This window comes from Burkholderia sp. WSM2232 (genome assembly GCF_000472545.1).
In the GTDB taxonomy this organism is placed as follows: Bacteria; Pseudomonadota; Gammaproteobacteria; order Burkholderiales; family Burkholderiaceae; genus Paraburkholderia.
Window position 1 is genome coordinate 1 of sequence record NZ_AWZV01000015.1, and the last position, 56,994, is coordinate 56,994.

The 56,994-nt window shown below is 62.3% G+C and carries 53 protein-coding genes and 1 pseudogene (1 of these 54 only partly in view); 43 read left to right on the forward strand and 11 right to left on the reverse strand.

The genetic code is table 11. The features are described from left to right. Window positions 1-289 precede the first annotated feature (289 nt). Window positions 290-1,126 (reverse strand): IclR family transcriptional regulator, encoded by an 837-nt coding sequence (locus tag F757_RS0115245; RefSeq protein WP_027212149.1) that lies wholly within the window; start codon window positions 1,124-1,126, stop codon window positions 290-292. 812 nt (window positions 1,127-1,938) lie between these two features. Between F757_RS0115245 and F757_RS0115250 the strand changes: the two genes are divergently transcribed. Next, the gene (locus F757_RS0115250) at window positions 1,939-2,169 is read left to right on the forward strand and encodes a hypothetical protein (RefSeq protein WP_027212150.1); all 231 of its coding nucleotides are present in this window, start codon (window positions 1,939-1,941) and stop codon (window positions 2,167-2,169) included. A 177-nt stretch (window positions 2,170-2,346) separates the two neighbouring features. Here F757_RS0115250 and F757_RS0115255 read toward each other — a convergent pair whose 3' ends face one another. Next, on the reverse strand, window positions 2,347-3,312 hold the full coding sequence (locus tag F757_RS0115255) for a LysR family transcriptional regulator (RefSeq protein ID WP_027212151.1): 966 nt from the start codon (window positions 3,310-3,312) through the stop codon (window positions 2,347-2,349). A 146-nt stretch (window positions 3,313-3,458) separates the two neighbouring features. Here F757_RS0115255 and F757_RS0115260 point away from each other — a divergent pair, with 146 nt between their 5' ends. From F757_RS0115260 to F757_RS0115325, 14 genes are all read left to right on the forward strand, one after another. Then, window positions 3,459-4,823, forward strand: coding sequence for an MFS transporter (locus tag F757_RS0115260; RefSeq protein WP_027212152.1), 1,365 nt, complete (start codon window positions 3,459-3,461; stop codon window positions 4,821-4,823). Further along, window positions 4,820-5,314 carry a GAF domain-containing protein gene (locus tag F757_RS0115265; RefSeq protein WP_027212153.1) on the forward strand — a complete coding sequence of 165 codons (495 nt, stop codon included), beginning with the start codon at window positions 4,820-4,822 and terminating at the stop codon, window positions 5,312-5,314. Before F757_RS0115260 ends, F757_RS0115265 begins: the two co-directional genes overlap by 4 nt. Window positions 5,315-5,398: 84 nt before the next feature. Beyond that, complete coding sequence (locus F757_RS0115270; protein WP_027212154.1) at window positions 5,399-6,640, forward strand: metal-dependent hydrolase family protein; 1,242 nt, start codon at window positions 5,399-5,401, stop codon at window positions 6,638-6,640. Window positions 6,641-7,001: 361 nt separating this feature from the next. Then, the gene (locus F757_RS0115275) at window positions 7,002-8,024 is read left to right on the forward strand and encodes a methyl-accepting chemotaxis protein (protein WP_027212155.1); all 1,023 of its coding nucleotides are present in this window, start codon (window positions 7,002-7,004) and stop codon (window positions 8,022-8,024) included. Window positions 8,025-8,574: 550 nt separating this feature from the next. After that, window positions 8,575-10,575, forward strand: a complete 2,001-nt coding sequence (locus F757_RS0115280; RefSeq protein ID WP_027212156.1) for a sigma-54-dependent Fis family transcriptional regulator — start codon at window positions 8,575-8,577, stop codon at window positions 10,573-10,575. A 210-nt stretch (window positions 10,576-10,785) separates the two neighbouring features. Further along, entirely contained in the window at window positions 10,786-11,880 is a 1,095-nt protein-coding gene (locus F757_RS0115285) for an ATP-NAD kinase family protein (protein WP_027212157.1), read from the forward strand. A 20-nt stretch (window positions 11,881-11,900) separates the two neighbouring features. Beyond that, window positions 11,901-12,902 carry a thiamine pyrophosphate-dependent dehydrogenase E1 component subunit alpha gene (locus F757_RS0115290; protein ID WP_027212158.1) on the forward strand — a complete coding sequence of 334 codons (1,002 nt, stop codon included), beginning with the start codon at window positions 11,901-11,903 and terminating at the stop codon, window positions 12,900-12,902. 51 nt (window positions 12,903-12,953) lie between these two features. Beyond that, complete coding sequence (locus F757_RS0115295; protein WP_027212159.1) at window positions 12,954-13,970, forward strand: alpha-ketoacid dehydrogenase subunit beta; 1,017 nt, start codon at window positions 12,954-12,956, stop codon at window positions 13,968-13,970. After that, a complete protein-coding gene (locus tag F757_RS0115300; RefSeq protein ID WP_027212160.1) occupies window positions 13,970-15,079 on the forward strand; it encodes an acetoin dehydrogenase dihydrolipoyllysine-residue acetyltransferase subunit in 1,110 nt (369 codons plus the stop codon). Before F757_RS0115295 ends, F757_RS0115300 begins: the two co-directional genes overlap by 1 nt. A 133-nt stretch (window positions 15,080-15,212) precedes the next feature. Further along, the gene (locus tag F757_RS0115305) at window positions 15,213-16,280 is read left to right on the forward strand and encodes a 2,3-butanediol dehydrogenase (protein ID WP_027212161.1); all 1,068 of its coding nucleotides are present in this window, start codon (window positions 15,213-15,215) and stop codon (window positions 16,278-16,280) included. A 114-nt stretch (window positions 16,281-16,394) separates the two neighbouring features. After that, complete coding sequence (locus F757_RS0115310) at window positions 16,395-17,180, forward strand: SDR family NAD(P)-dependent oxidoreductase (RefSeq protein ID WP_027212162.1); 786 nt, start codon at window positions 16,395-16,397, stop codon at window positions 17,178-17,180. 49 nt (window positions 17,181-17,229) lie between these two features. Next, window positions 17,230-17,988 (forward strand): lipoyl protein ligase domain-containing protein, encoded by a 759-nt coding sequence (locus F757_RS0115315; RefSeq protein WP_027212163.1) that lies wholly within the window; start codon window positions 17,230-17,232, stop codon window positions 17,986-17,988. Between the two features lie 186 nt (window positions 17,989-18,174). Next, complete coding sequence (locus F757_RS0115320) at window positions 18,175-18,852, forward strand: heavy metal response regulator transcription factor (RefSeq protein ID WP_027212164.1); 678 nt, start codon at window positions 18,175-18,177, stop codon at window positions 18,850-18,852. Beyond that, on the forward strand, window positions 18,852-20,276 hold the full coding sequence (locus F757_RS0115325) for a heavy metal sensor histidine kinase (RefSeq protein ID WP_027212165.1): 1,425 nt from the start codon (window positions 18,852-18,854) through the stop codon (window positions 20,274-20,276). The genes F757_RS0115320 and F757_RS0115325 overlap by 1 nt, the downstream gene beginning before the upstream one ends. A 13-nt stretch (window positions 20,277-20,289) precedes the next feature. Here the strand turns inward: F757_RS0115325 and F757_RS0115330 are convergent, their stop codons facing one another. The 3 genes from F757_RS0115330 to F757_RS0115340 are packed head-to-tail and all read right to left on the reverse strand — an operon-like array spanning window position 20,290 to window position 26,228. Further along, the gene (locus F757_RS0115330; RefSeq protein ID WP_027212166.1) at window positions 20,290-21,759 is read right to left on the reverse strand and encodes an efflux transporter outer membrane subunit; all 1,470 of its coding nucleotides are present in this window, start codon (window positions 21,757-21,759) and stop codon (window positions 20,290-20,292) included. Between the two features lie 19 nt (window positions 21,760-21,778). Beyond that, window positions 21,779-23,020 carry an efflux RND transporter periplasmic adaptor subunit gene (locus F757_RS0115335; protein ID WP_027212167.1) on the reverse strand — a complete coding sequence of 414 codons (1,242 nt, stop codon included), beginning with the start codon at window positions 23,018-23,020 and terminating at the stop codon, window positions 21,779-21,781. 10 nt (window positions 23,021-23,030) lie between these two features. Beyond that, the gene (locus F757_RS0115340; RefSeq protein WP_027212168.1) at window positions 23,031-26,228 is read right to left on the reverse strand and encodes an efflux RND transporter permease subunit; all 3,198 of its coding nucleotides are present in this window, start codon (window positions 26,226-26,228) and stop codon (window positions 23,031-23,033) included. 303 nt (window positions 26,229-26,531) lie between these two features. Between F757_RS0115340 and F757_RS0115345 the strand changes: the two genes are divergently transcribed. Next, window positions 26,532-29,231, forward strand: coding sequence for an excinuclease ABC subunit UvrA (locus F757_RS0115345; protein WP_027212169.1), 2,700 nt, complete (start codon window positions 26,532-26,534; stop codon window positions 29,229-29,231). 121 nt (window positions 29,232-29,352) lie between these two features. Here the strand turns inward: F757_RS0115345 and F757_RS35195 are convergent, their stop codons facing one another. Next, window positions 29,353-29,664 (reverse strand): DMT family transporter, encoded by a 312-nt coding sequence (locus F757_RS35195; RefSeq protein ID WP_232221411.1) that lies wholly within the window; start codon window positions 29,662-29,664, stop codon window positions 29,353-29,355. Window positions 29,665-30,256: 592 nt separating this feature from the next. Here F757_RS35195 and F757_RS0115355 point away from each other — a divergent pair. The 3 genes and pseudogenes from F757_RS0115355 (at window position 30,257) to F757_RS0115360 (ending at window position 32,372) form a co-directional block, all read left to right on the forward strand. Then, window positions 30,257-30,616, forward strand: coding sequence for an MliC family protein (locus tag F757_RS0115355; RefSeq protein ID WP_027212170.1), 360 nt, complete (start codon window positions 30,257-30,259; stop codon window positions 30,614-30,616). A 32-nt stretch (window positions 30,617-30,648) separates the two neighbouring features. Continuing rightward, window positions 30,649-30,829, forward strand: a pseudogene (locus tag F757_RS36580) (MgtC/SapB family protein); the annotation flags it as partial. 661 nt (window positions 30,830-31,490) lie between these two features. Continuing rightward, window positions 31,491-32,372 carry an alpha/beta hydrolase gene (locus F757_RS0115360; RefSeq protein ID WP_027212171.1) on the forward strand — a complete coding sequence of 294 codons (882 nt, stop codon included), beginning with the start codon at window positions 31,491-31,493 and terminating at the stop codon, window positions 32,370-32,372. A 117-nt stretch (window positions 32,373-32,489) separates the two neighbouring features. On the opposite strand, the gene F757_RS0115365 is transcribed toward F757_RS0115360, so the two are convergent. The 3 genes from F757_RS0115365 to F757_RS36585 form a co-directional block, all read right to left on the reverse strand. Continuing rightward, window positions 32,490-34,091, reverse strand: coding sequence for a hypothetical protein (locus F757_RS0115365; RefSeq protein WP_156923620.1), 1,602 nt, complete (start codon window positions 34,089-34,091; stop codon window positions 32,490-32,492). Window positions 34,092-34,173: 82 nt separating this feature from the next. After that, complete coding sequence (locus F757_RS34665; RefSeq protein WP_051376775.1) at window positions 34,174-34,971, reverse strand: pentapeptide repeat-containing protein; 798 nt, start codon at window positions 34,969-34,971, stop codon at window positions 34,174-34,176. Between the two features lie 355 nt (window positions 34,972-35,326). Next, on the reverse strand, window positions 35,327-35,485 hold the full coding sequence (locus tag F757_RS36585) for a hypothetical protein (protein ID WP_232221412.1): 159 nt from the start codon (window positions 35,483-35,485) through the stop codon (window positions 35,327-35,329). On the opposite strand from F757_RS36585, the gene F757_RS0115375 reads away from it, so the two are divergent. After that, window positions 35,484-36,101, forward strand: coding sequence for a response regulator (locus F757_RS0115375; RefSeq protein WP_051376791.1), 618 nt, complete (start codon window positions 35,484-35,486; stop codon window positions 36,099-36,101). The two genes, F757_RS36585 and F757_RS0115375, sit on opposite strands and share 2 nt — an antisense overlap. A gap of 33 nt (window positions 36,102-36,134) precedes the next feature. On the opposite strand, the gene F757_RS0115380 is transcribed toward F757_RS0115375, so the two are convergent. Both F757_RS0115380 and F757_RS0115385 read right to left on the reverse strand, forming a co-directional pair. Beyond that, window positions 36,135-37,085, reverse strand: coding sequence for a hypothetical protein (locus F757_RS0115380; RefSeq protein WP_027212174.1), 951 nt, complete (start codon window positions 37,083-37,085; stop codon window positions 36,135-36,137). Window positions 37,086-37,243: 158 nt separating this feature from the next. Then, the gene (locus F757_RS0115385) at window positions 37,244-38,584 is read right to left on the reverse strand and encodes a hypothetical protein (protein WP_156923622.1); all 1,341 of its coding nucleotides are present in this window, start codon (window positions 38,582-38,584) and stop codon (window positions 37,244-37,246) included. 499 nt (window positions 38,585-39,083) lie between these two features. Between F757_RS0115385 and F757_RS0115390 the strand changes: the two genes are divergently transcribed. The 23 genes from F757_RS0115390 to F757_RS0115500 form a co-directional block, all read left to right on the forward strand. Beyond that, the gene (locus tag F757_RS0115390; RefSeq protein ID WP_027212176.1) at window positions 39,084-40,682 is read left to right on the forward strand and encodes an ankyrin repeat domain-containing protein; all 1,599 of its coding nucleotides are present in this window, start codon (window positions 39,084-39,086) and stop codon (window positions 40,680-40,682) included. A gap of 214 nt (window positions 40,683-40,896) precedes the next feature. Continuing rightward, window positions 40,897-42,042, forward strand: coding sequence for a porin (locus F757_RS0115395; RefSeq protein WP_027212177.1), 1,146 nt, complete (start codon window positions 40,897-40,899; stop codon window positions 42,040-42,042). A 337-nt stretch (window positions 42,043-42,379) separates the two neighbouring features. Next, window positions 42,380-43,255 (forward strand): lytic transglycosylase domain-containing protein, encoded by an 876-nt coding sequence (locus F757_RS36590; protein WP_051376776.1) that lies wholly within the window; start codon window positions 42,380-42,382, stop codon window positions 43,253-43,255. Between the two features lie 4 nt (window positions 43,256-43,259). Next, window positions 43,260-43,772: a hypothetical protein gene (locus tag F757_RS0115405; RefSeq protein ID WP_156923624.1), complete on the forward strand. Its 513-nt coding sequence runs from the start codon at window positions 43,260-43,262 to the stop codon at window positions 43,770-43,772. Further along, entirely contained in the window at window positions 43,769-45,280 is a 1,512-nt protein-coding gene (locus tag F757_RS0115410) for an EscC/YscC/HrcC family type III secretion system outer membrane ring protein (RefSeq protein ID WP_084530876.1), read from the forward strand. The genes F757_RS0115405 and F757_RS0115410 overlap by 4 nt, the downstream gene beginning before the upstream one ends. A 3-nt stretch (window positions 45,281-45,283) precedes the next feature. Continuing rightward, window positions 45,284-46,510, forward strand: coding sequence for a type III secretion system inner membrane ring subunit SctD (gene sctD, locus F757_RS33590; RefSeq protein WP_035466885.1), 1,227 nt, complete (start codon window positions 45,284-45,286; stop codon window positions 46,508-46,510). A gap of 10 nt (window positions 46,511-46,520) precedes the next feature. Next, entirely contained in the window at window positions 46,521-46,754 is a 234-nt protein-coding gene (locus F757_RS36215; RefSeq protein ID WP_027212180.1) for an EscE/YscE/SsaE family type III secretion system needle protein co-chaperone, read from the forward strand. Between the two features lie 73 nt (window positions 46,755-46,827). Continuing rightward, window positions 46,828-47,193, forward strand: coding sequence for a hypothetical protein (locus F757_RS0115425; protein ID WP_027212181.1), 366 nt, complete (start codon window positions 46,828-46,830; stop codon window positions 47,191-47,193). 30 nt (window positions 47,194-47,223) lie between these two features. Next, a complete protein-coding gene (locus F757_RS33595; protein ID WP_051376777.1) occupies window positions 47,224-47,778 on the forward strand; it encodes a hypothetical protein in 555 nt (184 codons plus the stop codon). Then, complete coding sequence (locus F757_RS0115435; protein WP_051376778.1) at window positions 47,778-48,251, forward strand: SycD/LcrH family type III secretion system chaperone; 474 nt, start codon at window positions 47,778-47,780, stop codon at window positions 48,249-48,251. Before F757_RS33595 ends, F757_RS0115435 begins: the two co-directional genes overlap by 1 nt. A gap of 24 nt (window positions 48,252-48,275) precedes the next feature. Continuing rightward, entirely contained in the window at window positions 48,276-49,355 is a 1,080-nt protein-coding gene (gene sctE, locus F757_RS0115440; RefSeq protein ID WP_027212183.1) for a type III secretion system translocon subunit SctE, read from the forward strand. Window positions 49,356-49,369: 14 nt separating this feature from the next. Further along, window positions 49,370-50,047: a hypothetical protein gene (locus tag F757_RS0115445; protein WP_156923626.1), complete on the forward strand. Its 678-nt coding sequence runs from the start codon at window positions 49,370-49,372 to the stop codon at window positions 50,045-50,047. Window positions 50,048-50,071: 24 nt separating this feature from the next. After that, on the forward strand, window positions 50,072-50,491 hold the full coding sequence (locus F757_RS0115450; RefSeq protein WP_156923628.1) for a hypothetical protein: 420 nt from the start codon (window positions 50,072-50,074) through the stop codon (window positions 50,489-50,491). 72 nt (window positions 50,492-50,563) lie between these two features. Further along, the gene (locus tag F757_RS0115455; RefSeq protein WP_035466890.1) at window positions 50,564-51,070 is read left to right on the forward strand and encodes a type III secretion system chaperone; all 507 of its coding nucleotides are present in this window, start codon (window positions 50,564-50,566) and stop codon (window positions 51,068-51,070) included. Window positions 51,071-51,558: 488 nt separating this feature from the next. Continuing rightward, window positions 51,559-52,284: a helix-turn-helix transcriptional regulator gene (locus tag F757_RS0115460; RefSeq protein ID WP_027212187.1), complete on the forward strand. Its 726-nt coding sequence runs from the start codon at window positions 51,559-51,561 to the stop codon at window positions 52,282-52,284. Continuing rightward, entirely contained in the window at window positions 52,281-52,511 is a 231-nt protein-coding gene (locus tag F757_RS33600) for an EscF/YscF/HrpA family type III secretion system needle major subunit (protein ID WP_035466893.1), read from the forward strand. The genes F757_RS0115460 and F757_RS33600 overlap by 4 nt, the downstream gene beginning before the upstream one ends. Then, window positions 52,508-52,846: an EscG/YscG/SsaH family type III secretion system needle protein co-chaperone gene (locus F757_RS33605; protein ID WP_051376779.1), complete on the forward strand. Its 339-nt coding sequence runs from the start codon at window positions 52,508-52,510 to the stop codon at window positions 52,844-52,846. Before F757_RS33600 ends, F757_RS33605 begins: the two co-directional genes overlap by 4 nt. 33 nt (window positions 52,847-52,879) lie before the next feature. Continuing rightward, window positions 52,880-53,218: a type III secretion system inner rod subunit SctI gene (gene sctI, locus F757_RS33610; RefSeq protein WP_035466896.1), complete on the forward strand. Its 339-nt coding sequence runs from the start codon at window positions 52,880-52,882 to the stop codon at window positions 53,216-53,218. Then, the gene (gene sctJ / locus F757_RS0115480; RefSeq protein ID WP_027212188.1) at window positions 53,215-53,994 is read left to right on the forward strand and encodes a type III secretion system inner membrane ring lipoprotein SctJ; all 780 of its coding nucleotides are present in this window, start codon (window positions 53,215-53,217) and stop codon (window positions 53,992-53,994) included. Before sctI ends, sctJ begins: the two co-directional genes overlap by 4 nt. Before the next feature lie 77 nt (window positions 53,995-54,071). After that, window positions 54,072-54,680 carry a type III secretion system domain-containing protein gene (locus F757_RS34675; protein WP_198021402.1) on the forward strand — a complete coding sequence of 203 codons (609 nt, stop codon included), beginning with the start codon at window positions 54,072-54,074 and terminating at the stop codon, window positions 54,678-54,680. Further along, a complete protein-coding gene (locus tag F757_RS0115490; protein ID WP_027212189.1) occupies window positions 54,677-55,390 on the forward strand; it encodes a hypothetical protein in 714 nt (237 codons plus the stop codon). Before F757_RS34675 ends, F757_RS0115490 begins: the two co-directional genes overlap by 4 nt. Then, the gene (locus F757_RS0115495; RefSeq protein ID WP_027212190.1) at window positions 55,374-56,429 is read left to right on the forward strand and encodes a TyeA family type III secretion system gatekeeper subunit; all 1,056 of its coding nucleotides are present in this window, start codon (window positions 55,374-55,376) and stop codon (window positions 56,427-56,429) included. Before F757_RS0115490 ends, F757_RS0115495 begins: the two co-directional genes overlap by 17 nt. Window positions 56,430-56,652: 223 nt before the next feature. Continuing rightward, window positions 56,653-56,994 carry the 5' portion of a hypothetical protein gene (locus F757_RS0115500; RefSeq protein ID WP_156923630.1) on the forward strand. The gene runs 63 nt beyond the window's last position, so the window shows 342 of its 405 coding nt (coding positions 1-342); its start codon is at window positions 56,653-56,655; its stop codon lies beyond the right edge, outside the window.

Genomic DNA, 56,994 nt, shown 5'->3' on the forward strand with positions numbered 1-56,994 from the left:
AGGCACAGAGGCACAGAGGCACAGAGGCACAGAGGCACAGAGGCACAGAGGCACAGAGGCACAGAGGCACAGAGGCACAGAGGCACAGAGGCACAACGGCACAACGGCACAGAGGCACAACGGCACAGAGGCACAACGGCACAACGGCACAACGGCACAACGGCACAACGGCACAACGGCACAACGGCACAACGGCACAACGGCACAGCGGCACAGCGGCACAGCCGATCAGCCGATCAGCGGCGCGCGGCGGCGCATGAGCAACCCCAGCGAGCTGGCCGCGGCGCCCTCAGTTATCGAGGCGGCGTGCCGGTGTGCCGCCTATCTCCAGCACGATGCGCGCAACGCAATCGAGTAGAGCGGGCCCGGCGCGGCTGATCAGCCAGTCGCGCGGGCACTGATCGGCCGAGCCGCCGCAGTTGACTGCGTAGCGCTCGCCGGAGGGGCCGGTGAAGCCGAGCGCGATCGCGTTCAGGCCGTCGTACCACTCGCCGGTGGCGACCGCGAAACCGCGTTCGATGGTTTCCTCCAGTGCCGTTTCGAGCCGCCCGCCGACGTGGCCCCAGTCGTCGCCCTCGGCGGCCTGCAGGCCGGTCAGCAATTTCGCGCGATCGGCTTCGTCGAGGGCGGCCAGATAGGCGCGGCCGATGGCGGTACGGCTCAGGCTCATCCGCGCGCCGACTTCGAGACGCGACACGAGCACGGCCGAGCGTGGCCGGATCACGTCGATCACAACCATGTCGAGCCGGTCGCGCACGGCGAGATGGACGGAAAGCCGCGTACGTTCGGCGAGTTCGATCAGGAACGGCCGGGCACGCGCGCGAATGTCGAAGTTGCGCAAAAAGCCGTTGCTCAGTTCCAGCACCGACGACGTCAGCACGAAACGTTCGCTGTCGGGCAGCCGGAACAGAAAGCCGGTGCCGACGAGCGTCGCCGTGATGCGCGACACCGTGGGTTTAGGAATGCCGGTGATTTCGGTCAGTTCACGGTTGCTGAGCGGCGCGTCCGCCGCGGCTACGGAGCGGAGCACGGTCAGGCCACGTGCCAGCGCGGTGACCTCGTCGCCGGAGCCGTCTTTTTCTTTGACGGGGTCGGCGGCACTGCGGATTCGCGTTCGTGGGTTCATGTGATTTTGGAACAATATTTCAGATTACCTTCATCCGGAGCGCCGGGCGGCACATCGCGCGGTGTTCCAGGCGGCACGGCATGCGAAGCGGGTAGACCCGGAATTCTTCCTATTATTCATTGTATCGGAATAATTTTCCGCGCCTCGCCAAGGCTGTTTAGATTTTGCTTGACTTAGTCAGGATAACCATAAAAAATGGAACCTTATTTCGAAACAAGGTATCAGGCTTGGCGTCTTTTTGCCGTGAGCCCGGCATCTCGTCGTGGGAAAGTGCCCGACTGTAGTCCACTTTTCCGCAGCAGTCGGTGTCTCTCACCGCATAGCTCGTGCGGTTGCCGGAGTGTTTCGAAATACCGTCTCTCAGGTTCTAGCACGGCCCTCGGAATGGCTAGAACTTTTCAAGGCGTCACGGAAACGTGACGCCTTTTTTTTGTTCGTATGCGTGCACAACAACGTCTGCCGCAACGTAAGGTTCATCGCTTCCGCCAGCAGGCGGCGAAAGATTGTGTTTCTGAACCCGCGCCTTTGGGAGCTGGGGACGATCTGTGTTGATGCACGTGCCACTCATCATCACTGTGGCTAAGCTTGACAAAGCCAGTCGACGCGGTGGAGATATCGGCTGGCGCGATATAGCGCTTGATGTTCAGAGTGCGATCCAGGAACGCCGTTGCCACGCCGACCAGTGCGATCAGATACCTGGACCGTTGGAACAACCGATTCAACGCCGTGCTCGAGCGTGACCGCGACGAGCGGCGGTCGCGCGAGCGCGGTCGTCACAGAGCACGGGGCGATTCGCTGCAATAGGACTGCATATGAACAAAGTGGCGACGGTGTCGGGCGCGAGCCGCGGCATTGGACGTGAGATTGCGGTGGAACTTGCGCGGCGCGGTCTTTCGCTCGGCCTGCGTGATACGCGGGCCTACGATGGTGTGCCGGATGCGTTACTGCACCCCTACGAGGCGCGCGATCCCGAAGCTGCCCGCGCCTCGGTGAATACGACGCTCGCGCGGCTCGGCCGCAAGATCTGGCGCATCTGGTGGTGAATACGATCCGGTTGCCGAATACGACGAGCGCGGCGGAGTTGCTCGCGGAGTTGCTGGTTAACTGCCACCATGAGGAGACGCTTTGGCGGCGCTTGCGCTGTCTCGAGTCAAGGCAAGGTCGGTCGCCGGGCGGCGAAGCCGGCATCGCCTGCCTCTCGACACGGCTCGCGCTGACAGTTACGAATCCCGCCGCCCGCCGCTGGCCGCGATCTTTTCCCGCTTATCGAGCCCCGGCGTGGCGAACATATCGACCAGCTGAGCGCGCAGCCAACGGTGCGCCGGCGCCGTCTCATTGCGTTGATGCCATAACAGACTGACGACGCGATCCGGCGCCTCCAGCGGCGCACGCAGGCTAACCAGCGCGCCATTTTTGCCGCCGCGCGCGCATAGATCACGTGGCAGCACGGCGATCAGGTCGCTCGCACAGAGAATCTCGCACGCCACCGTGTAGTGATTGACCGTGGTGACCAGATTGCGCTTCAGTCCGCGTGACGCGAGAAAGCTGTCGAACGACGGCTGCGTCTGTCCTGCGAGACTGATGTCCACGTGACTTGCGTTGAGAAAGCGCTTCGTGGTCAGCCGGCCGGGCGCCGCGAGCGGATGGCCGCGCCGCATCAGACACGCGTAGTCGACGGTCCACAGCGAGCGCGAGCGAATATGCGCGGGCGGCAACGTCTCATTCACGTACACACCGATCACGCAGTCCACACGGTTGCCTTCGAGCAGCGCGGGCGCATCGAGCAAGGTGTTGGGCACCGCATGCCACTGCAGGCGCGGCGCGCCTTTGCTGAACCGCCCGATCAGACGCGGCATGACGAGCCCCGCCACATAATCGGACATCGACAGACTGAAGCTGGCCTCGGCGCGTTCGGGCGCGAACGTTTCTTCGTCGAGCGCGGCGCGAATGCGGCTCAGCGAATCGCCGACCGGGCCCCATAGCGCCATGGCGCGCTGAGTCGGCGCGACACCCGCGCCATTGCGCACGAAGAGGGGGTCGTCGAATGCCTCGCGCAGACGGCTCAGCGCATTACTGACCGCGGGCTGCGTGAGCGACAGCTTGGTCGCGGCGCGCGTGACGGCGCCTTCTGTCATCAACGCTTCGAACACCTTCAGCAGGTTGAGATCGAGCGACCGGAAGCTCATGTCGGCTATTCACACTATCAATGTACCGGATCAAGGATATAAATATTTATGACGTTCGACAAGCCATAGAATCGGCCTGGACCACGCGAGAGAGGCGCATCGCCCCACTCACGGGCGCAACGGCCTGATCATCACAGGAGCACACCGTGTCAAAAGTTTCTGCACGCATCGAGCGCCTTCCGTTTGGCCGGTTCCACGGTCACCTGCTGCTGATGGGCGGTCTCGGCTACGCGTTCGACGCCATGGACGCCGCCGCCGTCGCCTTTGTGCTGCCCGTCCTGCTCCACGACTGGAGTCTGTCCAGTGTGCAGACGGGCGTGCTCGGCAGCGGCAACTTTATCGGCTTCTTTTTCGGCGCGCTTCTCGCGGGCACGCTCGGCGATCTGCGCGGGCGGCGCAAGGTCATGATGTCGGCGCTGCTGATCTACTGCGTAGCGTCCGTCGTCAGCGCAATGACCGATTCGTGGCCTACCTTCCTCGCCGCCCGCATTGTCGCGGGCATGGGCACAGGCGCGGAAAGTGCGATCATCGCGCCATATCTCGCGGAATTCGTCGCCAAGCGTTATCGCGGCATTTTCACGGGCGCGCTGGCCGGCTTCTTTTCGTTTGGCTTCGTCGCGGCCGCGCTACTTGGTTATTTCATCGTGCCGGCATTCGACGCCGGATGGCGCGTCGTGCTGCTGATTACCGCCGTACCGATCCTGATGCTGCTCTGGTGGCGCCGTTCGCTGCCCGAGTCGCCGCGGTGGCTGGAAAGCCGTGGCCGAACGGATGAAGCGACGCGCGTGCTCGACGTCATCGAAGCGAGTTTCACGGCGCGGGGCATCGCGTTGCCTGCGCCCGAGCCGGTCGAGGCACGCGCCGCGCCGGCGCTCGAAGCGGGCACCCTGATCTCCAATCTTCGCGCGTTGTGGACGGGCCGTCAGGCGCGCATCACGACGATGACCTGGCTCATGTGGCTGTCCATCACCTTCAGCTATTACGCCTTCTTCACATGGATCCCGGGACTGCTGGTGCAGCATGGCATGAGCATCACGCGCAGCTTCGGCTACTCGGTCGCGATGTACGCAGCGCAGGTACCCGGTTACTTCAGCGCGTCGTGGTTCAACGAACGGATCGGGCGGCAGGCGACCATCGCCACCTACATGCTGCTCGGTTGCGCTTGCGCCCTTGGCATGGCTTTCGCGCACACCAACGGCGAGATCATGGCGGCGGGCATCGGCCTGTCGTTCTTCATGAATGGCACGTATGCCGGCGTCTATGCCTACACCGCCGAAGTATTCCCGACGGCCGTGCGAACGACGGGCGCTGGCACAGCATCGGCCATCGGGCGGATAGGCGCGATCGTTTCGCCGATCCTCGTCGGCTACCTGTACCCCCATTTCGGCTTCGCGGGCGTGTTCGGCGTGACGACGGTCGTGCTGCTGCTCGGCGCAATCGCCGTGGTCTTGATGGGCGTGCCGACCCGTGGACGCTCGCTGGAAGACATCGCTGCCGGAGAAGCGGCTTGAACCCGCCCACCGGAAGCACCTTGCATCCGTTCCTCGTGCTGGCGGGCGCGCAAGCAAACGGCGATCAGCCGGGCACGCTCTATCGCGCGCTCGATACGGTGCTGGCCGACACTCTCGGCCATACGCTCTTCACGATTCTGCGCTATGACGACGCGACAAACGAATCTGCGCGCATCTACAGCAATCGTCCGGCCGAATACCCGGTTGCCGCAACCAAGCCGCTATCGGGCGGCAACTGGGTCGAGACGGTGCTCAAGCGCGGCGAAGCGTTCATCGGCGCAACGCCTGACGATCTGCGCGCCGTTTTCGCCGATCATGAACTGATCGCCTCGCTCGGCTGCGAGAGCGTGCTGAACGTACCGGTGCGCTGGGACGGGCGCACGCTGGCGTCGCTGAATCTGCTCCATAGGCGCGCGTGGTATCGCGACGAACATGTGCCCCTCGCGCAGGCTCTCGCGCAGTTCACGCTGCCCGCGCTGCTAGATGCCTGATGCCTGACGCTCGACGCCCGATGCCTCGCGGGCGCCCGAGCGCCGGTTCACCGAAACACTCACGGACTAACAAGGGGAAGACGCGTGGAAAGCATTCTGTTGTCGAACGCCAGCCTGCTCGACGTCGAGCGCGCCGAATTGCGCGAAGGGCATCACGTGCTGGTCGAAAACGGCTTGATCAAGGAGGTCTCGGACCGTCCATTGAAAAGCGCTTCCGCGCGTGAGATCGACCTGCGCGGCAAGACCCTGATGCCCGGTCTGATCGATCTGCACGTGCACGTCGTGGCAGTGCAATTGAATCTTTCGCAACAGGTGAACATGCCGAACGTGCTCGTCACGTTGCGCTCGGTGCCGATCATGCGCGCGATGCTGCGGCGCGGCTTTACTACCGTGCGCGATGCGGGCGGCGCGGGTTATCCGCACAAGCAGGCCGTCGAAAGCGGCCTTGCGGTCGGGCCGCGCCTGTTCGTGGCGGGCCGCGCGCTAAGCCAGACCGGCGGGCACGGCGACATGCGGGCGCGTTCCGACTATATGGGCGGTAGTGCGCCCTGCGGTTGCTGCGTGCGCGTCGGTGCGCTGGCGCGCGTGGCGGACGGCGTCGACGAAGTTCGCCGCGCCGCCCGCGAAGAACTGCAGATGGGAGCGGATCATCTGAAGATCATGGCTTCGGGCGGCGTGGCATCGCCGACCGATCCCGTCGGCGCATTCGGCTATGCGCAAGAGGAGGTGCGCGCGATCGTCGAGGAAGCGCGTGCGCGGCACACGTATGTGATGGCGCATGCATACACGGCAGAGGCAATTGCGCGCGTCGTGCGCTGGGGAGTGCGCACGATCGAGCACGGCAACCTCGTCGATGCCCCCACGGCAAAGTTAATGGCGGAAATGGGCGCATACGTGGTGCCGACGCTCGTCACTTACGAAGCGCTCGCCAAAGAAGGTGCGCAATACGGCCTTGGCGAAGAAAGTGTCGCGAAGATCGCAGACGTGCGCGAAGCGGGCCTACGCTCGCTCGAAATCTACAGCGATGCGGGCGTCAAAATGGGCTTCGGTTCGGATCTGCTGGGACCGTCACAGCGTCTTCAGAGTGACGAGTTTCGCATCCGCGCAGAGGTGCTCGGCAATGCCGCCACGCTCAGCTGCGCCACCACCACGGCCGCCGAAGTACTTGGGTTGCCCGACAAGCTCGGCCGCGTGGCACCGGGGGCGTTCGCCGATATGCTGGTCGTCGATGGTGATCCGTTACGCGACATCACGTGCCTGCTAGGACAGGGAGAACGCATGCCCCTCGTCATGAAGGGCGGTGAGATTTACTTTGACGAGATGTGAGCGCGACTCCGGTCTCGCTGCAGCGTCGGCTTCAGGAGCGTTGGCGTTCAGCGGCTAGCCGGCCCAATAGCGTCTCGACCAGCCCGCGGGTTCCTTCTGGAACCCGCGTTTTTTTCGCCAGCTACCTTCATTGACCGACCCCCAGGTTCTTGCGGCCGACCGGAAATTCAATCTTAAAGAATCCCCTTGTGATGCCGTTGAAGAGTTGTTTGCGCGCTAAAGCCTTCAATTGGCAACAGAAAGCGCCCAGAAAAAGGGAATAAAAAGCGCGACGGCACAACAATGGCGCTTACCTGCATTGTCTTGGTGCGGTCGGTCGCGCGAGAAGGATCAATCTAAACCATAAGCCCCGGGGAAGGTCATGGCGGACGCCAATGAGATTGTCGATTTGACGCGAGAAGTTCACCGTATTGCGAAGGGCAATGTATCGGATATCAACGACATCAATCGTGAAACCACGTTTCTCGCCATCAACGCGCTGATCGAATCGGCCCGTGCCGGCGACGCCGGCCGCGGTTTCGCCGTGGTCGCAAATCAGGTCAAGGTGGTGTCGCAACGCATCGGACAGTTGACCACCGAACTGGGCCGCGAACTCACGGCCCTCGGTGACCGGATGATCACGCAGCTCGAGCAGCAGGAAGCGCAACGCCTCACCGATCTCGCGCTCAACATGATCGAGATTATCGATCGCAACCTCTACGAACGTTCCTGCGATGTGCGCTGGTGGGCGACCGACTCCGCGATTGTCGATTGCCTTGCGCACGACATCCCCGAACACCGCGCGTTCGCGTCAGAGCGGCTGGGCGTGATTCTCGACAGCTACACCGTGTACCTCGATCTGTGGGTGATCGACATGGCCGGCAATGTCGTAGCCACCGGCCGGCCCGGCCAGTTCGCCACGGCAGGGCAAGAGAACGTGGCGGACAAGCCGTGGTTCAAGGCGGCCGCGAAGTCGGCATCGGGCGCCGAGTATGCGGCGGCCGAACTCGAGTCAGTGGCGGCGCTCGGTGGCGCCGCCGTGGCGACGTACGCCGCGGCCATTCGTGAGGGCGGCGCCAACCGTGGGCGTCCGCTCGGCGTACTGGCCGTCTTCTTCAACTGGGCGCCGCAAGCCTCGACGGTCGTCAAGGGCGTGCGTTTGTCTGCGGAGGAGTGGACGCGTACACGCTGCCTGCTCGTGGATGCACGCAAGCGCGTGATCGCCACTTCAGACGACAAAGGCATGCTGCAAGAAGTGCTGCCGCTCAAAGTGGGCGATCCGAAGGCGGGCGCGTATCGACCGGACGCGGACACATTGGTGACCTACGCACTCACGCCGGGCTACGAAACATACGAAGGGATGGGCTGGTACGGCGTGATCGTGCGCAAGCGCGCGGGGCGATGAGAATCGCACACTCGGCATGCCGCATTGCAAACTCGACGATCGGGTCCCTAAAAACTTTAGTCCGTTCGCCCCGCCCGCAATGCGCTTTGAGTCGATCTTTGCGTTTGCGTTTGCGTTTGCGTTTGCGCGAAGCGAGTCGGACCTTTGCGTTCGCGTGAGTCCTGCAGACAAATGTTTATTCGGGGTTTCGCGCTTGCTCGGCAACGTTGGATTTCGAGCGGCGCAGAACTGCTCATTCCGGAGTCGCCCCGTTACACAGCGCGATAGGCAGACGTGATTTGCACCGAATCCCCGTTTGCACAATCCAGTGGCCGTCGGATACATTATCAAGTCGGCATCAGTAAATTTGACGTCAACCAGCCCATTGGCTGGTGCGGCCGATGGCGCCCCGGCCCAGCCATTTCCGAAACCATGATGCCGACTCGATAACAGCCCGACTGTAGTAGCGAAGATGTGCCCGGAAGAACTGCGTGACACGCTAAGCCAGAGTGGCTTAGCCGGTCAGCGCCTTCGCACTCCGTATGAGGCACCTGATACACAGGAGACAGCGATGGACCAGTCGCAACGCCAGCACATCGAAACAGTCCTCCTGACGACCACCAGTGGATCGGCGGCAGGCGCACGCGCGCACGATGCGATCATCCAGAGTTCGTGGCGGCGTTGCGTGCACCAGTACGGTCTTGATCCTGCCCGCATGCAGGAGGCGCGCATCCTGCCGCAGTTCCGTTTGCGCGAACATCAGCAACGTATCGACGATTTCACGCGGATCGCCCGCCACGGCCTCGACACCTTGTACAGCCAGGTGGGAGGGATGGGCTACGTGGTCCTGTTGACGGATGCCGACGGCGTCACTGTCGACTTTCGCGGCGAGGCCAATGCGGACGCAGCCCTGCGCCGCGCCGGCCTGTATCTGGGCGCCGAATGGAGTGAGAACGGCGCGGGCACCTGCGCGGTGGGTACTGCGCTCGCGACAGGTCAGGCGTTGACTGTGCATCAGGACGATCATTTCGATGCGACGCACATTCCGTTGACCTGCACCGCTGCGCCGCTGTTCGATTCGTATGGCCAGCTCAACGCGATTCTCGACATCTCCGCATTGTGTTCACCGCAGGCCAAGTACAGTCAAATGCTTGCGCTCCAACTGGTGCGCATGTACGCGAACCGGATCGAGGACGCTAACTTTCTGCGCCGGCATCGGCAGGACTGGATGCTCAAGCTCAGTCCGGCGCCCGAGTTCCTCGATGTCAATCCGGAGTATCTGATTGCTCTCGACGCCGGCGGCCGGATCTCCGGCCATAACCGCCGTGCGCAGCAAATGCTGATAGCCGAGCCGGGTGTCGAGACAATGGGCCAGTCTCTGCTCGGCATGCGATTCGATGAGCTGTTTGATGCCCGCCCGGAAGACCTCGGTCGCTTCGTTTATTCGCGACCCAGCGAGCAGCGCGTCCTGCGGTTGAGCCGTAGTGGGAAACGGCTGTACCTGAGCGTGATGCCGCCCGTGCTGCGCTTGCACCATCCGATGCAGGACGACGTATCGCCGCCGCTGCCAACCGAGCTGGCTGCGCTATGCGGTGGCGATGCGGCATTACAGCAGCAATTGCAGCGTGCTGCCAGGCTGATTGATTCGCCGATCAATCTACTGATCAACGGCGAGACCGGAAGCGGCAAGGAATTCCTGGCCAAGGCACTGCATCGAGCCAGCTCGCGTCGCAATGGCCCGTTCATCGCGGTCAACTGCGCGGCGATCCCCGAAGCGCTGATCGAAAGCGAACTGTTCGGACATCTACCCAACAGTTTCTCGGGCGCCGGTTCGAAACCGAAGCGCGGCCTGATCGAGGAGGCCAACGGCGGCACGCTATTCCTCGACGAGATTGGCGACATGCCGCGCGAGCTGCAGTCGCGTCTGCTGCGGGTACTGTCCGAAGGCGAGGTGCTGGCGATCGGCGCTTCGCGTCCCGTGCCCGTCGACGTGCGGGTGATTTCGGCCACCCACCATCCGCTTGACCAATTGATCAGCACCGGGCGGTTTCGCGAGGACCTGTATTACCGTCTCAACGGTGCACGCCTTGTACTGCCGCCGTTGCGCGAGCGCAGCGATCTGGACTGGCTGGTGCAAAAGCTGCTCGCCGTGCCAGGAACCGGGTCCGGCTTCACGATCTCGGAGGCCGCGCGTGAGCGGCTGCATCGGCATCGCTGGCCGGGCAACCTGCGCGAACTGCGCAATGCGCTCGAATATGCCCGAGCGGTTTGCAGCCACGAACACATCGAAGCGCATGACCTCCCCGAAGGCATAGGCGACACGGCCGTGGACACCCTCGCGGAACCTGCGTCGTCAGATCCGGCGGCGCATCCGGCCCATGCACACGACGGGACCACCTTGCCGGCCGAGGGCAAGCTGCTCATGCAGCACCTGCGCGCCTCGGGCTGGAATCTGAGCGCCGTCGCGCGCGAGATCGGTATCAGCCGCATGACACTGTATCGCCGCATGGCGCGCTACGGGATTCAGTCGCCAAACCGCAGCGACGCCAAAGCAGGCGATATTCAGCGCTGACTGCGTGGCTGCCGCGTGCGGCCGATACGCGTGTCCAGCATGATGCAACTGCACGTGTGACACCTGTCACGGCACACGGCTGCGTCTGTGCATTTCGCGCCCATATTTCCGGGTTATCACCTGGGTTTTCTGTCCCATTGGATCGACACGTCATTGGCATAGCAGTTGCAGTAGGTGGGCCTGTCAAAACAAGTACATCAGGAGACAGGCATGCGCGAACCTGCGCCGGTTCGTTCGCCGCTGGTCGGCATCATCGCCAACCCCATTTCGGCACGCGATATCCGTCGAGTCATCGCGAACGCGAACAGCCTGCAACTGGCCGACCGCGTGAATATCGTGCTGCGGCTGTTGTCTGCGCTGGCCGCGGGCGGCGTTGGCCGCGTGCTGATGATGCCGGATCGGGAAGGGTTGCGGGCAATGCTGCAGCGGCACCTTGCGCGTTCTTCAGGGCCTGACTGCACGCTGGCGGCGGTCGATTATCTGAACATGGCTGTCACTGGCAGCGTGGACGACACGCTGTGCGCCGCACGAATGATGCGAGAGGCCGGTGTAGCGGCTATCGTGGTCCTCGGCGGTGACGGGACGCATCGCGCGGTAGTCCGCGAGTGCGGCGACGTGCCGATCGTCGGGCTTTCCACGGGCACCAACAACGCCTTTCCCGAAATGCGCGAGCCCACTATCACCGGGCTGGCTACCGCCCTGTTCGCAAGCGGGCGCATCCCGGCGCGGTGCGCGCTCGCGAGTAACAAGCGCCTCGAAGTGACGATTCGCGAGCCGAACGGTGCGGTGCACACGGATATCGCACTGGTCGACGCGGTCATCTCCCGCGAGCAATACATCGGCGCGCGTGCGGTGTGGAAGACCGACATGCTGACGGCGGTGTATGTGTCATATGCGAGTCCGCAGGCAATCGGCCTGTCCGCGATCGCGGGCCTGCTCGAACCGGTTGGCCGGCACGAGCGCGGTGGCCTCGCCATCGAACTGGGCCGTCAGGGGCAATGCGCGTTCGAACTGATGGCTCCGATTGCGCCCGGACTGATGCGGTCGGTGCCGGTCGCCTGCTGGCATCGCCTGGAGGACGCCGTGCCAGAGCGTGTGCACCAGGGCGCCGGCATCGTCGCACTCGACGGCGAGCGCGAGCTGGCATTCGATAAGGATGACGAAGTATTCGTGACACTGCAAGAAAACGCTTTTTCCAGCATCGACGTGGCCGCGTGCATGAGCTACGCCGCTGGCGCGCACCTGATGCGCCGCGCCGCGGGCGCAGGCCTGACCGATCCCGAATTCCGCATCTTCACCCCCTAAACCTGAAAAAGGAGACAAACATGCAAGCAGACATCGCTGCAGGGCAGGCCCGGCTGCCGCTAGACAAGGAGGCGCTGCTCGCGGTCTATCGCAAGATGCGCACGATCCGCGAGTTCGAGGAGCGGCTGCACGTCGACTTTGGCCGTGGCGACATCCCCGGCTTCGTTCATCTCTATGCCGGTGAGGAAGCGACCGGCGTCGGCATCCTGCATCACCTGGGCGACGGCGATCGCATTGCGAGCACGCATCGCGGACATGGCCATTGCATCGCCAAAGGCGTGGACCCCGTGGCGATGATGAAGGAGATCTACGGTCGAAAGGGGGGCTCCTGCAACGGCAAGGGCGGCTCGATGCATATCGCGGATCTGTCGAAGGGAATGATGGGTGCCAACGGCATTCTCGGTGCCGGTGCGCCGTTGATCTGCGGCGCGGCGCTGGCCGCCAGGTTCCGCGGCAAAGGCGAGGTAGGCGTTACCTTTTGCGGCGACGGCGCGTCGAACCAGGGCACGTTTCTCGAAAGCCTGAACCTGGCGGCAGTCTGGAATTTGCCGGTGATCTTCGTGATCGAGAACAACGGTTATGCCGAATCCACTGCGCGCGAATACGGTACGGCCGTGGACAGCTATGTGGATCGCGCAGCCGGCTTCGGCATTCCTGGCGTGACGGTGGACGGCACCGACTTCTTCGCCGTGCACGAGGCCGCAGGCGAGGTCATCCGGCGCGCGCGCGAGGGTGGCGGCCCGTCGTTGCTCGAATGCAAGACGGTGCGCTTCTTCGGCCACTTCGAAGGAGATGCACAGACTTATCGCGGCCCCGGCGAACTCGACGACATTCGCAGCAACAAGGATTGCATCAAGAAGTTCGTGCAAACGGTGGTGCGGGCCGAAGTGATTTCCCGCGATGCACTGGATGCGATTGATCGCGAAGTCGCGGCGTTGATCGAGCATTCGGTCGTGGAGGCCAAGGCGGCTCCGCTGCCGGGACCCGACGATCTGCTCGCGGACGTCTACGTCAGCTACTGAAATTACCGTGCGACGACCGAACCAATAATTCATCCATCAGGAGACTCCATCATGGCCAGAAAATTGAGTATGAAGCTGGCGATCAATGAAGCGATCGACCAGGAAATGACCCGCGACCCGACCGTGATCATGCTGGGCGAGGACATTGTCGGCGGCGCCGGCGCGAACGGTGAAGCGGACGCGTGGGGCGGCGTGCTCGGCGTAACGAAGGGCCTGTACGCCAAACATGGCGACCGTTTGCTCGACACGCCGCTGTCCGAGTCCGCTTACGTCGGTGCGGCCATCGGCGCCGCCGCGTGCGGCATGCGGCCGATTGCCGAGCTCATGTTCATCGACTTCATGGGTGTGTGCTTCGATCAGATCTACAACCAGGCCGCGAAGTTTCGCTACATGTTCGGCGGCAAGGCCGAAACGCCGGTCGTGATCCGCGCGATGGTCGGCGCCGGCTTTCGGGCCGCCGCCCAGCACAGCCAGATGCTGACGCCGTTGTTCACGCACATTCCCGGCCTCAAGGTAGTGTGCCCGTCCACGCCTTACGACACCAAGGGGCTGCTGATCCAGGCTATCCGCGACAACGACCCGGTGATCTTCTGCGAACACAAGAACCTGTACGGCCTCGAAGGCGATGTGCCTGAAAGCTCGTACACGGTGCCGTTCGGCGAGGCGAACATCGTGCGCGACGGCAAGCACGTATCGATCGTCACCTACGGCCTGATGGTTCATCGCGCACTGGAGGCCGCCACCGCACTGGCCGCGGAGGGCATCGAAGCGGAGGTCGTGGATCTGCGCACGCTGTCGCCACTGGATATGGATACCGTGCTTGAGACGGTGGAGAACACGGGCCGTCTGGTTGTCGTGGACGAGGCCAGTCCACGCTGCAACATCGCGACCGACATCTCCGCACAGGTGGTTCAACAGGCCTTCGGCGCGCTCAAGGCCGGGATCGAGATGGTCTGTCCACCGCATACGCCGGTGCCCTTCTCGCCCGTGCTGGAAGACCTGTACATCCCGAGCGCCGCGCGGATCGCGGACGCGGCGCGCCGCACGATGAAAGGAGGGAAGAACTGATGGCCGCGATTACCCCGATCGTGATGCCCAAGTGGGGGCTGGAGATGCGCGAAGGCACGGTGCAGGACTGGCTGGTGCGGGAAGGCGAGCGCATCGAAGTAGGAACGGCGCTGCTCGACGTGGATACCGACAAGATTTCCAACTCGGTGGAAGCACCCGATGCGGGACTGCTGCGCCGCATCGTCGCCCGGAGCGGCGAGACGCTGCCCGTCAAGGCGCTGCTTGGCGTGCTGGCGGAGATGGACGTGAGCGATGCCGAGATCGATGCGTACGTCGCCGCTTTCGAGGTGCCGGTCATGGAGGGCGACGACGAGGACGCCGGCCCGGCATTCGATTACGTCGAGGTGGACGGCATCCGCGTGCGCTATGCGCGACGTGGGCCGGAGTCGGGTACGCCGGTGCTCTTCATCCACGGCTTCGGCGGCGACCTGAACAACTGGCTGTTCAACCTCGATGCAGTGGCCGCGACGCATCCGGTGATCGCACTCGATCTGCCCGCGCACGGCCTGTCCCAGGTGCGGCTGGCGGGCACGACGCTGCAGGAACTGGCCGCCTTCGTCGGCCGCTTCCTGGAGGCCGTCGATGTCCCGTCGGCCCATCTGGTCGGCCACTCGATGGGCGGCGGCGTGGCAGCGCAACTGGCGGTGGATGCGCCGGGCAAGGTCCGCTCGCTGGCGCTGATCAGCAGCGCCGGCCTGGGCGACGAAGTCAACGCCGATTACACCGATGGCTTCGTGCGTGCGCAGTCGCGCCGCGAACTCAAGCCCGTGGCCGAACTGCTGTTCAACGACACGGCGCTCGTGAGCCGACAGTTGCTGGACGATCTGCTCAAGTACAAGCGGCTCGACGGTGTCGCTGAAGCACTCGACGCGCTGGGCACGCAGTTGTTCGGCGGCGGCAGGCAACGCGAGCAGCCCGGCCGGGCGCTCAGCCGCTTTGACGGGCCGGTGCTGGTGGTCTGGGGCCGCGAGGACCGCATCATCCCCAGCGCCCATGCCGCCGCCGCGCCTGCCGGCGCGGTGGTGGAAGTGCTCGACGGCGCTGGCCACATGCCGCAGATGGAAAAGGCCAACGAGGTGAACGCGCTGCTGCGCCAGCACCTGGGCTAGTGAGGCCGGCCGGCACGAGCGCGGGCATTCTGCGAAGCGATGCACCTCAGGATGCACCGGTCGATTACCGACGAAGAAAACGGTGGGGTGCCGTGGCGCACCTCATTCAAAACAAACCGGAGAATCTGCAACGATGAAAGCAGCACGTTTTTATGATCGCGGTGACATTCGCATCGAAGACATTCCCGAGCCCGTCGTCGAGCCGGGCACCGTTGGCATCGACGTAGCATGGTGTGGCATCTGCGGCACCGACCTGCATGAATTCATGGAAGGGCCGATTTTCATACCGCCGTGCGGCCATCCGCACCCGATCTCCGGAGAGTCCGCTCCGATCACCATGGGGCATGAATTCTCTGGCGTCGTGTATGCGGTGGGCGAAGGCGTGACCGATATCGAAGTCGGCCAGCATGTGGTGGTTGAGCCTTATATCGTGGCCGACGACGTACCCACGGGGCCGGGCGAAAACTATCACCTGTCGAAGAACATGAATTTCATCGGTCTGGGTGGCCGCGGCGGCGGCCTGGCCGAAAAGATTGCCGTCAAGCGACGCTGGGTGCATCCGGTTTCAAGCGCCATCCCGCTGGATCAGGCCGCGCTGATCGAGCCGCTGTCGGTCGGCCACCATGCGTACACCCGTAGCGGCGCGAAGGCGGGGGATGTGGCTCTCGTCGGCGGCGCGGGTCCGATTGGCCTCTTGCTGTCGGCCATTCTCAAAGCCAAGGGTCTGCGTGTGATCGTGACGGAACTGAGCGCGAAGCGTAAGGAAAAAGCAGGTGAATCCGGCGTGGCCGATCACATCCTCGACCCGTCGGAAGTGGACGTGGCCGCGGAAGTGATGAAGATCACCAGCGGCAAGGGCGTCGACGTGGCGTTCGAATGCTCGAGCGTGAACAAGGTTCTGGACACGCTGGTGGCCGCTACCAAACCAACCGGCGTGGTGGTGATCGTGTCCATCTGGAGCCATCCGGCAACTGTCAACGTGCACAGCGTGGTCATGAAGGAGTTGGACGTGCGCGGCACGATTGCGTACTGCAATGACCATCAGGAAACGATCAAGCTGGTGGAGGAAGGCAAGATCGATCTGGCGCCGTTCATCACGCAACGCATCCAACTGGATGACCTGATTCGCAAAGGATTCGACACCCTGATTCATAACAACGAATCGGCCGTGAAAATTATCGTCCAGCCGAGACTGAAGTGAGCGGGGCTCGCGTGTGACAAGGGCATGGCTGCCTGTTCAGACCTCCGGGCTTCGGCTCGTCTGCGGACGAGCCGAAGCCCGGACACCATACCAAGGCATACCAAGGAGACATTCATGCAGCAGACTTCTCTTCCCCTCGCCGGCAAAGCGGCCGTCGTGACCGGTGGTGCGCGCGGCATCGGACGTGGCATCGTCATGGCGCTGGCCGAGGCTGGCGCCGACATTCTTATCGCGGACCTGCTGGAGGACGAGATGCTCGCCACACAGGAGGCCGTGCGAAGTCTGGGCCGCAAGGCGCTGGTGCGCCGCGTGGACGTGACGGACGCTGCGCAGGTGCAGGCCATGGTCGATCAGTCCGTGGCCGAACTGGGCGGGCTCGACATCATGGTCAACTGTGCGGGCGTCATCAACATTCACCCGGTCGCGGATCTCACCGAGAAGGACTGGGACTTCGTAATGGACGTCAATGCCAAAGGCACATTCCTCGGCTGCAAGGCCGCGCTGGGGCCGATGCTTGCGCGGCGCTCGGGACGCATCATCAACGTGGCCTCCATCGCGGGTAAGGAGGGCTTTCCCAACCTTGCGCACTACAGCGCGTCCAAATTTGCGGTGGTAGGCTTTACCAACGCGCTGGCCAAGGAGGTGGCGCAGGAAGGCGTCACCGTCAACGCCATTTGTCCCGGCATCGTGCGTACCTACATGTGGGACCGCCTCGCCGACGAGTGGAAGAACGACGGTGAATCGGTGGAGGACTCGTGGGCTCGCCACCAGCTCGCGCTCATTCCGCAGGGACGTGCGCAGACGCCGCAGGACATGGGGCAAATGGCGCTGTTCTTCGCGACGATGGACAACGTGACCGGCCAGTCCGTCAACGTGGACGGCGGATTTACGTTTCACTAATCCACCAGGCACCGCCGCACCAGCTTGCGCCAGTTCGATTTAGGGGCCTATGCCATTTGACATCGTTCACTTCGACGCCGACACCACCGATCCCCTGGCGGCAGAGGCGGAGTTGCTGTCGCTGGCCGAGACGGGCCGGTGCGTCGCGCATCTGTGGCAGGCGCCGCGCTCGCTCGTGGTGCCGCGCAGCTACCGGCGCTTCGCGGCTCTCGATAGTGCTCGCGCCGGGTTCGCGGAGCGAGGATGCCCGGTTTTTCTGCGCATGTCGGGCGGTGGGCTGGTGCCGCAGGGGCCTGGAATCCTCAACCTGAGCCTCGCTTATCGGGTACGGGGCACCGCGGGCCGGAATTCCGAAGCAGTCTATCGGCATCTGTGTGAAATCCTGCGCGACGCGCTGGGCACGCTCGGGCTTCACACGCATTGGGAGGCGGTGGAAGGCTCGTTCTGCGACGGACGCTTCAACCTCGCCTGGGGACGGCCGGGCGACGCGCAAAAGCTGGCTGGCACGGCGCAATACTGGCGCGGCGTGCGAACGCACGCGGGTGGGGCGCATGCGTCGCTGTACGCGGTGCTGGCTCATGCGGTGTTGCTGGTCAGCGCCGATCCGCAGGAGATCAATCAGCGCGCCAATGCTTTTGAAGACGCCATTGGAAGCGGGCGGCATTACGAAGCCGGGCGCGTCATCAGCGTACAGCAGGCGCTTTGCCGAACAGGGCTGGTGCCGCCGGACGAACTGATGGAATCGGTCCTGGCGGCGCTGCGTGCTAGTGTGATGGCTGCGCCGCCACCGTTCGGCAACGAGGATTGAATGCAATGGCGGACTGAGCACAGCGAGGGGAGGCTTCGCCACGGAGCATGCTGAAGCACCGCAATTGCATTGCCTTGCCAGTCCGTCGCTTCGCTCGAACTGTACTGTCTCATCATTGTGCGGCGTAGATACTCCAATTAGAATTTTTAACGCCTGCAACGAATGAGTCCGAGCCGGAGCCGTTGAATGCATATCCTGATCGTCGAAGACGAGCCCAAAACCAGTGCATACCTCAAAAAAGGCCTTGAAGAATCGGGCTTCTCCGTCGATGTTGCCAGCGACGGCGCCGACGGCCTTCTGCTCGCTCAGGAACAGGACTACGACGTCATCGTGCTCGACGTCATGCTGCCGACCATGGACGGATGGGCCGTGCTCAAGGTGCTGCGCGCGACGCATGCCACTCCGGTGCTGTTCCTTACCGCCCGAGACGACGTGAACGACCGCGTGCGCGGCCTCGAACTGGGCGGCGACGATTACCTTGTCAAACCGTTCGCGTTTGTCGAATTTCTGGCTCGCGTGCGCACCCTGGCGCGGCGGGGCCCGCCGCGAGAGAGCGAACGGCTCGCGGTCGGCGATCTGGAAATGGACATACAGCGCCGGCGCGTGAAGCGCGGCGCAACGCGTATTGATCTAACGCCCCGAGAATTCTCCCTGTTGCAGCTGCTCGTGCGCCGTCAGGGCGAGGTGCTGAGCCGCACGCAAATCGCGTCATACGTGTGGGACATGAATTTCGACAGCGATACGAACGTGGTCGAGGTGGCGATTCGCCGCTTGCGCGCGAAGATCGACGACGGTTTTCCCGTCAAGCTGATCCAGACCGTGCGCGGCGTGGGATATGTAATCGAAGCGAAAGAGCCGGACTGATGGCCGCACGCTCGCTGACCACCACGCTTGCACTCGCGTTCGCGGGCACGACGCTGCTCGTGTTCGCGCTGGTCGGCAGCGCGCTGTATTTCGCGCTTGACCGCCAGGTCAAGCAGCAGGACGACCTCGATATCGTGCTGATCGCGCGGCACACGCGGCGTCTCGCGCAGGAGCTCAATACGCTCGACGAACTGCGCAGCCACGGCGACCGTCTGACTAGCCAGGTGCTGGGCAACCTCGCGCTATCCATGGAAGTGCGCGATTCGCAGCGCAAGCTGCTGTTCGAACACAACACCGCCGCCATTGCGGACGCTGCGACGCCGTCGCCCGCGCTCATGAAACGAGTCGGGGCCTCACAACGCATTACCGAAGCCGATATCGCGGAGTGGCGCACCGCGCAGGGGTTGCCGGTGCGAGGACTCGCCGCGGATGCTGTGCTGCGCGACGGCACGCCGGTCACGATCATCATCGCGCGCAATATGACGGACCGCTGGCGCCTGCTCGACAGGTATCGCGAGCGGCTGTATGTGGCGGGTCTCGCGGGTATGCTGCTCGCGTTCCTGATGAGCTGGTTGCTGGTGCGCGAGTCTTTGCGGCCATTGCGCGCAATGACGCGCAGCGCGGCCACGGTCACCGTCGACCAACTGCACACGCGCATCGAAGCCGATGGTGCGCCGAATGAACTGGCCGCGCTCATCGTGTCGCTGAATGCGATGCTGGACCGCCTGCACGGCGGCTTCGAACGGATGTCGCAATACACGGCGGACCTCGCCCACGATATGCGCACGCCGCTTGGCAATCTGCGCGGATCGACTGAAGTCGCGCTGTCACGCCTCCGTTCGGCCGACGAATATCAGTCAGTGCTCGCATCGAATCTCGAAGAGTGCGAACGATTGTCGCGCATGATCGAAAGCGTGCTGTTTCTGGCCCGTGCCGAAAACCCGCAGTTCGTCAAGACGCTCACGCAGGTCGATGCGCAGCAGGAGCTCTCGCGCATCGCCGAATACTTCGAGGGCGTCGCCGACGAAGCCGGCGTGCAAATTCGCGTAACAGGCGACGGCCGGTTGCGCGCCGACGTCGAGCTATTCCGGCGGGCGGTCAACAATCTGCTTGCGAATGCACTCCGTTATACGCCGCACGGGGGCGTGATCACATTGGATGCACAGACTCCCGCCGAGGCGCCCGATACACTGCGCGTGACCGTGGCGAACGAGGGCAAGCCAATCGATCCGGCCTTGCTCGAGCGGGTATTCGATCGCTTCTATCGCGTGGACCCGTCGCGCAAAAGCGGGCCGAATGCGTCCGGCTCCGCGGGTCTGGGGCTTGCCATTGTGCGCACCATCATGGAACTGCATGGCGGCAGCGCGCATGCCGAAAGCGACGCGGCCGGTACACGCTTCATCTTGACGTTTGCAGCCGCCTAGACGGCGAGTTCGGTTACGTGGCCGCCGCCGTGTTCCCGCTTTCATCGAGCGACGTGCGGCTCCAGCCGCCGCCCAGCGCTTTTAGCAACTGCACACTGGCATCAACTCGCCGTGCGTCGATCAGTTCCTGCGTGCGTTCATTCGTCAGCGCAATGGTTTGTGCGGTCACCACATCAAGGTAGCTCACGGCTCCCGCCTGATAGCGGTTCATTGTCAGCTTCAAAGACAACTCAGCGGCCGATGTCGCGCGTTGCTGGCTGTCCGCTTCGCTAGCCAGTGTCGTCAGCGTGGACAGGTTGTCTTCCACTTGCTGGAACGCAGTGAGCACAGTCTGCCGGTAATCCGCCACTGCGCTGTCGTACTGCGCGTTCGCGCCCTGCAACGCGGCATGGCGGCGGCCGCCGTCGAACAGCGTGCCGGCCAGTTGCGCGCCGAGCGACCAGAAGAGGCTGGGCGCCGTGAGCCACGGCGCGAAGAACGTGCTTTCGAGTCCCGCAGTGGCCGACAACGTCAGGTCCGGATAGTAGGCGGCACGCGCCTCGCCGATCTGAGCGTTGGCCGCCGCCACGCGCCGCTCGGCGGCTGCGATGTCCGGTCTGCGTTCCAGCAGTTGCGACGGGACGCCCGTCGGAATCTGCGGCAACGCAACGCTTTTCACTTCACTGGCCAGTGCGAACGACGACGCAGGCATGCCGATCAGTGTCGCGATGGCGTGTTGAAGCTGCGCACGTTGTACGTCGATGTCCGTGTCCTGGCTGCGGGTGCTTTCCAGTTGCGTCTGCGCCTGCGCAACGGCCGATGCGTCGATTGCACCGTCCTTTAACTGCTGTTGCACGATGCTCAAGGCCGCGGCATACGCGGTAACGCTATCGTCGAGCAGCTTCTTCTGACGATCGAGCGAACGCAGATCGAAGTAATCGGTTGCGAGATCGCTGGCGACCGACAGGCGCACAGCCTGAAGGTCCGCCTCGCTTGCCTGCGCGTTGTCGTGCGCATAGACGGTCGCATCCTTCACCCGGCCGAACAGATCGGGCTCCCAGCTTGCGGTGGCGCCCACCGAGTAGTCGGGCACTGTCTTTCCCGCGAGCGAATGCCCAAGCACGTTCTGCGACAACCTCGTGCGCGACTGCGCCGCGCCCGCCGTCACCGTGGGTGCGTAGCCGGCACGCTGGTAGTCGAGCATCGCGCGGGCGGCCTGCAACTGCGCTACCGCTTTCGCCACGGTTTGATTCGATACATCGACGCGCGCTTCGAGCTGGTCCAGTTCGGCGTCGTGAAAGAGCGTCCACCACGGGCCGGGCGGCTCGGTATCGGCTGGCACAGCGACGCGCCAGCCCGGCGCCGCCGCGCCCGCGCCCGCGTATTGAGCGGGCACGGCCGCTTCCGGTTGATGATAGGTCGGCAGCGTCGAACACGCGGTCAACGCGCAGGCAGTGACGATAGCCGCGCTGCGGCGGGCGAATGGATGAAAAAGAGTGAGCATGATCCGTCTCCTGGATCGCTTAACCGCGCCGTGCCGCGGGCGCGGCGACGCGCACCGGCTGGCCGTCCGCGAGCGCATCGCCCGGATTGTCGATTACCTGATCCGTCGACGTGACACCGGTCGCGATTTCAACGTAGGTGCCGAAGTCCCGGCCGATCGTCACCTTGCGAAGATGCGCGCGACCGTCCTGTCCGATCACCGCAACCGTCACGCCATCGGGTCGGAACAGCAATGCGCTCACCGGAAGTTCGAGCGCGGGGTGCTGCGTGCGCAACGCCAGATGAACCTGCGCATACGCGCCGGGCAACAACGCGCCGTCGCGATTGTCGACATCGATCTCCACGCGCAGCGTCCGGCTGACAGAATCGATTGCGTCGGCGCTGCGCGCGACGGTCGCGGCAAACGTGCGGCCCGGATACTGCTGGGTCGTCAAATAGACCTGTGTGCCCGCGGTGATGCTGCCGGCATCGTCCTGCGGCACGTTCACGTAAACGCGCAAGCGGTCAGTTTGTTCGACGTGGAAAAGCTCTCCCGGCGCACTCGCAAGACCCGGCGATCCTCCTGACGTGACGAGCGCTCCCACATCGACATTGCGCACGGTGACGACGCCGTCGAACGGCGCGGTCACCTTCTCGTAAGACACAAGCTCGCTCAACCGCGCGACGTTCGCCTGCGCCGACGCGAGCGCGGCGAGTTTTGCGGCGCTGTCGCTCGTCTTTGAGTCGGCATCCTGCTGCGACACCGATTGCGTTTGCAACATTGTCTGCCAGCGCCGCGCAGTGCTGTCGGCGAATGCGTAGTTGGCCTTGGCGGTGGCCACGTCGGCGCGTGCCTGTTGCAACTGGGCGTCGAGTTCCGGCGTTTCGATGTCGGCGAGCGTTTGTCCGGCCCGGACTTTCGTGCCGATGTCCGCGTACCAGTGCCGAACGTAGCCGCTCGTGCGCGCATAGATCGACGCGTCGGCATACGGCATCACGGAACCGGGCAACAACAGTTCCTGCGAAGCCGGCGCCCGTTTTGGCCGCACCGCATCGACTATCGTTTCGCGTTGTGCTGCGACCTGTTGCGAGAGTTCGGTGCTTGCGTGCAGACGCGGCACGATTCCGATGGCGAGCAGGGCCGCTGCAATCGCCAGCAGCGCGCCGGGCAGCACAAGCGCGCGGCGCTTCGTGGGTTGCCGGCCGGTGTCGCCGGGCGCGGCTACGGCAAGCGCCGTCGATGCCGTGCCATCGCGGTCCTGTGGAAGGTTCGACTTAGTCATGGCTTTTTCCTTATCGAGCTTGAGTAGTCATCGGCACGGCGGCAGAGCGAGCCGCGCGGCGCCGCGCGAGCCACACATGTACCGTCCCGAACACCACGGGTACGAACATCAGCGTCGAGAGCGTGCCGAATGCCAGCCCGCCAATCACCGCGCGGCCGAGCGGGGCGTTCTGTTCGCCACCGTCGCCGAGGCCGAGGGCCATCGGCAGCATGCCGATCAGCATGGCGAGCGCGGTCATCAGCACAGGCCTGAAGCGGTTGAAGCCCGCATCGAGCGCGGCGGCGAGCGGCTCCATGCCAGCCTGCAACGACTCCCGCGCGGTGTTGATCACGAGAATGCTGTTTGCCGTTGCAATGCCGATGCACAGAATCGTTCCGGTGAGAGCGGGCACGCTCAGCGTGGTATGCGTTGCGAACAGCATCCACGCAATGCCCGCGAGCGATGCCGGTAAGCCGCTGATGATGATCAGCGGGTCCAGCCACGACTGGAAATTCACGACCATCAGCAGATAGACGAGCGCGATCGCGAACACGAGTCCGGCGCCGAGACCCGCAAACGACTCGTTCATCGACTGCACCTGGCCGCGCATCACGATCGACGAACCGGGCGGCAACTGCGCGCGCGCTGCGTCGACAATCCTGGATACGTCGGCGGCGACGCTGCCCAGATCGCGTCCCTGCGTCGACGCGAAAATGTCGAGCACCGGCTGCACGTTGTAGTGCGAGACGACTGCCTGTTGCGAGCTGCGATTCAACGTGCCGAGCGTGCCGAGCTGGTTCTGTGGCGCGACGGTTGCCTGATTCGTGGTCAACGGAATGTTCGAGAGCGTCTGCAGCGAGTCGATGTCGTACTGCGGCACCTCGGCCAGCAGCGGGTAGCTCACGCCGTTCTTCGGATCGAGCCAGAAGTTCGGCGTGGTCTGCGAACTGCCCGAGAGCGCGATCAACATGTTCTGTGCGACGTCACGCTGAGTGAGGCCCGCCTGTATCGCTTTCGTTCTGTCGACGTTCACGTCGATGGTCGGCGCGTCGCCGGGCTGCTGGATGCGTGCGTCGACGAGACCGCGCACACCGCGCAACTGCGCGAGCAGACGGTCGGCCACCACACGGTTCTTGTCGAGCTGATTGCCGACGATCTGCACGTCGATAGGGGCGGGCAGGCCGAAGTTCAGAATCTGGCTGACGATGTCGGCGGGCAGGAACGCGAACGTCACACCGGGAAACGACGTGGCGAGCACGTTGCGCAATTGCGCGACGTATTGCGCGGTGGGTTTGTGCTTCGGCTGCAGCGTCACCAGGATATCGGCGTCTTCGGGGCCGACCGGATCCGACGAGTCGTAGGTCAGATTGATGCCGCTGACCGGCACACCGATGTTATCGAGCACGGCCGCCTGCTCCGGCTTCGGGATCACGCTGCGAATCTTTGCTTCCACCTGATCGGTGATGCGCGCCGTCTCCTCGATGCGAGTGCCCGTCGGCGCGCGCAGATGCAGCCGGATCTGACCGGTATCGACGGCAGGGAAGAAGTCGCGGCCGGCGAACGGAACGAGGATCAGAGACGCGAGACACAGCGCGACATATGCGGGCAGGAAACGGCGGCGTCCCGCTATCGCGCGTCCCAGCATCGCACGATAGCTGCTGCGCAAGGCCTCGAAGTGCCGTTCGAATCGCGCCTGGAAACGCGCCAGTGCGGCGAAGCGCCCGCGTGCATCGTGGCCTTCTTCTTTGGACGGCGCGCGCATCAGATACATTGCAAGCGTCGGGATCAGCGTGCGCGAGAAGAAGTAAGACGCGCACATGGCGAATACCACTGCTTCCGCAAGCGGAACGAACAGATAGCGCGCGACGCCGGACAGCAGGAACATCGGCACGAACACAATGCAGATCGACATGGTCGAGACGAACGTCGGCACTGCGATCTCGCCTGAGCCGTTCAGTATCGCGTCATGCAACGGCTCGCCCTTTTCCAGGTGGTGCGTGATGTTTTCAATCGCCACCGTCGCGTCGTCGACCAGAATACCGACGGCGAGCGCAAGGCCGCCAAGCGTCATGATGTTGATGGTCTGCCCGAGCGCTGCAAGCGCAATCAGCGACGTCAGCACGGCGAGCGGAATCGTCACCGCTATGATCAACGTTGCGCGCCAGCTGCCGAGAAACAGCAGAATCATCGCGGCCGTCAGGCATGCGGCGATCAGCGCTTCGCGCACCACGCCAGAAATGGCCGACTTTACGAATACGGACTGATCCGATAATGGGGTGATGTGCAATGCTTTCGGCAAACCGGCCGCGATTTTCGGCAGCTTGTCTTTGACCTGCTGGATGATCGTCAGCGTCGACGCGCTGCCCGTCTTCTCGACTTGCAGCAGTGCCGCACGCTTGCCGTCGCTGCGCACGATGTTGGTCTGCGGCGCATAACCGTCGATCACATGCGCAACGTCGCGAACGTACACCACGCCGCCTTGCACCGTCTTGATCGGCAGATCGTTGAGTGCCGCGACGCTCTGGGTGCTGCCGTTCATCTCGACGTTGTATTCACGCGAGCCGATTTTCGCGGTGCCGCCCGGCAGAATCAGGTTTTGCGCATTGACTGCGTCGACAACGTCGATGGGCGCGAGTCCTTTCGCCTGCAGCGCCTTTGGGTCGAGTTCGACCATGATCTGGCGGATCTTGCCGCCGAACGGCAGCGGCACCGCCGCGCCCTGCACGGTGGCTAACTGCGTGCGGATAAAACTGTTGCCGAGATCGTAGAGCGTCTGTTCGGGCAGCGTGTCGCTGGAGAGGCCCAACTGAAGGACGGGCACCGTCGATGCGTTGTACGTGATGATGTTCGGCGGCAAGGTGCCGGGCGGCAGGATTCGCAAGATCGACGCCGAGTTCGATGCGGCTTCGGCGATTGCCCGGTTAATGTCGGCGCCGGGGTGAAAGAAGATCTTCACGACCGAGACGCCGTTTAATGACTGCGACTCGATGTGCTCGATGTCGTCGACGTCCGTCGTGAGCGCACGCTCGTAGTTCGACGTGATCCGGTGCGCCATGTCTTCGGCGGAAAAGCCGTTGTACGACCAGACAATGCTGACCACGGGAATGTCGATGTTCGGAAAGATATCTGTCGGCGTGCGCATGATCGCGAGCGGGCCGAGTATGAAGAGCAGCACGGCCAGCACGATGAAGGTATAGGGCCGCCGCAGGGCCAGTCGGACTATCCACATGATATTTCCTTGGACGATGGGCTCTGGATGGCCATGCCACGATGCGTCCAGGCGGTGCAATGCGGCGGCCGATGAGCATGCAGTGTGCCGATCTGCCACTGACCCGTAAGTGACGGGCACATTACAAGTCTGTTATCTGCGTAGACAGGCCGCAGTACGGGCGTCGTAGAATTGCCGTCGAGTACTGTCGACGTCCACAACCAATGCCGCACGGGCATCATCGCCGCGAACGCCGTCGGGCACGCTCCGTGCAACTGCACCGGCATTCGATTTCACGGCCATGCACATTCGTCACTCATCGAAATGGATGCCCTTCACAACAAAGCCCGCGTGCGGGCGCTGCCATCCGAGGAACCGGCCTTCACGGGGTTTGTGCGGGTGCGCGGCGCGCGCGAACATAATCTGAAGAACATCGATGTGCAGATTCCGCGCGATGCGCTGGTCGTGTTCACAGGCGTGTCGGGATCGGGCAAGTCGTCACTCGCGTTCGGCACGCTGTATGCCGAGGCGCAGCGGCGCTATTTCGAGTCGGTGGCGCCGTATGCCAGGCGTCTGATCGACCAGGTCGGCGTGCCCGAGGTCGACGCCATCGAAGGCCTGCCGCCCGCGGTCGCGTTGCAGCAGCAGCGCGGCGCGCCGAGCGCGCGTTCGTCGGTTGGCAGTGTGACTACGCTGTCGAGCCTCGTACGCATGCTTTATTCGCGCACTGGCGACTATCCGCCGAAGCAGCCCATGCTGTTCGCCGAGGATTTCTCGCCGAACACCGTGCAAGGCGCCTGTCCGACTTGCCACGGACTTGGCCGCGTGTACGAGGTCACCGAAAAATCGATGGTTCCGGACGACTCGCGAACCATTCGCGAGCGCGCAATCGCTGCATGGCCGCCCGCGTGGCACGGACAGAATCTGCGCGACATTCTGGTGACTTTGGGCTACGACGTCGACAAGCCGTGGCGCGACTTGCCGAAGCAAGACCGCGACTGGATTCTCTTCACCGACGAACAGCCGACCGTCCCCGTCTACGCCGGCCTCACGCCAAAGGAAACCCGCGCCGCGCTCAAACGCAAGGACGAGCCGAGCTATCAGGGCACCTTCACAGGCGCGCGCCGCTACGTGCTGCACACGTTTGCGAACACTCAAAGCGCGCTGATGAAAAAACGCGTGTCGCAATTCATGGTCGGCAGTGTCTGTCCGACCTGTCATGGTAAGCGGCTCAAGAAGGAAGCGCTGTCGGTGACATTTGCCGGGCTCGACATCGGTGCGTTCTCGCAGTTGTCGCTTGCCGGACTTGCCGAGCTGCTCGAACCGATTGCGCGAGGTGAATGGCCCGAGCCAGATGCAGCAGATGCGGGTAAAGGCGCGGTCGAAGGCACGGCCAAAGGCAGCGTGCTCAGCAGGACCGAGATGCGCGACGCCGTCGACAAACGGGTCGCCGCAGGCGGTTCCGCACATAAGGCATCGCCCGACGTGCGGCGCACACCCAACCTGTCCGAAGAAAAACGCGTTGCCGCGCAACGCATTGCAGCCGAGTTGCTCGAACGCCTGACGACGCTTGTCGATCTGGGGCTGGGCTATCTTTCGCTGGAGCGCAGTACGCCCACGCTGTCATCGGGCGAACTGCAACGCCTGCGACTCGCCACACAATTGGCGTCGCAGTTGTTCGGCGTCGTGTATGTGCTCGACGAGCCATCTGCCGGCCTGCATCCTGCCGATGGGGAAGCGCTGTTCAGCGCGCTGAATAGCCTGAAGGCTGCGGGCAATTCGTTGTTTGTCGTCGAGCACGACCTGCAGATGATGCGGCGCGCCGACTGGCTCGTCGACGTCGGCCCGGCGGCCGGCGAGGCCGGCGGTCATGTGATCTATAGCGGGCCGCCCGCCGGACTCGCGAAGGTTGAAGCGTCACAAACACGCGCGTATCTGTTTGCACCGCCCAAGCCCGCCGTACGTGTGGCGCGCGAACCCGCCGGCTGGCTGCGGCTTGCCGGCATTACGCGCAATAACCTGCACGAACTGGACGCGGCGTTTCCGCTCGGCTGCCTGACTGCCGTTACGGGGGTGTCGGGCTCGGGCAAGTCAAGCCTCGTGAGCCAGGCGCTGCCCGAACTGGTGGCAAGCGATCTTGGACGCGCCCTCGAAAACCCGGACGACGACGAGCAGGATCCATTGCTTGCTGGTCCGGGTACGCCGACCGGCGGCCGCATTACCGAAGGCATGGACGCGCTGCGCCGTCTCGTGCGCGTCGATCAGAAACCGATCGGCCGCACGCCGCGCTCCAACCTCGCCACCTATACGGGCCTGTTCGACCACGTGCGCAAGCTGTTTGCCGACACGCCGCTCGCCCGCAAGCGTCGCTATGGCGCGAGCCGCTTCTCGTTCAACGTGGCGCAAGGCCGTTGCCCGACGTGCGAAGGCGAAGGCTTTGTCAGCGTCGAACTGCTGTTTCTGCCGAGTGTCTATGCGCCTTGCTCGACGTGCCACGGCACGCGCTACAACCCGCAGACGCTCGAAGTCACCTGGCGCGACAAGAACATCGCCGAGGTGCTTGGCATGACCGTCGGCGCCGCCTGCGATTTCTTCGCCGACGAGCCCAGCGTGATGCGCGCGCTGAGAGTGCTGCACGACATCGGCCTCGGCTATCTACGGCTCGGTCAGCCGGCCACGGAATTGTCCGGTGGCGAAGCGCAACGCATCAAACTCGCCACCGAACTGCAACGCGCGCAGCGCGGCGACACGCTGTATATCCTCGATGAGCCGACCACCGGCCTTCATCCCGCCGACGTTGACCGGCTCATGTTGCAACTGCAGGGGCTCGTCGACGCCGGCAATACGGTGGTGCTGGTCGAACACGACATGCGGGTGGCCGCGCAGAGCGACTGGGTCATCGACGTCGGCCCGCACGCCGGCGAGGCCGGCGGCAAGATCGTGGCGAGCGGCACGCCCGAGGAAGTCGCGCGCGCAAAGGAAAGCCGCACCGCCGAGTATCTGCGGCAATACCTCCTAACCTGAAAAGATCGAGCGTCCAGGCTGGCGAGTGCCGTTATATCTTCGGCGGCGAGCCGATTGCAGGAACTGATTTTTGCCACGAAACCCAACGTGGCCTTCAGGCCGACCTCATCCAAGCCGAAACTCAGCCCGGCGGCCGCGAACGCTTGCAAGCGAGGGCTCGCTGGCCAAGCTCGCCGCTCCCCTGGTTGATGACCAGCAGAATCCCCGCGCCGGAGATCACCGTGCCGACGACCATCAGCCAGGACAGCGGCTCGCGAAACATCGCCCATGCCCAGACCATAGTGACGGGCGGACTGAGGAACAGAACGCTCGTGACGCGAGCAGAGGAAGACCGTTGCAGACACGCCCAGTAGAGACCGCATCCACCGAGCGTCGCGAGGATGGCGGTCCACGCGACGCTCGCCAAACATGCGCGTGATGGATGGTCTTCCACCTGTCGGTGACCACGAAGTGGTGTTGATGCGCGGTAACACGGGCCGAGCGACGGATGCGATCGAGGTGCTCGCAACGGCGCTGCGGCAACAGTTCGGCTTTGATAGGTGGAGTCATTGAAATACAGCCTTAGTCCTTTTCTCGTCCGGGACGTGCCAGCGACGTCAATTGCATATGCGTTCCGCGTTGAGCTTCAGAGCCGCCCTGATTTCCCGATTGGCGCCTGAGAGGAGGGGCAGGTGGAGTAGCTGTGGCCGGGAAGAATCGCATAGTAGTTATCTGGCGCGTCGCCTTTGGCCCGATACAGTGACGGCGCGTTGCTCTCTTTGTCTTGCTGGCTGCGAGCGGCACACGCGGCCGAGGCCAGTTCGCAACCCTTTTGTTCTCAGTCGCGATCGGGCAGAGCGCTTTTTACCACTTCAGCCGCACTCTCGTTTCAATGTTTCATAGAATCGCGCTGTACAGATGACGCGTTATGCTATTTATTTACCGGTACAGTCGAAAGCTGGCTGGTCAATGGGCGCAGCGCCTCTTTGTGCATGTCATCGACCCGGAACGCCGTCAGCAGCGGCGCCAATTGAAAAGGAGCAGACATGAAAATCGGACCAAGAGCCATCGGATGCGCGATGCTACTGCTGATCGCGAGTGAGCAGGCGGGTGCAACCGCGCCGGCCTCCATCCAGCTCCATGAAGGGAAGACGGTCAAATACGCGTGCGAGGGGGGCCGCTCGCTGGTAGTGGTTTATACGGCCGCATCTAACGGTCAGCATTTCGCATCTGTACCCGTCAAAGGCGAGACGCGGTGGTTCGTCGAAACGTTTGCCGGTTCGGGAGCCCGCTATCAGGCCGGTCACTACTCATGGTGGGAAAAGGGACCAACGGCGAACCTTTACGACGAGATGGCGAGCACGGCTTCGCCGGCGGTGATTGCGAACTGCCGTGCAGCAGACTGATGGCCGTTTCACGCTTTCGTCCCGCGAGCTGCCGTGACCAAGGCTCGATACAGGGCGTGAATACGGCCGCGACGTTGTGGTGCGCGGCAGCCGTTCGCGTTATATCAGGCACGGCATATTACTTGCCCGCCTTTGCTGGGGCCGCCGTGATATTTGATCACGAATACGGTACTGCGTGAAGTCAGCCGCATGATAAACGCTGCGCAGGTATCTTTTTGAGAGCTGGTGTACGGGGGCGTTGCGCGACTGAACGCGCGCGGAAGGACGCGGACCGAAGCCTGCCTTGAAATCCTTGGCCGGTTTTCGTATCTGCGCGCCGATTCGCCGCTATCCGTCTGCAAAACGTGCCGCACCGCGCGCAGAACCTGGCGGTCTCCATTACTGCACCGGTGCATTCCGGACAACTAAGCGGGACAAACGACGCCCCGGAGTTTCGGCAACATCGGGCATCCAATGCGCTGACACTCGCCCCCGGCGTTGCCCATGCGAGTCACTGAACCGTCCGCCGTGATGCTGTCCCCGCGCAGCATGTGTTCGAAAAAGCTCAGTGTGTGACCCTCCACTTGTTGGCTTTCCCCCCGAATCCGGCGTCCGGTTGGTCCCGCTCAGCGGCCCCGCTCGTGCCTGACGACGCGCCTCGAATCTTCTCAACTCTGGACGATTAAACATCAGGTCTTCACTTGATATTTCCGCGTACGGTCTCGCCGCGGGTTCAATTCACCGATAGCAAATTCAGATAGTCACCCGATGCGCCCGCGCGGTCCAAGTGGGGAGAATTCACTCATGCCGCGGCGAACATCACCGCCGCTGACGTAAACGAACGACGAAGCGTGCATTTGCACAACGACCGCACCGCAATGGAAGGAAGTACACGATGTCCTCGCGAACTGGAGCACTGTTGATTCACGGCTTGGGTGGTACTCAGTACGATCTGGGTTCGATGCACAAGCAACTAAAGCTTTCCGGCATCGAAACCCATTCACTGACGTTGCCCGGACACGGCATGACCCCGCATGCCCTGCGAGAAGTTCGCGCCGAAGACTGGATCGAAGCCGCTACGCGCAAATATCGCGAGCTTGCTCAACAGTACGACACGCTGCATGTCATCGGAATGTGCATGGGCGCACTGCTTGCCACGATAGTTTGTGCCCGGGAGCAGCATCGCAGCGGCGCATTGATCGCACTCGCGCCGCCCGTCTATATCGATGGCTGGAGCACCCCGTGGTACCGGACCCTGCGCTATGCGATCTACCTCTTACCGAGTCTGGCGTCACGGATCAGGGTTGAAGAAAGCCACCCATACGGGATCAAGAATGAAAGCGTGCGCAACGTCGTGAAGGCGAAGTTCGAACGCGGTGAGAGCTTCCACTACCGTTGGGTACCGCTCTCCTGCATCCGGGAAGTAGACCGGCTGCGCCGCGCAGTCAGGCGTTGCGTCGCCGAAGTCGCGTGCCCGGTCCTAGTGGTTCACGCGAGAGAGGATGAACTCACCAGTCTGCGTTCCGCGCAATTCATCGCGCGACAGGCACCGAACGCGCGAGTGGAGGTGCTTGAAAATAGCTATCACATGGTCTGTGTGGACAACGATCGTGCACAGGTTGCGCGCACCGTGCTCGAATTCGTATCGCATGCAGCGCAGCCGCGAGGGCGCGCCGACTCCCTTGCATCCCTGCGGCGACGGCCCGCACAAACGAGCGCGTGCTACTGCGGCAACGAGCGACCCAGGGTACGGACGTGCGCCGGGATGGTTGGGTGAAAGAGTGTATGTACCCGCAAACAGGTATCTACCCTCCACACGCCGCGGTCTGATGCAAAAGGACGCGTTTCGCGCAAGGCAGCGAAGCAGCCCGACTGCCGGGGCGATTGCTTTTCCCTAGGTGTCCGCTCTCTTGCGCCCGGGCTGCGGGATGACCGTTCGGTACCGCTCGGGGATGGTCTCGGCTGTCCTGCGCAGCCATGCGAGGAACGGATGCATATCCGGAGTATCGGCGCGGGTTGCCTGTTCTGTATGGATTCCTCGAACCCGCCAGGTGTCGATAACTGCCCGACGCCAGACAGCTGCGAACAGCGTCACGAGGGGCGCAGCACGGGTCGTCTCGGGAAGCTGGTCGATACAGTCCATGATGAGCTTCAATGCAAGCTGATGCTCGTCCGTGTACATCCAGTCTGGCGATTCAAAGCGGCTGAAATGCTGCTGGAGGCGCAACTGCTCCCTGTCTTCCAGGACATCCGTCGGTGCTTTGATCAGTCGGTCGAACAATTGCCTGCTCGCGACCTTGTCAGGGATCTGGAAAATGTAACCTCGCCCTGTGATCTCGCACAAAAGCAGCACGAGATCCGAGCGCCGCTGTTGCGCCTTCCCCCAAAGGAATGCATTAGCCAGTTCATGCAACGGCGCATGCCGGTGCGAGGGGGGCAACGCGTCTACTGCCTCAACGATCAACTGGAACGTCTGCAACGCTTCATGCCTGTCTTCGATAGCGACGAGGCGGGCGGACAGCACGCGGAGCAGCGCGGTCCGTGTATCGGCAGACGCATTGCGAATCGCATCATGCTGAGCATCCTCAGGCTGAATGAGCGGATCGAGGAACCAGCGCACATCCGCGAGGCTCGCAGCCTGTTTCGCGCGGGAAAGCAGACGTATTTCGCGACCAGTCTGCGCAAATGCGGTCCGTGCAGTCGAGTCTATGGCTGAGAGGGAAGGAATGTCCTCCTGCGGGACGAACCGTGCGACGTGACGCCAGAGTTGTGAGGTCAAAGGGGGCGCAGGCGCGCGCGGCGCGGCGATAGTCAGTGTTGCGCCGTTGAGCCTGACAGCCCTTCCGGTGAGCGGCTGGCTCTCCGGGTTGCCGTCCAGCCTATCTCTGGACTCCACGACGCGGATGGCTCGAAGGTAGTCCGGCCCAATCGCCGTAGCCAGCGTCCGCGCATCGATTGCGGTGTGATGCGCCAGGAAGCCGATGAATCCCGTTGGCTCCAGCGCGCCGTCTACGAATGCATGGTCCGGGCCTACCACATTGACATACAGACGGACGGCCAGATCGACCGAACTCCGCGTGACAGTGCGCTGTCTCCAGCGCGGACCCGTATTTCGGCTGAGCTCCAGCGCGAGCGCCTGGAAGGCGCGGAATTCTCTATCGCTACTTTCGCTGCATAAGCCGAAGCAGGCCCTCGCGTACGCTGACAGATGCGCGCTGCGGGAACGCTGAGCAAACGACGTTCGATCGACGATATCGAAGGCCTGTTGCAACGCGCTCTCGCGTGCCGTGTCGCGCGAGCGCAACTGCGTGAGGGGCGCTTGCAGAGTACACCGAAACTGCAGCGCATCAATAGCACGCGAATGCGCAGCGTCACGTTCCGTCGCCGGCATGGTTGAGGCACAGGACACGGTCGATCGCAAAGGACCGCAGGCCGCAACCGAGGGCACCTGCGTGGACGGTTGCGTTCGGTCAGGTTGCAGTATGGAAATCCGCATGTTTGACGCCTTGTGAAATACAGCGAGGCGGCCGGCCAGGCCGTCGGCAGGAGACCAGATACAGCGCAACGCTTTGATGCCTTCAATACCGGCGTATACTCGCCTGAAGCAACTGATGCCGCTCGATCTTCGCGTCTTTCAGCCGAGCCTCGCTGAGGTCTGCGCCGAGCAGAGAGGCGCCGAGGAAGTTTGCACCACGCAGATCCGCTCCGGAGAAATTGGCGCCGCTGAGATCGGCGCCGCGAAAACTAGCGCCCCGCAGATCCGCTCCGGAGAAATTGGCGTTGGTAAGATCCGCGTCGCGAAAACGTGCGCCCCGCAGATTCGCCCCGTAGAAGTCGTGTTCTTCGAGGCATAGCCGGCTGAAGTCCATGTCGGGAAGATATTTCGCGCGAAACCGCGCCATCTCAGCCTCGCCGAAAGGCACGAAATTGTGGTTTATCCGAACAACGTTGTTCTTGTCGACCACATCTTCGGGACCCGGCATATCACGCAGCTCATGTACCGCTGCGATTTCCCTGTCACTCCCACCCCTGACGCGGTGCGACGCTATTCCATCCAGGATTGCGCTGGTCGTCACCGCCTCAATCCGATTGAAGTTCCGTTCAATCCGGCTAGCCCTCGTCTCAAGCGATCTGCGTGCAAACAGATCCATCAGGGCGTTGACGAACCTGCCTACCGCCGACGTATGGTCCGGGTTTCGTCGAACAGAGAATCGAGCACGCTTGCCGCTCGTCCACGAGATCAGATAGGTTCTTGGTGGCGTTCCGATCTTGAGAATGCCCTCGGAGTTCGTTTGCCGACGGTAGCTACCGGAAGCGACAAATTCCGTCGGGTCGACGGCGCCGGTTTGGCTGAGAGACAAGTGAAAACCTGACATCGTAAGTTCCGCTATCCGCTCCTGCTACTGGGTTGAAAGTTGGTTGCCGAAAGCATAAGTCCGGCCGCGGCACACTGCTTTGGCAAATCGGTTCAAACTTCTGGTTTCCCATGTTTCCGGCCTTCTGACGGCCGAAAGCACGCCCCGGTCGATGCGTCGGTTCGCGGGTTTGCTGCGGCCCGGATGGGCGCCGCATGCAATGTGAGCGGATCGGTCAGAAAGTCGAGCGCAACCAGACTTAACCGGGCAAGCAGGTAAAGCGATACTGTTTTCACCGCGAGGGTCGACGGTCTCACGCCACCAAGGACGAAGACCATGCCGACCGGGCGAAAACAAGACCTGCACGCAGGCGAAATCACCCTTCGGGAGCAACCATGTCAGCGTCCATCACTGCCACCAGCACGTCGTCATCGTCGTCCAACTGGATAGCGCGCAACGCGCTGCGCAACCTCGGCACTTCGTCGCACGCCGCGCCGAACATCAGCAATGTAATGATCGTGGACGAGCATGGCATGATGCGTGATGTGCTGTACCGTCTGTTCGACACCGTGCCGTTTGTCGAAATCGTCGCCCACGCTGCCGACGGCCACGACGCACTGCAGGCGTGTAGGGCTTACCGACCTGATCTCGTGATGATGGAACTGCAATTGCCTTTGCTGGATGGCGTGGATGTGATCCGTACTATTCGCCGCCGCTGGCCGGAGACACGCATTCTCGTGTTATCGGCCCATGCGGCGGAGATTCGCGTTGCTGAAGCTTTGAATGCGGGCGCGCATGGCTATGTGCTCAAGCGTAGCGGCTCGAAGAAACTGCTGGATGCGGTGGATGCACTGCGCGCGGGCCGCTCGTATATCGACGCGGCACTAAACGTCGAACAGGTCGAGGCGATGCGCCAGCAACCAATCAAGGAGGCCACAGGTGCTGGCATGAGAGCCGCGCTTACGACGCGTGAGCGCCAGGTACTTAAGCTGATCGCTGAAGGCGACCGCAACCGCGACATTGCGCAGCGGTTGACGATCAGTCAAAAGACCGTTGAAACGCATCGGATGAACATGATGCAGAAGCTCGACGCCCACAACGTCGCCGAACTTGTGAAGTGGGCACATCGGCTGGGGATCACCGCGCTGTGAATGGTCCGCGCGATGCGCGGCCTGGTCGCTGCCTCAAAAGAGCACGCACAGGTGCCGCCCGTGGGGCCCGCGGGAATCCGCTGATGAAGAATCCATAGCGGGCGCCGCCGATTGCGTGTGCTGCTCGGCGGTGAAGCGCATGAAGGCTGCGCTCAGCAATGCGATTCCCATGCCCGTTCCATACAGGCGCTCAAGGCAATCTTGAAGCGTTGTCATGTCCCTTTGCAGTCGCAACTGCGATGGGTCGTCCATTACTGCGGTCAACGTCCGCGGGTCGATTCCCACCGCTCGGTAATCGGCATCCGTTATCGGAATCGAGTCAAGGCTTCTGCCACCGAATATTGCCTCGAAAATACGGGAGAAGCCTGCAACCGCCTGCCGACGGATCGTGGTGGCGGGCGTCATAATGTACATAAACGCGGGAGGAACGTGGCCTGATACCGCGAACACGAGTAAAGGGAAATTCATGAAGGCAAGTTTCAGCGATATGTCGCAAACGCCCAGATTCCTGGGAATCAATTCCGCCTGGAGCAGTTCGTCGACAAACTGCAAACGCTGCCGGTGCAGATGCATGTCATAGCCTCTTCTTCGATCTTCTACGAATGACATAAGGCGCAATCGCAGCGGCTCGTTCGTCCTCGCCGCATGCAGAAGGTGCCGGAAAACCATATCGCCACGCAATGAAACGAACTCTTCCTTGCGGATTTTCCCTTCAAAGGCCAATGCGCGCAGAGGGCGAAGCAACTCCAATTCAGCTGCGTCGGGTTGCCCATCGTCCGGCCCCCTCAGTCCAATCAGCCTCGCAGCTTCGTCTTTGTCCTTATATCCCCATGTCTTCCAGAACCCTGGAGAATTAAGGAAATCCAGTAGCGCGGTCGATCCCACAGCCATTCCGATAGTAACGGCCACTTTGGGTGAAAAGTATTCATCCACTCCAATTTCAGCGGAGTAAAACGCTGCCTGCAACGCTGCGCTGGTATGCATGTTTTGGATACCTCATGAGCTGCTTTCGGGCCGAGAAGAGAGCGGGCGCCGCCGGGCGCTGCCGTTTGGCGCCGTGTGCGGCGCCATTGCCAATGCACGGGCCGCAACCGTCGCGATGCGGCCCCGCAGTCGCGTTGAACGCCCCTAATTGCAGGAGATTATTGACGGGTGACGTAATCGGTTGTCCCGCTGTGACGGATCTCTCCGTCAGGCGTAAGTTCGAAATTCATCGATTCTCCTTTGGGCGTAGTAAAGCGATAGGAGTACGCCTCCAGTCCGACCTGCTCACCGAGTTTGATGCGAGCGGCGATCATCAGTTGGCTGCCTCGCTCTATTTTTGCGCCCGAGCTCGATGCACCATCCTCGGTCCAAACAGCTGACTGGGTGAATTCGATTCCGAGGCCGCCGCTGCCGTCAAAATCTGTAGTCAAATTTGCCGTTCGAGCAAGATCGGCCCCCGATAACGCGAGGTGCGGACCCAATTGAAGGCCCGCGAACAATTCGTAAATTGCGTTTTGGCTGACCTGAGTGACATGGTAGAGAATGTTATCGAACACTTTCTGATTGCCGTTCGACAGCGCTGTTGCTACATCGACAAACCGCTGCATCGATGCCTCAATTTCATCGTTTGTAGCCGCGCTAGCATCGCCGGCAAATGGTCGGGAAACCACTTCCTCACCGTCGAGCGTCAGACTTTGATTCGACTGTGCGATGTCGCGATGCCAGTCGCTCCTCAAAGCGTCGATTGGCGAATATCGTCGAGTATTGAGCGCGACCGCCCCAACATATCTCATGCGGGTGAAGTGCGACATCGATACTTCCTTCAGAACGGACCAGGCTATCGAATCCTTGCGGTCGTCGGCCCACTTGGTGGCCTGATCGTTAGATTGAAGCCAATGTGGAAGATGCAGATCGGGAACTGATTTTCGAGCGTAATCGAACGCACCCGCGACGATCTCGGACTGCCTTTCCATTGAGGGCGTTGCATGGTCGTTCGTCTTGACGAGGCCGTATGCATCGACGTATGCGCCCTGGAGAGCCACTCCCTGATGGAAAGCATTCAGCGCGGTGATCCGGGCGGCCAGTTCCGCGACCATGGCTCGCAGTTTGGGCGACGAGCCGAAGAGGGCTGTCCAAAGCTTGACGAACCACGCGGAACTTTCGACTAGCCGGTATTTGGCAGGTCCGCCTTCAAAGCTTGGAGTCGCGACTCGTTCTGCGCGAAACTTACGCGTGTACGACGATTTGTCCGTCAACACGACGCCATGTGACTCCAACTGCCGTACTGGAACCTCGTGCGTAGCGAAAAGATTCTCCGAGAAAATGCGTTGCAACTCGGCGCAAGGGTCGGCGTGGCCAGGCTTCGCTGCCTTGACGCTGGCCCCGCTGAATGCCCCCGTATCGCCTGGGGGTTGATCGGTAATGCGACGGGATGCGTAGAGACTTTCCAGGCCTAAAGACGCAGCGGTGGAAGAAGTCATCGAAGGCGTATCTGCCATTGTTTCTCCTTTCGTTTCGATCAGGAACCGGGTGGGGCGCCGTTGTGGATGGGAGCCGTGAACTTGTCAGGGCGAGCATCATCGCAAATGGCGTGACGAGCGTTTGTGAGAAATCGACCGTTTCTATCGGTTCCGTGATGCGTGCCCGGTCAAAGCAGCAGCAAAGCCGGTCGGCCGCAGCTACGGGCAGGCGCTAAACCGAAATCATTGTGTCTATTGGAAATCGACCGAGATGACATGCGCGTACGATTTGCCGTTAGGGGCTGGCGCCTCGCCGCATCCATTGCGCGATGCCGATTTTCGCAACGTCCTGACCGTTTCTTCCTGTCAACAATCCGGTGCAATCCCCATGGGTCACTTTCCTTTACATATCGGTACGGCGGGTGGTGTCGTGAGCCCCTCCGTTATCACCTCGCAGCGGTCGTCCATCGGTGAGTCTGCGCCTCGCAACCTTCCCGAACTCCTATGTCTGCTGCGATCTCACAAGATCACAGACCGCATGAATCATGCAGGAGCGCTACTGCTGCATTACGCCGCCGCGACGCGGGTGACCGCCGAGCAAGCTGGCGCGCTGCTTGGCGCGCTTGAACGGGCATTGGAAGACGCGACACAGGCCTCGTTCGAAACGCAGGATGCCGAGGGCAACACGCCCCTGCACGTAGCGGCATTGCATCAGTGCAGCCGCGAAGTATTTCAACTTCTCGTGCACAAGGCTGCCAGTCTGAATGCCCGCTTTTCGATCCTGAATCACGACGGCTTCGCGGTTATTCACCTGGTATGTTCAATGGAAATGGCGTTGCATGCGTATCGTTCGAACTTCGTTGCAGCGATGCTGGAAAACGTCCCGGATCTTGATGTTGACCAGCTTTCCGCCGATCGCCGCACCGCGTTGGACATGGCGCTGGACGTGTCACTCGAAGCGCTCGAAGTCGTGCTCGGGCTGCTTCGTGCCGGCGCTGATCCCAATGGGGCTGGGAGAGCAGGCGAAATGTCGCTGGCCCGTGTTTCCGCCTGGCAGGAGATATACGAGCAGGCGTTGCTCCGGGAGCCCAACGGGGGACTGCTGGAAGACCAATGGTTCCTTGCATTGCTCGGGCGGCACTCGTTCATGTTGCTCGACCCACGCTCGGCACTCGCGACGCTGCGCGAATCAGGTGCGAAGAGAACGCCGGCCTCGCGCGCGCTCGACATCATTGGTGCGCTGGACCGCTCGTTGACGATTAACCAGGCCCTGAGGAAGGCGGTGGATGCCGGAGATGGAGAGCAGGCACGTATGCTGACGCTGCGGGGCGCGCGGCTGCCGGTATGTCTTGATGCGCGCCGCGCCTCGACCGACCTCGCGGACTACTTTGTCATGTTGATCAACAACCGGTTCTGGTTGTCCGCCAGTCTGATTGACGACCCCACGCTGTCGGCCTGGACAGACGCAGATGGAAGAACGATCGTCTTCTATCTGGCGCATGAAAGCACCAGTGCTTCCGCGGTGCGTGACAGGCTGAGCTCCATGGATCTGTTGTTCGCCCTCGGGACGATCGACTTGAACATTGCCGACACGATGGGCGACACGCCGCTGCACTACATCGCGCGGTTAGTCAGCGATGCCGACGCGGCTATTTTCGGCGAACTGCTCAGACGTGCAACAAATGCGGGTTTCGACTTCTCGACACGTAACGGTAATGGCCTGACCGTATTGCAAATCCTGGTAGGCAGATCTGATTTCGAACTCGTGCATAGATACCTGGAAACGGTAGGTCGTGCTGCAATCAACGAGCCGTCGGTCGCTGGCTACTCGGCACTCGATATGGCGCTCGAGAACGATCCGTTTCAGAACGTTATGGTCGAAGAAGGGGGCGTCCTGGCTTTTGGTCGCAGCTTTATTGGCGACCGCCGTATCGTCGGAGCGCTGCTGGCGAATGGCGCGCAGCGTGCACATGCCATGCGCGGCAATGCGCTGGGCATGACGGCCGGCGATGAAGCCGAGCGAAGCGTGAGCGATTCAGCCGGACGCGCCGCGGAGCCCCTGTCCACCGTCCGTTCGTGGTGGTATTCGCTGATGCGGTGGGTCTCGGGAACGGGCAGCGTGACATCCGGCCCATGATCCGGCAATTCGGATGTGCCAGGGCAGTGCCAATACCGTTAGTACTTGCGCAGATTCGATAGTCGTCTTCAGGTGGCCACTACTACTATCGTCCTTTAGCTTTGCTGTACGACCGATGCCCTCGTTGCTATTGCGAGGCACGCCGCGTCGTGAGCGATTTCATAGAACACTCGCTGGCTTTTTGCTAGCACGGGTTTTCGGTTTTCAGGACGACATGAAAAAAACATTGATTGGCGCCGCCATCATCGGCTCACTTTCCAGTATTGCGTCGGCACAGAGCAGCGTGACACTCTATGGCACTTTGGATGCCGGCGTTTCTTATGTGAACAACGAGAGCGGCCATTCCAACTGGCAACTGAGCGACGGCGGTCTTGATGCGAGCCGCTGGGGCATTGTAGGGTCCGAAGACCTCGGTGCGGGCCGTAAGGCGATTTTCCAGCTGGAAAACGGATTCGACGTGAGCAACGGCAGGCTGGCGCAGGACGCGCGCATGTTTGGCCGCCAGGCGTTTGTCGGGCTCAGCGACAATGCATTGGGCTCCATCACACTCGGCCGCCAATATGATTCCGTGGTCGATTACCTGGCGCCCTTCACCGAGACCGGTAGCACGGGTGGGCTGCTCTTCGCGCATCCATACGACAACGACAACACCCGTAATGCGCTGCGAATCAACAATTCGATCAAGTATTCAAGCCAGGTATTCGCAGGATTCAGCTTTGGCGGCGTATATGGCTTCTCGAATCAGGCTGGTGGTTTTGCGCAAAACCGCGCCTATAGCATCGGCGCAAAGTATCAGAACGGCCCGGTCAAAATCGCTGCGGCCTACATGCAGTTGTCGCGTCCTGGATCCTCGACGGGCGCCGTGGACACAACGCTGTTCGGCCCCGGCACACTGGAAGTGGCCGGGGCAATCGATCCGGCCGTCGATTTCCGCCAGCGTACTTACGGCGTGGGCGCAAGCTATGACGTTGGCCCGGCGACCGTGCGCGCAAGCTGGACCCATACGTCGCTGACCGACATCGCGCTGTCGGCGAGCGGGCAGCGTTTGTTCAACGACGCCTCGGCGAAGTTCGACAACTATGAAGTGAACGCGCGCTACCACGTGACCCCGGCGCTCGCGGTAGATGCGATGTACACCTATACGCGCGGCAAGGTGTCGATCACGGGTGATGGGAGCAGCGCGCACTGGCATACGCTGGGGCTCCAATCCACGTATGCGTTGTCAAAGCGCACCGACCTTTACCTGGCTGGCGTTTATCAAAAGGCGAGCAACGGTGTCAGCGCGCAACTGTACGGCAGCGCGGAGTCGTCAACCGATTCACAGGTCGGTGTGACTGCGGGCGTCCGGCATCGTTTCTAAAAGAGCGAGCACGCCGCACGACGCCAGCGCACCGGCGCTGGCGTGCAATCAACGAGCCGCCATCGGGACCTCAAGTGACCGGACAGTGTCTTTGTCCGGTCGCTTTGTCGTTTCAGCGCGCACCGCCGCGCCCATCCACGTGGGCAGCCTGGGTCGTCACCCGTTGACGCAACGTCACATTTTCAGGTCGTCACCTGATCGTCGCGGGACCGTTCCCGGACGACACTTCGCTGATGTGCGGAAGCCCGGATAGTATTCGTGTTCCGGAATTCCGCTTCCAACAGATCAGGAAGCGAGACGTGCGATGAGATCTCCAGCAATAAGACTCGCCCGGGCAATGGCGGTACTGTGGATTGGAACGGTGTTATTTCATGTCACGGTGGCCCGCGCGGGAGGCAGCGCTTCGAGCGACGACCCTGTGCACGCTGCCTCCACAGCCCTCCCGGGGGCAGACGCCGGCACGCAAAGGGCAAGGCAACTCCCGCGCTGGCGGACGGATGCGCCGGACAGATCGGAGCGCACCGCCGCCGACGGGCTGCCGGGCTATCCGCAGCGCACTTTCATCGATCTGCCCGGTCTGCAATCGACACCCGAACCGCAGCCCGGATCGGAACTGCAAGCGCAACCGCCCGTGCCGCTATCCGGGCCCGCTACGTCAAACCCGGAAGACGTGCCTTTTGGCGGGATGATCGATGAGGCCGCACGCGAATACAACGTTCCACCGGCCCTGGTCAGGGCGGTGGTGACGACCGAATCCAGCTTCGATCCACAGGCGGTATCGCCGAAGGGCGCACTCGGCCTCATGCAACTGATGCCCGCCACCGCACGGCGTTTCGGCGCGGCCGATTCGATGGACCCTCGTACTAACCTGCGCGCAGGCACGCGGTATTTGCGCTGGCTGCTCGACCGGTTCGACTCCGACCTGAACCTCGCGGTCGCCGCCTACAACGCGGGGGAAGGCGCTGTAGACAGATATGGTGGGCAGATCCCTCCCTATCCCGAGACACGCGAATACGTAACGAAGGTTCTCGCGCGCTACCGCGCATACAGCGCCGACCCAACCGGAGAGTTTTCGCCGCTGCCTGCCGTCAGCATGTTCGCTCGCACACCCACGGCGCCCGCCGCGCAGGTTCGCAACCTGAAGCTCGACGGTGCGTTGCAACGCGTGTCCGATTTGATGCAGGCCGTGCTACTCCCAAGGTCCCCGGGTTGACAGAATGCGCAACCAGTCGTCGGCTTCAATTCAGGTCATCACCGGATCGTTGCATGAGCGCGGTTCACGAACAATGACCCCCATGCCTACAGATAGAAAAAAACAGACCGTGGACTGGTTGCAATCCCTGATTCAGGTTCCGTTCGTTTTGCTGATTTCCAAGCGCAATGGCACTGCGGAGCTGGAGATCGACGGTTCAGCCGCGCGAGGCGTGAGCGTCGGCGATTGCGCTTTCATCGGTGTTGTCCTGCGCGGAGTTGCCCAGGACTGCAGCGATGACTGGCTGATTCGGGCGGCCGCGGTGGTCGCGGCGCGAGAGGGCTCGCTCGACGATGCCTTGCAACTGGATAGGGGGCATTGGCTGCTCACGCGGCGCTACGGGCCCGGCGATCTCGAGGGATCACTGGGCGGGCTGGAACAGCGGCTTGCCGCGCATCTGGAGTTGGCGCGCGAACTCACCCGGATTGCGCAGTCCCGCGGCAGCCGGCTCAACACACACGTCGGGAAACTGGTATGAATCTTTCCAAAACCTGCTTGCTGCTCGCTGCGGCGTCGATCCTGTCCGCGGCATGGGGCACCGCCGACGCGGCTATCGCGTTGCAAGGCGCGGATTTTTTCGTCGCGACGCGAGGCACCAAGGTCGCCGCACTACTGAAGGACTTTGGCGCGAACTATGGTGTGCCCGTGATTGTCAGCCGCGAGGTCAACGACACGTTCGTCGGTACGCTCAAGGGACTCGGTGCGCAGGCCGTGCTCGACCGTCTGTCGAGCCTTTATAACCTGGCCTGGTACTTCGACGGACGCGCGCTGTACGTCTACAAGGCGCAGGAAGTCACGAGCGAGGTACTCGCGCCGTCGTATCTGGGCACATCGGAACTCTCGAACTATCTTCGCGAAGCCCGCGTACTGGACGGTCAATACTGCTCGGTGCGCCCAGCCGGTAAGTTTAACGCGCTTGAAGTGTTCGGCGTGCCTGCGTGCGTCACGCGGGTCAAGCAGCTCGCCAGGAACCTCGATCAGCAGATGCTCGACCAGGCGCAGAACCAGGAGACCGTGCAGGTCTTTCCGCTCCGTTATGCCGCGGCGAGCGACGGCTCGTACACGTATCGCAATCAGTCGGTCGTCATACCGGGCGTGGTGACGGAGCTGCGTGAAATGTCGCAAAGTCGCTCGCTGCCCGTCACGGCGGAAAACGGCAAAGTCGTGACTGGTCAAAGTGCGACCGGGCTGCCGCTGTTTTCTGCGGACTCGCGTCGCAACGCGGTGATCGTGCGCGACCGGAAAGCGAACATGCCGCTCTATACCGGGCTGATAGCGCAACTCGATCAACGTCCGCAGCAGATTCAGATTTCCGTGGCGATCATCGACGTCGACGCCGGCGACCTCAAGACTCTCGGCGTCGATCTTCAGGGGTCTATGCGTGTTGGCCCGGGCCGTGTCAGCCTGAATTCGGGTGGCGCGTCGGGCAACGATGGGATGTTCTCCTCGCTGCTTTCGAATGCAGGCGATTTCCTGCTTCGTGTGAATGCGCTCGAACAGACGTCGCGAGCCAAGGTTCTGTCACGTCCTTCGATCGTGACGCTCAACAACGTGCAGGCAGTGCTCGACCGCAATGTCACGTTCTACACGAAGCTGGAAGGAGACCGCGTCGCGCAGCTTGCTTCCGTGGCCGCCGGCTCGCTGCTGCGTGTGACGCCTCGCGTAATCAAGGAAGGTGCGCAGGACGAAGTCATGCTCACGCTCGACCTGCAGGACGGACGTCAGGGTAACCCTGTTAGCGCGGCCGAACCGTTGCCGCAAGTGCAGAACTCCGGCATCGCGACCCAGGCGATCCTCAAAACTGGACAAAGCCTGTTGCTTGGCGGCTTCGTGCAGGACAACGAGAACGAAGGCGTGCGCAAGATTCCGCTGCTTGGTGATATTCCGGTGCTGGGCAAGCTCTTCTCGACGCGCACGACCGACAAGCGCAGCGTGGTGCGCCTGTTCCTGATCAAGGCTGAGCCGCAAGGTCCGATCGAGGAGTGACACATGGAAAAGAGCTACACGCTGACCGTGCTGAACGGTCCATTGGCGAGGCGCAGCATCCGGTTGCCGACAGGGGAGACGCGCATCGGCGGCGACGATCCGGATCTGGCCGTTGCGCTGGAGGATGCGCACACTGCAACGCTTACCGTTGGTACCGACGGCGTGCGGATTTCCACCGATGCTCGCTGCTGGATCGACGGCGCACCCGCTGCCGCACCGGATGTCGCGCCGCTTGATCGCGTGATCGACCTCGGCGGACTCGCGTTTGTTCTGCGTGATTCCGCGAGAAGCGATGCCGCGCCACCATCCCTGAAAGTGCCACCGCGTCGCAACGGCAGACGCGCTCGCGCGGCGTTCGCCGTGCTGATTGCCTCCGTCGCGATATTGGCAGCAAGCGCGCTTGCGCTCGAGCGCGTGCTCTCGGCTCCTGCGACGACCGCATCTGCCATCCGTCAGGCGGATCTGCTGTCCGACATCCGAAAGCGTTTCGCGCCCGAGGGCATCGTCTTGTCCCAGGACGAGCGTGGTGTCGTCGATATCAGAGGTCAATGCATGATGTCGTCGCGGCTTGCCGCCTTGCGTGACGCACTTCGCGAACGCGGCTTCGTGTATCGCGACAGTGTGATCTGCCAGGACGACATGGTGAACAGCGTGAGGGCTATCCTCAGAATGAATGGCTACGAGAACGCGACCGTCGAGTCGGGTGCCACGTACGGCACGGTCGACATCTCGGGGCGTATCGACGCCGACGAGCGTTGGCAGCGCGTGGCGGAGATGCTGTCCGGTACGGCAGGCCTGCAGAGCTGGACGGTACGCGATCGTAGTGGCGGCAGCGTAAACGATCTGATCTCGCGGCTGCGGGCAGCCGGCCTGATCGGCAAGCTCAGCATCGCGCGGGCTCGCGACGACATTCTCGTGACGGGGCTGCTCGACGCAACCGACAAGGCGGCGCTGACAGCTGTGATCGCCGCGTTCAGGCGCGACTACAGCGATGCCTCGCGAGTCGTGGTGCAAGACATTGCGGCGGCGCCATCACTGAATCGTGTCTTTCCGTCGGCGGTCGTGAGCTTTGGTGGCCGTCCCCCGTCGATGTTCATCGAACTTGCAGATGGCACGCGCCTCATGGTGGGCAGCCGGCTGCCTGGCGACTACGCAATCACGGGGCTCGACGCCAACGGCGTTGATCTGTCGAAGGACGGAGAAATCGCCCATTTCCCACTCAACCTGTAAAGGACCACGTATGTACCTGACTGAAATCGAGAACCGGCTGGCCAACGATGTCACTGGCGCATCGCGAAGCGACCTGTTGAGCCGTCTTGCACAGCTGCGTGCCGATATCGCCGCACAACTCGCCGCGCCTCTTGCGCCGGCGGACTATCGCCGTGTCGTAGCTCGCGTCGAGGGTTGCGACGCGGCTATCAGCGTGGTCGCCCTACTGGCGCAACGCCTGCGCAAAGACGCGGGCGAAAAGTGACAAACGCTGTTCCTTTTCAATGGATGGAAACGCCGCTACTCCGTAGAGTGGAACGCGGTCAAGGAGAGTCGACATGAAACCGATGCAAAACCTCGAGCGCATGGTCCGAGGTCTTGAAGAAAAGCAGCACGAACTGATGCGAGTCGTCGCGCAGTTCGGCGAACTCCAAAAGCAGATCAAGGACCTGAGCGAGCGGGCCGGGAACGACCCTGCGGCCGCAAGGCAGTTCGATGCGTTCGTCAAGGCTTGGAACGAGCCAGACGGTACAGGCAAGAGCCTGAAGGAGCAGACGCAGGATGTCATGACCGCGGCGCGCGAAGCGGACCACCACGGCAAGGTCTTGAAGAAGCGTCTGAAATATCCCCGTGATGCGGCCCCGACAGACATTGCTGAGCCGCAGCGGTCAAGCACCACGCGGATCACCCGGCGCTTCGCGTGAGCGCGCGCCATCTAAAACAGGAGAAAAGTCGTGTCTATTCAGATTGGTCAAAGCCCCGGACGTATTTTCAACAGCGAAGGCGCGTCGATTTCGGGCAGTGCTGCGGCCGACGATTACAGCGGTGTGGACTTCAATCTGCTTGGTGCCGCTCAGGAAATCATGCTTTACGTGTCCGCAACGGTGCAGCAACTCGCCGCGCAGAAGTTTGCGACCATCAAAGCGAACTCGAAGCTTGCGCGCGACGCGCAGGAGATGGCCAACCGCGTTGACAGGCAGATCAGTAATGCGAAGGACGACAAGGTAGGAAGGCCTGAGGCAGACGTCATCAGGTTCATGCGTGACAACAACATCAACGTCGACAACCTGCCTATCGACACCTTCCTGAACAGGAATTTGACGAAAGGTGACCTGCAGGCAATCAAGGCTGCCCTCGACAACTTCGTCAGCCGCCAGACCGACATGGGCCAGCAGGACAACCTGGAGATCCAGAAACTGACCACGACCTTCAACTTCGTGATCGACGCTGTCAAAACCCTTATTTCAAGGGTCGGCGACCTCAATCAGGGCATCTACAACAAACTGTGATGAAAGCCCATACCACTACCGATCACACGCGGGCCATCGAGCTGGTGCAGGAACTCCTCTCGATGGGAGCCTCGCTGGCCGGCTTGCAGGGAGTTGACCGCGACGACCTCGAACAGGTTTATGCGTACGGCTACGCGCTGTTCGAGGGCGGCGACTTGGAAGCGGCGAGACGCACGTTTTATACGCTCGCTTACCTCGACAACAGTCGCTTCGAATACTGGCTGGCACTGGGGCTGACGCTGCAACGCATGGGCGAGCATAAGGAAGCGCTCGCCTGTTTCGCACGATCCGGTGCGATTGGCCTGTCGGATCCTCGTTCCGCTTATCTGGCAGGAGTGAGTTTCGTGATCCTTGGCAATCCGACTCACGCGAGCAAAGCATTCGATGCAGCGATCAAGTGGTGTGGGAAGCGGCCAGAGCATCAGGCGCTGCGCATGAAAGCGGAGCAATCGTTGGTCCAATGCAATAAATAGGAGAGTTGAATGAATCAGGCAGTAATGGCACAGGCGCGTATCGCCGCACGCGCCGCATCATCGCCGCTCGATGGCATTGACGATGCCGGGGGCGGCGAATCCGACGCGTCGATCGCCGGGAAGAAGACCCACCTTCATGTTGCGTCTGAACTCACCGTGAGTACGATCGCGCTGGAGCGCGGCCGGCAACGGGGCACGCAACCCGAGCAGCCGGCTGCTGCATTCCTGGTGCCGCCCGCGTCGCGCGTTGCGGCGACTCAGGCGCAAGCCGTCAGCGCATTGAGCAAGACACTGACGAAGCTCGGCGTGCCGGGTGCGGACACGGTCGCGCGCATGGCGCTCGGCGGCGAAACAGTACCGATGAGCGTAATGGCCTATGCGGTGGGCGTCGTCTCGCTGCAGTCGCTAAGCAATACCGTCCGCTCAGTCAGCAAAGCGCTCCAGATTCAGACGGATCGCCAGACCAAGGCCGTGCTTCAACGTCTCGAGGATTACCGCGAGCAGCTGCGCAAGCAGCAGGAGGAAATGGAGAAGGCGCGCAAGAGCAACATTTTTACCATGGCGTTCGATTGGGTTATCGGAGCGACTGAAGTTGTCGCCGGCATCGTGACACTCGCGTCCGGCAATGTGGCGGGCGGCACTGCGGAGATTCTCGCTGGCGTCATGGGTATCACAAAGGCAGCGTTGGAGACTGCCGCGCTGGTTGACGAAAAAGACGCGAAAGATTTCCTAGAAGTCGCCAACGGCATCGGCATCGCGCAGATGGTGATGGAAACCGTCTCGATGCTGGCGGGAGCAGGCCCCTATGGCGTGGCCCTGCGACTTGCGCTGAAGTCGGGAATGCAGGCAGGTAGCGCAGTGATCAATCTTCAGAAGGCCGACGCTCAAAAGGATGCGTCCGCAGCCGGCGTACGGATGGACTCTCAGCAGTATCTGATCGACGCGACGGAGAAAAGCCGCAAGCAGACCGTCGAGTTCCTGCGGGACCTGTATGCAAAAAATGCCTCGGTCGTGCGCGGGACCAGCGACATGATCAACTCAATGATGGAATCGCAACTGCGTATCGCCCGCAGCCTCGGTGGGGCTGCCGGACGCTTCGCCTGACGTGGAGGACCACTATGTCAAATCCAGTAACAGTCTCAGTGCAGCAAGGGCAGGGTTCTGCCGCATTCTTGAACCCGACTGTGAGCGGCAAGCTCGCTCATGTGGTTGAAGGACAGGGCACCTCAGTCGACGCTGCCGCAAAAGCGCAAGCCTATAGGGATCAGCTCGTCTCGTTCGCAGAGATCGGTCTGTTGATCGCGGTCGAATTCCAGAAGCTGCGCGATGCCGGCCGTAGCTACCTCAGTACTGCGCTTGTCAATGAATTCAAACAGATGCTCTACGTGCTCAAGAAGAAGAACGATGCGATCGACGAAAACTGGAACGCGGCCATCATCAAGAGTTCGTTCGAGTTCGCTGCAAGTTTCGTCACCTTGGCGGGTGCTGGACTTGGTGCGGCGGGCGGGTTGACCCAAGGCGCCTTTGCGGATGGTCTGCAGATCGGTACGAGGGTCGGAGAAGCAGGCGGCAAGCCGTTCTCCGCAGCCGGCGAGCTGTGGGCAGCCAGTCAGACGAAGGAAGCGCAACAGGACCAGGCCGAGGCCGACTTTGCTGCACAGAACGCCGAACGTTATGCGAAGAACATCGAGCGTCTCGAGGCGATGATGCGCGACGTGAGCGAGAAAGCCATGCAGACGCTTGCGACGTTCCGCGATCTGTATGAGCGATCTTCCAGCGCACTGAAGCTCGCGTAACCCCGATAACCCGAGGAGACCACCATGACAATGGCCGGAAACGATCCCGTCACGCGGTATCTTGATTCCCGCGGCTTTACAACGCGCATCGCCTACTTCGACGACAGTGAGTTCCAGCGCGGCATCGAGACGGTTTGGGGCGAGCTTGAAATTGTGTATCGCTTTGAAGCCGGCGTCCTGCTCGTTTGCCATGTGGCGGCCTTGCATGCTCCTCAGGGGATCAGCGGTGCCGTCAACAAGCTGGTGGGGTTGCTGCAGGACATCATACGCGAGGTGCCCGAAATCACCGAAGTCTGCGGCCTCGTGCCGCAAAGCGGACGCACGCTAGAGCAACGCGTCGCGCGCACACGCTACAAGCAGTTACTGGTCGCGCACGGCGCCACCGAAGTGGAGCGCGACGGTGAACCCTGGCTGACATTTGCAACCATGAGGGGTCTTGATTAGCGGCCGGCGAAAGCGACGTCGCCGGAACGATAACATTCGGGCTGTAGGCGTAATCTGCTGGTGTGCGAAACATTGGGCGAGGTCCATATCGCTCGTCAGCGCAACAACAGGAGCTTAGAAGTGAAAACGAGTTTGCAACATCAGGATGGATTCGATCGGCTGCTTGGGCAGTTCGGAGCCGAAGTCGGAATCAGCGATCTGACTTTCGACAACGACGGTCTGTGCCATATCAGGGTTGACGACGATTTGCCAATTACCTTTCGCCGCGATGACGAACAGAACCGCTTGTCGACCGTCGGCCTGCTTGCGCAGGCTTTGCCCGCGCTAGACCAGAGTGTGCTGCAGGACATTCTGAGTTTCAACATTGGTCCGCTGCGCGGCATTGGACCGGCTATCGGTCTTGAGCCGACCTCGGGAACGGTAGTGCTGTATCAGAACGTACCGCTTAACCAGCTCGACTCCCAACGCTTCCAAAGCATGTTTGGCGATTTCATCGAGACACAAAGGGAGTGGATGGCGCGCCTCGCGGGGTCGTCGGCGCCAGCGGCTGACGGGACCTTCCTCGCCGGCATGCGCTGATGCCGTGCATCATTGCCGCACCGTGCTCTGCTGGCACGGTGCCGGCTAGTCAGTCTTCTCGCCATCGACGGCCAGTACGCATAGCCTGATCGCTCGCGTGGCCTGAGCATTCCTGATCTGCTGCACGCTCGATGCGTGGGTCGCGGCTCCAGGTGCGCGCACGTCACGGACAGCACACGCTGACAAGAAATACAAACCAGTGGGCTTTTCCGGAAGACGATTTGCGATAGCAACCGCTACCGTATCGCCTTTTTGCGCGCGCCGTGCTGCGATGTCCGTGCCGATCGCGAGAGCAACGGGTGACTTTGCCCCGCCTCGCGTTTGCCGGCGGGGTGCCTGCGCATGCTGGGCGATTCCATGCCGTTAGTGCAGTCAGTCAACCTGCAGGGACGTGCGCCACGTGAGTCAGGTTCAGGTCATCACCCGATGCGGCCCAGATTCGTCAGCACGCATCATTGAACCATGTCATCAGATTAGCGAGGCGAGAAATGGGGGAGGTGCAGGTCGTTCTCTTCAGGCGCGCTGGATGCGTCGACCGTGCAGGCCAGCGCTGGCAGGTTGCCGACAACAAGGTTGTCGTGACCGACGCCGGCGCCAAGGCCCGGGGTGCGCGCGGCGATATCGACGCATATGTCTTTAACGCCGAAGAGTTGCGAGAACTCTACGTGGATATGCTTGGACTGCTCAGGAGCAATGAAGCCGCGCCGTTTTTCCGCGATCCGGTACGGGTGGTCTGCGCGTGCCCCGATGTGATAAGCGCGAGTTCGCGGCTCGGAGAAACGGATCGCCGCGCGATGTTGCGCTTTGTCTACAGCTACATGCTCAGCGTGGAGCCGGCATATTTCTCGCGCCTGCTCCATCACTTCGTGGACAGCAGCAGGGAGTTCTTCGAATTCGTGGAACGCAACAGTCTCAACCCCTGGCCGGTATCAGAGTATGCCGACGAGCTCGGCATTTCCATGCGCAAGCTGAACATGCTGTTCTATGAAAAATGCGGTGTCTCCGCGAAGCACTGGCTGCTCGAGCAGCGTCTTTCCAAGGCACGCGAGCTTCTGCTCGCCACTGACATGAAGATCACCGACGTCGCGCAGGAGTGCGGCTTTGGCAGCCATGCACACTTCAGTGAGAGTTTCAAGCGGCGCTTCAAGGACTGCCCTCGAAAATTCAGGCAGAAAAGCAATCCAAATTCGGACGCAACAGAGGATCAGACATGAATTTCGATTCGACGAATCCGGCCCAGCTGTACAACTCGTTCGAGCAGCAGACGGCGCGGCTAGGGCAAGAAGTAGCGGATATCGGCAAAAACGGCGATATGACCGACCCGAACCAGGCGCTTAAATTCCAGCAGGCCACGATGAAGTACCAGACGTTGATGGGCGCCAACAGCGGCTACATCGACATGATCAAGCGTTTGCTCAGCGGCATCATCCAGAAGATATGAAAGCCCTCGACCAAAGTGCACGCCGCCTGCTGATTCAGGCGGCCTTCGCGGCAGCGAATCATCGCCTTGCCTCCCAGATAGAAGCGCTATATGCGTTGTTGCCCGAGCTCGTCGACGACGAAGGCGACCGCCAGTTGTGCCGCGCCATCATGCTCGCTGGCCTGAACCGCGGCGACGAAGCGCTGGCGTTAATCGCCCGGCGGGACGATCCCGAAGCGCGCGCGGTGCGCGCGGTGCTCGCTGGCGAGGCCTTGCAGCATGACAGCGCAGGACCCGCGCCTCAGTCGGTCCGGAACCCGCTGCAGCGCGTGAGCGTTGGCCACCGCCACCAGTAAAACGCATATCCCCGACATTTCAAGGAACACATCATGGACATTGCGGTACTGAAGCTTGCAGCGAGTCAAATCGGAGCGCAGACAGAACAGACCGTCGTACCCGCCCAGGACGATATCGAAGCGTTCCAGCGCGCGGTCGACCGCAGTACGGGAAACCCGGACGAGGCCGTGATTGAAGCGCTTGGCGCTGCGGAGCGACACGCTATCCAGCCAATGAAGGATATCGATGCGGCGGGCGTTCAGCTGCTGGATCCGGCACAAATGCTGAGTGTGCAGAAGGGGCTGGCGAAGATGTCGGTGGATATTGATCTTGCTGCGAAAGCGGCGGGCTCGATTTCGCAAGGGATCAACAAACTGGTGACGATGCAATGAAAGCGCGAACACTCAAATGGAGCATCGTCTTCGCGGCCATCTTTCTTGCAGGATGCAAGGTTGAACTGTACAGCGGCCTACCGGAAAGCGAAGCCAACCAGATGCTCGCGCTGCTGATGCTCAAGCAGATTCCCGCGGAAAAGCAGGTCGGCAAGGGGGGCGCGGTCACATTGCAGGTCGAGCAGGACGCTTTCGTCAACGCGGTCGAGGTACTGCGCCAGAACGGCTTTCCGAAGACGGCACGCAAGAACATGAGCGACCTGTTTCCGTCCAACCAGTTGGTCACCTCGCCCACTCAGGAGCGCGCCAAGATGCTGTATCTGAAGGAGCAGCAACTCGAATCGATGCTGGGTGCGATGGACGGCGTGATCACCGCGAACGTGGCGATCGCGCAGGGCACCGACGAAAGCGGCAAGCAGACGGGCAAGCCATCGGCCGGCGTGCTGATCCGGTACTCGCCGGAGATGAATCTGGGCAACAAGGAAGCACAGATCAAGAGCCTGGTTCGTGACAGCGTGCCTGACATCGATGCGGCAAACATCACGGTCGTGCTACAGCCGGCGAACTATCGTTATGTTCCGGTGAACGCGACGGCGAACGCGATCGTAAACGGCGGACTGACACAACGGCTGCGCGCGCGTATCGAGTCGAACCCCGTGCTCGCGATCGGCGGGATGGCGTCGGCGGGACTCGCCTTGCTGTCGGCGCTCGGTGCGATCGTGTGGCTGGTGCGAAAGCGCGGTGCACCGCAGCGTCTGGCGCGACAAGCACATTGACTGATTGACCGATCCATCATTGATCTCTCGACGCACAGACGCTCCATAGGCCTCTTGTCATGACATCGCGTTCTCAGATGCCCGCCCGCGCCATGCAGTCACCAGTAGAGCCTTTGCTGGCCCGTCTCTATCAGCTCTCATGGACGCCCGGCGCGTGGATGCAGGAGCAATGGTGGGCGGCGCTCGACCTCGGGCACTGGAGACCGGTTTATGCGTCGCTGTCGAGCTGCCGTGCGGCCCTGGACTCGGCGATCGCGAAGCGACGTGGGTTTCCCGATGCGGTACTGCCCGCGAGTCTGACGGCGCAGCAGCGGCAGTTGCTGCGGCTGGAAGGGGGCTTGCGTAAGCACATGGTCGGCCTGGGCGTAGTAGGTCTCGGTTTGCAGCCCTATCTGCTGCTTGGCGAATATCGCCGGGCCCTGGCGCCTGCGCTCGATGCGCGCGCTTGCAATCAGTTGCTCGCGTTGGCGGCGCCGCCCGGTGCGACGTTTGTCGCCAGCATTGAGGCCGGGCGATTTCTCGATTACGCCACGTCGTACGGGCAAGCGTGGCTGGGCCGGCAGCTGCGCGGATGTCCGGTGTGGCGCGCGCTGGAAATCTGTTTGCCACCGCCAATGAGCATTGATTGCGACATTCCTTCGTCGTCGGCAATCGCAACCCTCTCGCGTCTGGAGCGTTACTTATGAACCACTTCGGTATCAGTGTGACCGAACTGGCGGGCGATGCGCCTTTGGGGCCTGTAATTCCGGCCAGGCAGTTCGCGCAGTATGTCAGCGAGACCGCGCGCCTCGGCACGGCCCGGCGGCGCTCGGCACAAGCGCTATGGCGCGCTCGACGCTTGCTCGCGCACGCGCGGCAGGAGGCTCGAGCGCGGGCGGTGGCGCAGGCAGACGCGCTGTTGCAGGAAGCCAGCGCGGCTGCGGCGCAGATTGCGCACGATGCGCGTCTGGAGGGACTCAATCAGACCGTCGCGTGGCTCGTCGAGGAGAGCCAGTTGGAGCAGATTGTGGCCGCAGGGCTCGAAGAGCGGTGCCGTGAACTGGTTTGTGCCGCGCTTCGCGCCTATGCGGCCGAGATGCCCGCAGACCAGTTGATCGCGAACCATGTCGCCGACAGGTTGGGCGAAATCGGCAGTCACGGCAGGCTGAATTTGCGCGTGCCGCCGCCGCTGCGGGACGCGGTCACAAAACGGGTCGCACAGCACATCGCACAGTCCACGCAGCCGGGAATAGAACTGCAGGTGGTCGCGGACGCCTCGCTCAATGAAACGCTTGCCGTGCTCGACAGTCCGTACGTGCAGGTTCGCGTGGATCTCGATGCTCATCTGGAAGCGTTGTTGAGCCAGCTCGCCGGCAAACCGCAAGGCAAGGAGGCGGGCGATGACGGCGATCGATAGAGCCGCGCTTGACACGAGGCAAACGGACTTTGGCGCGGCGCAGACAGGTACCGGGCGTGCAGGTGGGCCGTACCAGGTCGCGCCCGCCGCCACCGCCTCCGGCCTGCTCGCTGCTGAACTGGCGGAGCTCGAGCAGGACCAGCTAACGGAAGGCGAAGAAGGTGCCGCGCTGAACCTGGGCACGCGGCTGCGCGGCGCGCTATCGCCGCGCCGTCCAGACAGTTCGATGGCGCGTAGCGTGCTCGCCAGGATGAAGGCGGCGCTGGGCGATGCGCAGCGAGCGCACCTCGACGGCTTGCTGGCGCAGTTCGAGGCGCTCGGCGACGAGGAAGAGCCCGTGCGGGTTCTGCGCGATGCAGGCCTCAGCGATGGCACGATTGCACTCGTTATTGCGTCGTTGCATGCGCGCGCGCTCGACGCGCGGCGCAAGCGTTTGAACGCAGCATTGCAGGCGCTGCTCGCCGAAGGTGCCGATTGGGCCCTCGAGCTCTTCAGCCTGCTGGAACTAGGCCCGCACAGTGCGGCCACCTCGAATGAGCTGAGGCAACTGTATGAGCGGGCCGGCGAGCGCTTGGCGGGTCTCGCCCGCTGGTTTGCCGAATTCAGAAAGACGCGTGAGCGGCGCGCGAAAATCAGGATTCTGGTGCGGGTGCTTGGACTGGAGCTATCGAATGGCGGCGCTCGCGACAGCGATCCGAAGCTTGCCGCCACCATCATCGATCTCAAACGCCTGCTCATCTTTCTCGGCGTCGAGGAACAGTGCCAGTACGTCGCGCAGTCTCTGGAGACAGCCGGCCTGGACGGCGAGCGCGTCCTCTCAAGCGTGCTCGCGATGATCGACGAGGCACTTCTCTATCCCGACTGGCTTTATGAGGAAGCAACGGAACTGGGCCTGCGCGGCGAGCACGCGGCGCACTACTGTCAGCGCTTGCTACAACTGGTGAAAATGCTGCCCATGCCATGTTTCAACGACCTCGAGCATCGCTCACAGGTGATTGACACCTTGCTGCTGGTCGCCGAACACTACGAGACGCAGTAGCCTCGGTGTGTCCGGCCGTACCGGGCTCCGGTCGTGGCTTGTCGCTGTCCTTCCATTACCGTTTCAGGTGCCGGTTAGCACCTGTGCCCCTTCATATGCGCCTACACGGCGATGCGTTTATTGACGCGATTGCTTTGCCGACCTGCGCCAGGCGAATTCAGGTCATCGCCTGATGGGCCGCAGCGCCGCGGCAAAGCAACATGGCGTAAAAGGAGGCGAACCGATGGATTCCATTGCGGACCCACAGCCCGATGGCATGCTGGACCTGACGCTCACGCGCAACCTTGAAGCCTTTTTCCGGCTGCTTGGCATGAAACGCGCGCGCATCGCAGCCGCAATCGAGCTGAACCACGGTGGGCACCGGACCTTCGTCGAAGTGCGCAACCAACGGATCATGCTGACGCTCGCCGCACCCATTGATGCGTGGCAGCGTGCCCCTGCGCTCAGGTCGATAGCTTCGCGCTGGCGGCCCGAACGCACGGCCGGCGTCGCGGTGCGCGGATGCCTGGCGACGGGTTATCTGTGCGTCTCCTGCGTGTTGCCTGCCGCAAGCAAGGCTGATTTC

Bases quoted from the DNA above. Each gene is read 5' to 3' on its own strand.
- F757_RS0115245 (WP_027212149.1), bottom strand. From the start codon at position 1,126: ATGAACCCACGAACGCGAATCCGCAGTGCCGCCGACCCCGTCAAAGAA.
- F757_RS0115250 (WP_027212150.1), top strand. From the start codon at position 1,939: ATGAACAAAGTGGCGACGGTGTCGGGCGCGAGCCGCGGCATTGGACGT.
- F757_RS0115255 (WP_027212151.1), bottom strand. From the start codon at position 3,312: ATGAGCTTCCGGTCGCTCGATCTCAACCTGCTGAAGGTGTTCGAAGCG.
- F757_RS0115275 (WP_027212155.1), top strand. From the start codon at position 7,002: ATGGCGGACGCCAATGAGATTGTCGATTTGACGCGAGAAGTTCACCGT.
- F757_RS0115280 (WP_027212156.1), top strand. From the start codon at position 8,575: ATGGACCAGTCGCAACGCCAGCACATCGAAACAGTCCTCCTGACGACC.
- F757_RS0115285 (WP_027212157.1), top strand. From the start codon at position 10,786: ATGCGCGAACCTGCGCCGGTTCGTTCGCCGCTGGTCGGCATCATCGCC.
- F757_RS0115290 (WP_027212158.1), top strand. From the start codon at position 11,901: ATGCAAGCAGACATCGCTGCAGGGCAGGCCCGGCTGCCGCTAGACAAG.
- F757_RS0115295 (WP_027212159.1), top strand. From the start codon at position 12,954: ATGGCCAGAAAATTGAGTATGAAGCTGGCGATCAATGAAGCGATCGAC.
- F757_RS0115300 (WP_027212160.1), top strand. From the start codon at position 13,970: ATGGCCGCGATTACCCCGATCGTGATGCCCAAGTGGGGGCTGGAGATG.
- F757_RS0115305 (WP_027212161.1), top strand. From the start codon at position 15,213: ATGAAAGCAGCACGTTTTTATGATCGCGGTGACATTCGCATCGAAGAC.
- F757_RS0115310 (WP_027212162.1), top strand. From the start codon at position 16,395: ATGCAGCAGACTTCTCTTCCCCTCGCCGGCAAAGCGGCCGTCGTGACC.
- F757_RS0115315 (WP_027212163.1), top strand. From the start codon at position 17,230: ATGCCATTTGACATCGTTCACTTCGACGCCGACACCACCGATCCCCTG.
- F757_RS0115320 (WP_027212164.1), top strand. From the start codon at position 18,175: ATGCATATCCTGATCGTCGAAGACGAGCCCAAAACCAGTGCATACCTC.
- F757_RS0115325 (WP_027212165.1), top strand. From the start codon at position 18,852: ATGGCCGCACGCTCGCTGACCACCACGCTTGCACTCGCGTTCGCGGGC.
- F757_RS0115330 (WP_027212166.1), bottom strand. From the start codon at position 21,759: ATGCTCACTCTTTTTCATCCATTCGCCCGCCGCAGCGCGGCTATCGTC.
- F757_RS0115335 (WP_027212167.1), bottom strand. From the start codon at position 23,020: ATGACTAAGTCGAACCTTCCACAGGACCGCGATGGCACGGCATCGACG.
- F757_RS0115340 (WP_027212168.1), bottom strand. From the start codon at position 26,228: ATGTGGATAGTCCGACTGGCCCTGCGGCGGCCCTATACCTTCATCGTG.
- F757_RS0115345 (WP_027212169.1), top strand. From the start codon at position 26,532: ATGGATGCCCTTCACAACAAAGCCCGCGTGCGGGCGCTGCCATCCGAG.
- F757_RS0115355 (WP_027212170.1), top strand. From the start codon at position 30,257: ATGAAAATCGGACCAAGAGCCATCGGATGCGCGATGCTACTGCTGATC.
- F757_RS0115360 (WP_027212171.1), top strand. From the start codon at position 31,491: ATGTCCTCGCGAACTGGAGCACTGTTGATTCACGGCTTGGGTGGTACT.
- F757_RS0115365 (WP_156923620.1), bottom strand. From the start codon at position 34,091: ATGCGGATTTCCATACTGCAACCTGACCGAACGCAACCGTCCACGCAG.
- F757_RS34665 (WP_051376775.1), bottom strand. From the start codon at position 34,971: ATGTCAGGTTTTCACTTGTCTCTCAGCCAAACCGGCGCCGTCGACCCG.
- F757_RS0115375 (WP_051376791.1), top strand. From the start codon at position 35,484: ATGATGCGTGATGTGCTGTACCGTCTGTTCGACACCGTGCCGTTTGTC.
- F757_RS36585 (WP_232221412.1), bottom strand. From the start codon at position 35,485: ATGCCATGCTCGTCCACGATCATTACATTGCTGATGTTCGGCGCGGCG.
- F757_RS0115380 (WP_027212174.1), bottom strand. From the start codon at position 37,085: ATGCATACCAGCGCAGCGTTGCAGGCAGCGTTTTACTCCGCTGAAATT.
- F757_RS0115385 (WP_156923622.1), bottom strand. From the start codon at position 38,584: ATGGCAGATACGCCTTCGATGACTTCTTCCACCGCTGCGTCTTTAGGC.
- F757_RS0115390 (WP_027212176.1), top strand. From the start codon at position 39,084: ATGAATCATGCAGGAGCGCTACTGCTGCATTACGCCGCCGCGACGCGG.
- F757_RS0115395 (WP_027212177.1), top strand. From the start codon at position 40,897: ATGAAAAAAACATTGATTGGCGCCGCCATCATCGGCTCACTTTCCAGT.
- F757_RS36590 (WP_051376776.1), top strand. From the start codon at position 42,380: ATGGCGGTACTGTGGATTGGAACGGTGTTATTTCATGTCACGGTGGCC.
- F757_RS0115405 (WP_156923624.1), top strand. From the start codon at position 43,260: ATGCGCAACCAGTCGTCGGCTTCAATTCAGGTCATCACCGGATCGTTG.
- F757_RS0115410 (WP_084530876.1), top strand. From the start codon at position 43,769: ATGAATCTTTCCAAAACCTGCTTGCTGCTCGCTGCGGCGTCGATCCTG.
- sctD (WP_035466885.1), top strand. From the start codon at position 45,284: ATGGAAAAGAGCTACACGCTGACCGTGCTGAACGGTCCATTGGCGAGG.
- F757_RS36215 (WP_027212180.1), top strand. From the start codon at position 46,521: ATGTACCTGACTGAAATCGAGAACCGGCTGGCCAACGATGTCACTGGC.
- F757_RS0115425 (WP_027212181.1), top strand. From the start codon at position 46,828: ATGAAACCGATGCAAAACCTCGAGCGCATGGTCCGAGGTCTTGAAGAA.
- F757_RS0115435 (WP_051376778.1), top strand. From the start codon at position 47,778: ATGAAAGCCCATACCACTACCGATCACACGCGGGCCATCGAGCTGGTG.
- sctE (WP_027212183.1), top strand. From the start codon at position 48,276: ATGGCACAGGCGCGTATCGCCGCACGCGCCGCATCATCGCCGCTCGAT.
- F757_RS0115445 (WP_156923626.1), top strand. From the start codon at position 49,370: ATGTCAAATCCAGTAACAGTCTCAGTGCAGCAAGGGCAGGGTTCTGCC.
- F757_RS0115450 (WP_156923628.1), top strand. From the start codon at position 50,072: ATGACAATGGCCGGAAACGATCCCGTCACGCGGTATCTTGATTCCCGC.
- F757_RS0115460 (WP_027212187.1), top strand. From the start codon at position 51,559: ATGGGGGAGGTGCAGGTCGTTCTCTTCAGGCGCGCTGGATGCGTCGAC.
- F757_RS33600 (WP_035466893.1), top strand. From the start codon at position 52,281: ATGAATTTCGATTCGACGAATCCGGCCCAGCTGTACAACTCGTTCGAG.
- F757_RS33605 (WP_051376779.1), top strand. From the start codon at position 52,508: ATGAAAGCCCTCGACCAAAGTGCACGCCGCCTGCTGATTCAGGCGGCC.
- sctI (WP_035466896.1), top strand. From the start codon at position 52,880: ATGGACATTGCGGTACTGAAGCTTGCAGCGAGTCAAATCGGAGCGCAG.
- sctJ (WP_027212188.1), top strand. From the start codon at position 53,215: ATGAAAGCGCGAACACTCAAATGGAGCATCGTCTTCGCGGCCATCTTT.
- F757_RS34675 (WP_198021402.1), top strand. From the start codon at position 54,072: ATGCCCGCCCGCGCCATGCAGTCACCAGTAGAGCCTTTGCTGGCCCGT.
- F757_RS0115490 (WP_027212189.1), top strand. From the start codon at position 54,677: ATGAACCACTTCGGTATCAGTGTGACCGAACTGGCGGGCGATGCGCCT.
- F757_RS0115495 (WP_027212190.1), top strand. From the start codon at position 55,374: ATGACGGCGATCGATAGAGCCGCGCTTGACACGAGGCAAACGGACTTT.